Raw genomic sequence first — 57671 nt, forward strand, 5'->3', positions numbered from 1 at the left:
TCGCGGATCTCGGTTAAAAGCTCCACCTCAATGCTGGCAGCTTCAGAAGTCTGGTCGACTCCTTTTTCCTTGGCAAGGGTCTCACTGAGCTTATTCATAGGAACTATAACGAGGAAGTAGACAACTGAAGCCACAATCATGAAATTGATTCCGGCAGTAATCACGGCACCAAAATCAAGGAAGCTGGCCTCATTGCCCGGGCGCAGATAGAATCCGAGACCAGAAACATCAGCTCCGCCCAACGCGGCGATTACTGGGCTGATCAGGGAATCACTGAAGGCGTTGACCAGGCCAGTAACGGCTCCTCCCACAACCACAGCGACGGCCAACTCGATGACATTACTTCGTAGCACAAACTCTTTGAAACCTTGAAACATCTCTATAACTTTCGTCGAAGGGATACGATCTTCGAGTTATCGTACCCGACTTCAGCCTTGAGCGCGTGCTCCCGTTACGATGACGCTAATGGGGGATTGCGCCGCCGCAGCCGCCACGCTCTCGGCGTCTGCAATATCGAGGGATAGCAAAAGTGATCCAGTTTTTAAACCCGCCGCCTGGTGATCGGCACTACTACTAAAAACCACCTGAGCACCTGAGGCAACTGTGCGTGGTTCCCCGGTCTCGGCGGAGAGCGCCACAATACTAATTTGGTCACCAGGAAGGACAAACCCCGCAAGGGCAGGATCATTCAAACTTATAGGAATGAGTGCATTGCCGTCGAGGCCGACAATATTCTTGGCATCGAATTGGGTATTAATAGTATCCTCGGGGAGCGCAATCGCGGACTTAGGCCGTTGACTAATAAGTACCCGACCCACAAAATCTTGCTTTTTCATCGACTGTCCCCTAGGAATGAGGTCGATTGCCACCTGCTTTTCCATTAAATCCTCGGCTTTCAGTCGGGTTCCGGCTGCGACGTCGTGACTGTAGATGATCGCGGTGGCGGTGGAATTATTGTGTCCGGCCACAAGTAAGAGGGCAGCGCTGATGATCAAAGCCGCGGAAATGAGACGTCGAAAAGCGATCTGGCGGGCAATACCTGGCGAGGCAAAAGGGTAGATCATACCTGCTATGACTCACAGCGAAGATCGACGGTTCCGTTCTCAGTGAGGATAATGTCTACACGGCAATCGTGGGCCTCGACTACGATGGGTTGAACCTCGCTGGCGAAACACACCCCAATGAGTAACGTAGGACGATCAGCCAATGCGCGGTCATAAAAGCCACCGCCCTGGCCGAGGCGTTCACCGCTGGGGCTGTAGCTCAAACCTGGCACCACAACCGCGTCAAGCTCACCTAGAACTGCAACATCCCTAGTTGCCAAACGAGGTTCTCGTATGCCACAGCTGCTTTTTTCCAAGGATGCTGGACCCTGGTATAGGCCCCACCGAAGCTGGTGCCGTTGAGCAACACGCGGTAACCAGAGCTGCTCGAGGGCTGCAGCGAGAGGAGCGACAAAGTCGAAACCCGGTTCGTGAGGAAGGGGAGCGTAGGCGGCAACAGCTCGCGCATGATAGTCACGAAGAAACTTCACCAAGTGTCCGGAAATTTGAGCATTTTCACTTCGGCAATCTTTAGAAATACGAGCTCGTCTCACCTTATCTCGCATCACCGATTTCGCTGCAGCACTATTCATGGTTTGAATCCTAGGCGGGAAAAAATCTCGTGGCTATAGCGGTGGTGCTTTCCGAAACTCAGCGGTCAAACGTTTACACTATTAACCATGACTTTGCCTTCCTCCTATTCCTCGACAGCGGTACGAACCGTTATTGTGCCGGCGGCTGGCATGGGTACGCGCTTTTTGCCGGCCACCAAGACGGTGCCCAAAGAGTTGCTACCCGTTGTCGATACCCCCGGCATCGAGCTCATCGCTGAGGAAGCGGCACTTCTCGGGGCCCAGCGGCTTGCTATCATCACGGCCCCTAATAAACGCGAGGTGCTTGCCCATTTCCAAAAATTCGGGGACCTCGAGCGCATGCTTGAAGATCGTGGCAAAGATGAGCAACTAACCAAGGTTCAACGTGTCAACACTCTGCCTACCCCAGTCGCCGTAGAGCAGGCAGAACCCTTGGGCCTAGGCCACGCAGTTAGCCTCGCAGAATCCGTCTTAGATGACGATGAAGATGTCGTTGCGGTCATGTTGCCCGATGATCTTGTACTTCCTATGGGCGTAGTAGAGAAAATGCTTGCAGTGCGCAATGAACTCGGGGGGTCGGTACTCTGTGCCTTTGAAGTCGCACCGGAAAACGTGTGCAATTACGGGGTTTTTGATATCGAAGAAGCTTCGTATTCCGGCGATCTGACCGTGAAAAAAGTTAAGGCCATGGTGGAAAAGCCGACCGTTGAACAAGCGCCGTCTACTTTTGTTGCTACCGGTCGCTATCTGTTAGATCGTTCGATATTCGATGCCCTAGCTCGCATTCAACCAGGTGCTGGCGGAGAATTACAACTAACCGACGCAATTGCCCTACTCATTGAGGAAGGGCACCCCGTCCATATTGTGGTTCACCACGGTAAGCGCCACGACCTCGGAAATCCTGGAGGGTATATACCGGCGTGTGTCGATTTTGGTCTCCAAGACCCCGTGTATGGTCCTGGATTACGAAAAGCCCTGCGTAAAATATTTGACGAGCATGGGCTCTGAAAAGAGGGAGAATCTTAGTGCGCTCCGTTGACGAGCAGCTCAATCTCATCACCCAGGCTGCACGAACCCCAGAACCTGTTCGTATCGCTATCGCCGAATCGTTGGGGCTCATGTGCGCCGAGGAAGTTCAGGCCACGCATCCGCTACCTGGTTTCGACCAAGCAGCAATCGATGGTTACGCTATTAGAGCAGTCGATATCGCCCCGATCGCGGGGGATCCCGATGTCCCCACCGAAGTGTCGTTGCCAGTTGTTGGTGAAGTAGCTGCTGGCAGCTCAAGACCGTTGCGGTTGCAACCGAAGCAGGCAGTGCGCGTCCATACCGGCGCCCCCCTCCCGAGCCTTTCCGATGCTGTTATCCCGCTGGCGTGGACCGACCGAGGACGCAAGCGTATGACCGCGCTCAGAGCTGTACGGCCAGGTGAATTCGTACGCAGGCAGGGCGATGACATACAGCCCGGCGATATAGCGGTCTCTGCAGGAACGATTTTATCTCCTGCCCATATAGGCCTCCTCGCAGCTGTGGGGCGGAGTAAGGTACTGGTCAATCCGCGCCCTCGGATGTCTGTGATTTCGATCGGTTATGAACTTGTTGACATTGACCGGGATCCCTCCCTGGGTCAGATTTATGACGTCAACTCCTACGCCTTAGCCGCCGCGGGTCGAGAATCCGGCGCCGACGTGCACCGCGTGGGAATAGCGGCGGGGGAGCCTCGACGGCTGCGCGAAATCGTCGAAGCGCAGATGCTGCGCAGCGAAATTATCGTGATCTCTGGCGCCGTTGGGGGTTCGGGATCGGACACCATTAGGGACATTCTTAATGAGTTTGGTGAGATCGACACTACCCGCGTAGCCATGCACCCTGGCAGTGTTCAAGGCTTTGGTCTCCTCGGTGATAAACAGATACCGGTATTTCTGCTACCGGCCAATCCAGTATCCGTCTTGGTAATCTTCGAAACCATGATCCGGCCCCTAGTACGGGCGAGCCTAGGCAAGCGTAACGCTAGACGTCGGGCCGTACGCGCCCGGGCGCTGAACCATGTGAGCAGTAAGAACGGACGGCAAGGTTTCATCCGAGCCAGGCTTATGCGCGATGCACAAACGCAGGATTATCTTGTCGAGGCACTTGGGGGTGCCAATGGAGCTCCCGCCCACTTGCTCGCGGGCCTATCAGATGCCAACGCGATGATTCGTATTCCGGCAGGTATAACCCAGGTGCGTCCGGGCGATATCGTCGAGGTCCTCTTTATGAATCAGCAAAGCTAATGCCCATCTTTCGCGAGCGTCTTGCTCTCGGCCCCCGACACCCCATGCACCCAGGTTGGCGAGAGTATACCCCGCATATTCGAGTGGGCACACGCCAACTTCGGTTACGGCCGCTACGAAGAAGCGACGGTCCTCAATGGTGCGAATTGCGTATCGACGACGAACGGTTCCTCCGCCCCGTCGAACCGACTCCCACTGCCGCGTGGCACCTCGCACACAGCAGTGCCGCTTGGCGAGCGACCTACAGATACTTGAGTCGCAGTGCCGCTAAGGGAGAGACTTTGCCCCTGGCTATCGAAGTCAACGGGGAATTTTCCGGCCAGCTGACAATAGGCAATATCCAACATGCGACTGCTCAGGAAGGATGGGTGGGTTATTGGCTGCATTCTTCTCTAACTGGCCACCACATTGCTACCGCAGCAGTGGCTCTAGCGATCGATCATGCCTTTAATCGAGTGGGTCTTCACCGCCTCACGGCAACACATCTTCCGTCGAATAAAGCTAGTCGAAGGATCCTGGAAAGAAACGGCTTCAGAGAGGAAGGCTTATTAAAGGAAAACCTTCATATTGACGGCCGGTGGCGCGATCATTACTTAATGGCCCTCACGCGTTCAGAGCTTCAGCAGACGGCTGTCCAGAGAATAAGCGACCAAGGGATCATTTCAAAAAAGCCCAGTAGGAATCGGCGCGCCTTATAAGCTATGTTCGGTCGCCCCAATAGGCTTGAACTGTTAAGTAGAAAGGGCTATCACTAGTGACCGGACTCATTGGTCTTCTCATCATCGTCGTGCTGTGGATTTTCGTGCTCGCACCGTGGTTTTTGCGTGCCCAGAAACCGATAAGAAAAGCGGGCGAAGCCTTCAATGAAACGCGCGTCATTCTCGAGGGTGGATCTAAAAAGCTCAGCCCCCAGCGATCGTTGAAAAAATTGCCGCTCGAGGATTCAGCGGTCCCAACGCCCAGTGACTCACAGCTCGAGTCTGACGTTGAGGCATCGGGCGAGGAAAATGAGCCGGTGAATGGCGAGGATCAAGACGAAGATTCTATCCTCATAGATCCTCCTATTAGAGAACAAACTATCTCTGACCTTTCTTCACAGGCCACCTATGAAATCGATTCTTCCTATACCGATCCAGAGGATCTGCTCTTCCCAGCCCCCGACGAAGATACTGGCGATGAAGTAGAAGATAGCGAGGAAACGCCCGATAACGACGACTTTAGCCCAGAGTTCACCGAAGAAGAGCTGTCGTATATTCAGGCTAGGCGTGGTCGGGGAGGTTTCGACCCTGAAGCGGATCGAGAAGCCGCGAAGTCACGTTATCAACGGCGAAAGATCGTAGTAGCTACGATGAGCGTGTTGCTTCTCGTCGCTGTTATCTCTGCGATTGTATTTGGGGGACTGGCCTGGATTGCCCCTGCACTCATGGGCGTTATATTTGTGGCATACCTGATCGTGCTGAGGAAATTGGTTAAATCAGAGATCGAGTTACGCAACCGACGCATTCGGCACCTCCGTCGTAGCCGACTTGGTGTACGGAGCGTCTCCGATAACGATCTGGGTATACCGCAGCGGCTGCGTCACCCTGGCGCGGTGGTTTTAGAGATTGACGACGAGTCAGCCGATTTTCAAGAATTGGAGCTCATCGACAGTGCTCATTATAAACAGCCCACACATGATGCTGAAGCTTCGCGGCGGGTGAGCTAGGCATGGATCGCCCAGTGGTACGCGATATTGCACTCGCAATATTTCGGCTCGTCCTCGGCGTCATCTTCGTAGCACATGGTTACCAGAAGCTATTCATCCAGGGAATTGATGAGATTGCCGGACAGTTCTCTGCAAGCGCTATTCCCCAGCCAAAGCTCTCTGCCTATATAGCTGCCATTGCTGAACTCGGTGGGGGAGCCTTGCTGGTTATTGGACTGCTAACCACTGTAGTTGCTGGTGCTCTAGCTCTTCTTATGGCGGCGGCCTTTTACTTCGTCCACCTAGGTTCTGGTTTTTTTGCGTCCAGTGGGGGATTCGAGTACGTGCTCTTGCTTATTGTGTCTCTTATGGTAGTCGTGGTATTTGGTGCAGGTCGGCTCAGCGTAGATTGGTTTCTCACCCGCGATGCTGAACTGTGACAAGGTTCAAGCTGCTCTCTCGGCTCGCTTGGATGGCGAAGCTTTTTCTCTTAACGATGAGATCGTTGATGCCCACCTTATAGGGTGCGAACAATGTCGCCATTTTCTTGAGCAAGCCGCCTTAATGAATCGCAGATTAGCCTTCAACGAAAATTTGCGGGATCGCGCTCCGGACTTGTCGGCAATTATCATCCATGGTGTGGAATCCGAGTGGCGCCGTCACGCGTCTGCGCGAATTGTCGGTATCACCGTATCGCGCGTATTCATTGCAGTTACTGGTTTGTTCTGGGTCTTTTGGGCCCTCTTTCTTTTGGGCGATGTTGAGTTTCTAGTCGATGACCCGCTGATGAGTAGAGTTGTAGTAGAGGCAGCCGCTATGCGGTTATCACTGGGTTTTGGTCTATTTTTTGCCAGCTGGCAATACCGCCTCATCGCCGGAATCTTGCCCGTGTATGGAGCTGCGTGGATGTTCAGCTTTGGTTTTGCGACGCGTGAAATTGTTGTTGGGACGATTAACTACGATGCACTCGCTCAGTTGGCATTGCTGCTTTTCTCCGTCGTAGCGTTGGCGGGATGTTGGTTCGCTGAACGTGGCTGGGAATTGCTGGAACTCGGCAGACGTTCTCTGTAATAAGGCATCCTCAATAACCCCTTGGTCCTTCGACCTCGAGGATGTGGGTATTGCGTGTGGACTAGCTCTCTCCGAGGATCCGGTGGGCGAAGGCCTATGTTCCCTTGGAGATAGCTGGGTGGAGATTAGCGCGTTGAGTGCCGTCGGGCATCCGGTAGGAGATAAGTCCAGTCTTAGGGTCAGCTTCGACACGCCCGTGGCGAGACCTATTAGGGTCATCGTCGTTTCTAAGGTTATGGACCCTACACAGGGGGCAGAGATTGGCAGTGGTAGTTGCCCCTCCACGAGAAAAGGCCTGTATATGGTGGATATCGCAGCGTACGGCCGGGATCGAGCATTCTGGATGCTGACATATCAAATGCGAAGTTATCGCGCGAAAACGGTCGTCTGCGTCTGCTAAGCGTTTGATATCAAGAACTTCGTGAGGCCTGGGTACTCCGTGTGAGTCCTTGTAGATTGCGATGGCAAAACCCATTTCGTTGATAATTTCTTCAGCAATATCGGTAATATTGAGAATGACGCCATCACTATTGGTGACTGTACCATCGCAGTGTTCTTGCGCATCTGCTATCGGAATAAGGATCAGAGGACTGTGGCGAAGATCCCGGTGGCCAGAATCAGTTGAAGTATTGGTAATAACGGTTTCATACAGAGCCATAGCGAGGCCTTCAGCCTCTCCGTTGGCCATACCTTGGGATGCTTTATCGTGGGCTTGTGGAGTTAGCACCGTGCGCAGACGTTCACATTGCGCTTCAGGGAGCTTCATATTGATATAGCGCATGCCGTCTGCATCGGCAGTTGCGGAGAAACGGGCGTACCAAGCACGTGGGCGGGAATACTCGGCATTTAATGTTTTCAACGTAGTTTTGATGTGGCGATCGAGGTCGAAGCAGCTCAAGGTTGCCGCTTGACGGATGAGTTCTTCTCGTAATTCCTTAGGATCGATGCTCGGATTGCGCAGTTTTTTGCTCACACTTGAGATCAAACGTAGTTTGGCAAAACTCAGTTGGTAGTCAATAGCTAGGTCGAGCTCGTCCGGGTGAAAAGTTTTTGCAACCGCGAGCATCAGTGAGGCTTCGGTATGGGTGCAGTCGAGGAATAACGCCATCTCGTCTTTTGTCAAAACGGTGCGCTTGAGTTCGTAAGCAAGTTCACCACCACGTGGAGCGAGGTCCTTTATCGATTCTAGGCACGTCTTCATGCTCCTGACGCTAAACAGGAAGAATCGCGAGCACAATATCTACTCTAAAAAACGCGAAAAGTTGTGGATAACTTTTTGCGTTTGCAGTATCGACCTTTAGACCCTCAACCGCTTTGGCTCTACGATTTTTGCTATCGCCACGCAGGGATCCACGCTAGCGCGTCATAGGCTGAATCGGGCAGAATGAAGCCAAAGAAGAGAGGCATGAAATAGAAGAACTGTGCAATAAGGATGCCGAGGTAGATACTAACAATAACCGTTCCCCCTCGGGGTCTCCTGTGGATTATTTTCCCTAATAGGTAGGTGAGCATCACAATAACCATCGGGATCAGAGGAGCCGCGTAGAAGAAGTACATCTGGCGGTCGTAACCGATCAACCAGGGAATGAAGCCAGCCGCAAACGTCCATAAGGGGATAACAAGTACCCAATCCTTTTTGATCAGGACAAGCCACAAGGCGGCAATAATAACCGGTATGACGAGCCACCACAGAGCGGGAGTGCCAAAGAGGTAGAGCATGCGGCGGCACGCGGTTGGTCCGCAAGGAATATCCGTTTGTGAGAAGTAGAGAATGGGCTTAATCCCGACCAGCCATTCCCATGGCTTGGATTCAAAGGGGTGCTGGTGGCCGGCGGAGGTGGTTAGCGAGGCATGAAATTTCAGCACTTCTGAGTGATAATAAGTCCAACCTGCAAGTCCCTCGGGGAGAAGCTTGATAAAAGAATCATCTCCTAAAGTGCCGTCGCTAGCAACATGGTGATAGATCGACGTCTCGCTAGCGAACCAAGCTCGCCAGCTCCAGATATAGAGCGCAACAGGGAGGATAACCAGGTGGGTAAAAGCGCGCCAGCTATCACGCATAAGTGTTCCTACAAACGGTGATAACGTACCGGAGCGGGCGCGAGTTCGGTAATCGAGAATAACCGAGAGGATGCCAAAGAAAGCCATATAATACAGACCTGACCATTTTACGGACAGCGCTAGTCCGAGAAAAACTCCACAGGCAAAACGCCACCAGCGAAATCCGATGGGAGGCCCGTAGAGTGATTCGTGGCGATCCTCATAGCGGGCAGATACCTGCAGCCAATCTCTGATAAGAGCCCACGAGGCCGCAGTAATAAAAAAAGTTTGAAAGACGTCAAGAAGAGCGAATCGACTGATTACCAGAAGGAAGCCGTCGCTTAGCGCTATCACTCCCGCTGTAGTCGCTAGGCCGGTTGAGCGGGTGAGCTGCCTAGTTATAGCCATGATAAGGGTGATCGTCAGTGCGCCGAGCAGCGCGCCCACCGCCCGCCACCCGAAGGGCGTGTAACCGTAGAGCATTTCGCCAAGGGCGATAAGCTGTTTCCCTAATGGTGGATGGACAACGAGGCCGTAGCCCGGATTTGATTCGATGCCTCCAAGGATCGGGTTCATCCACGTCTCCACCATATCCCAGGCCTGGGGCACATAATGCTTTTCGTCAAATACTGGGGTTTCTTGGTCGCTGAGGGAGCCGAGATTGACGAAACGCAAGAGTGCCGCGCAGATAAAAACGACCATCGTGGAGAGAGTATCCCCGAGGGTCCAGATATGGCGTGGGTATTCGTGGTTAGGTGGCTTCTTGACGAGGTTCACTGTTTTAATATTAGAGGTAGAGCGGTCTCGAGTGGAAAGATATTGAGAAACTCGCCGGAGCTGGATAGCGTGGCTGATGGCCCTAATCGTTACCCTATTGTGACCTTCGGTCAGGCATTGTATTATCGTGCCTGCGCATAGCGTTGGTAACGAAATGGTTACATTGATCAATTTGGAGCGCCGGAGCTGTCAATTTTGGGCGCCCTTGTTGCATTATCGCTGCATATGGAGCACGGTAGCTTTATGGAAAAATCTAATGAATCTCAGCCTGCAGAGGCTAGCGGTGTCGCTTTGACGACCGCGCAGGAGGATGCAGCAGCACCTACTGCAACGCATGAGCTTGCTGCCATGCTCTCGAGTAGATCGACAATCGAGGAGCAGGCCTACGGTGACGAGGAAGAGATTATTCTTCAGGGTGAAGATGAGGATGCCAAGGTAGATTGGCTGGTCACCATACCAGCAGTCGTCGCGGTTTTAGCCGTCGTGGCTTGGGGTCTCCTTCTTCCGGATTCATTCTCAGGCTTTGCCGGCACGGCCCTTGGCTATGTCATCGATACCTTCGGATGGGCCTTCATTTTGGGCACCACCGTCATATTGGTATTCGCTATTGTTGTGGCGCTCAGTAAATTTGGTTCCATAAAACTGGGCCGCGATGATGAAGCCCCCGAATTCTCCACCGCCAGCTGGATCGCCATGATGTTTGCTGCCGGCATGGGAATCGGTCTGATGTTCTACGGTGCATCGGAACCGTTGACTCACTACCTCAACGGAGTGCCAAATTATGCCCCGAATAACGTGGCTCAGGCTATGGCAACCACGCTCCTGCATTGGACATTGCACCCGTGGGCTATCTACGGAATTTTTGGCCTTGCTATTGCATATTCGACCTTCCGTTTAGGGCGACGCCAGCTGCTAAGCGCATCCTTCATCCCATTATTTGGTGAAAAAGGGGCGCGAGGATGGCCAGGGCGCGTGGTGGATATCCTCGCAATCATAGCCACCATTTTCGGTACTGCGTGCTCCCTTGGTATTGGAGCGACTCAGATCCGTGCTGGTCTCACCGCTGCGGGAATCGTCGAGGAACCACGGATGTCCACGCTTATTGGTATCGTCTCTGTGCTCACTCTAGCGTTCTTAGTGTCCGCTATGTCGGGCGTGGGCAAGGGCATCCAGTATATTTCCAACGCTAATATGGTCCTCGCCTCGCTCGTTGCACTCTTTGTGTTCGTCGTGGGACCTACCGTAACCATCCTCAACCTCATTCCTGGTGCCCTAGGTGCCTACCTGTCCAACTTCTTCCAAATGATCGGTCGTACTGCTGAGTCCGCTAATGGTTCTGCCGGCGAGTGGTTGGGTGGCTGGACGATCTTCTATTGGGCTTGGTGGATTTCCTGGTCACCTTTTGTTGGCATGTTCCTGGCTCGCATTTCGCGCGGACGCACGGTGCGCGAGTTCATTATGGGAGTGCTACTGGTACCATCTGCCGTGTCCGTAGTATGGTTCGCTATCTTTGGTGGGACCGCTATTCACCTCGAGCAAGAAGGTCGCTCGATCTATGGTGAAGGCAAAGCAGAATACCAGCTCTTTGATCTGCTCCACACGATGCCAGGTGGGCATATTGTTGGCATTATCGCCCTCATCCTGCTTGCTACCTTCTTTATTACCTCGGCAGATTCTGCCTCGACGGTGATGGGGTCAATGAGTCAAAATGGTAAGAGTGACGCTAATCGCTTCGTCTCTGCGGGTTGGGGTGTTCTTGTAGCTCTCATCGGTATGACGATGTTGGTCACCGGTGGAGCGGATGTGCTATCAAACTTGCAGAATTTAACTATCATCGCCGCTTCGCCTTTCCTCCTTGTTATTGTTATGCTCATGTTTGCTCTCTTGAAGGATCTTCGCAACGATGCGATTTACCTCGACTATCGTGAGCAACAGCGCTTCCAATCCCGGTTGGCCCGCGAACGACGCATCCACTTAGAGCACGTTCGACGGGAGAAGAATAAGGCTAAGCGCCGTCTCGACAGGCACCACAAGAAAGAGAAAACTCCACATGTTTAAGCGCGTTGCGTCGATAGCTCTAGCATTCATCGGCGTCATCGTAGGAGCTGGGTTCGCTACTGGCCAGGAAGTGCTGCAGTACTTTGTAGGCTTTGGCTCGATGGGCATCCTTGCGGCAGTCATATCCAGTGTCGTGGTTATGCTCTCGGGCATGGCTGCCATCCAACTCGGCTCCTATTTTCTAGCCGACGACCACGGGGCCGTGATCCATCGGATCTCTCACCCCATCGTTGGCAAAATGCTCGATGCAGGCGTCCTCGTGACCCTGTTCTGTACCGGTATGGTTATGTTTGCCGGCGCTGGTTCCAACTTGAATCAGCAATTTGGTTGGCCAATTTGGGTAGGCGCGATCGGACTGCTGGTTGTGGTGCTCATCGCAGGTCTACTCGACGTTGATAAGATCACTGGCGTTATCGGCGCCGTAACTCCCTTTATCGTTGCCTTTATTGGGCTGGCGGCCGTGTGGGCCTTAACCCATGCGTCCTCCTCACCAGAGGCTATTGAGGCTGGCGTGCGCTTGATTGAGCCCGCTACTCCGCACTGGTTTATTTCCTCCATGAACTACGTAGGACTGAATCTGATGGTGGGTGCCTCGATGGCAATCATCATCGGCGGAAATAATACTGATCCAAAAGCTGCTGGTATCGGCGGCCTCATCGGTGGCATTGTCTTTGGACTCATGCTCACACTAACCGCATTGGCACTCTACCGCAGCGTTGATGTGGTGGCCCAAGACGATGTTCCTATGCTGCGCATTGTCGACGGCATTCATCCGAACTTGGGTCTTTTAATGAGTATCGTGATCATCGGCATGATCTTCAATACTGCGGTCGGTATGTTCTACGCCTTTGCCAAGCGCCTAACGTCCAAATCTCCACAGCGTTTCTACCTGGTATTCGTGGCTTCCTGCCTCATCGGATTTGGTGCCAGCTTCCTAGGCTTTAAAACATTGGTTGCCACGGTATACCCAATCCTGGGCTATATCGGAGTGATCCTCTTTACGGTGATTACCCTTGCATGGATAAAGAGCTTAACTACCATCCGTGAGGAGTCCACACGCCGCGACCGCATCAGAGAATTGCTACGGCGTAAACTCGATCCGCGCCTACGCTTTAGCTCCAAACAACAGCGTATGTTAAATCGGTATGTTGAAGAGTCGAACCTAGAGCGCGAGGAATTCGTGGAATCTATTCGCGTTGAAGTTGAGGAAGAGATCGAAGAGGAAATCGCTGAAGAAGAACGTCGTGAACACGAGAGCCTTGACGGGGCCGATGAGAGCACCACAGAGTCTCATCAGATTGAATCTGAGAATTCACGTGAGCACCCGGAAACTTTAGGAGATTCCGATCAGCAGTCGCCACATAGGTTGCAGGATCACTAGAGCTTGACCTAGCGCCGCCAGTTTTTTACTGGCGGCGCTTTTGTATAGTCCTATAAGGGTAGATTAGGGGGTGCTAGTTAAGCCGCTGCCTTCTAAGGAGTTATTAAGAAGATGACCGTCGACCTACCACCTCTGCCACGCGGGCTCATCCTCGCAGCGACGCCACTGGGCAATATCGGAGATGCTTCCGAGCGGTTGCGCCAAGCTTTGAGTGAGGCTGATTATATTGCCGCCGAAGATACCCGCCGTACAAAGGCGTTGGCGCAGGCTTTAGGAATTGAGGTGAAGGGGAAGATCATCTCTAATTTCGACCATAATGAACGCTCGCGCGTGGCTACACTCATTGAACTGGCACGTGATGGAAGTGTTGTTGTGGTGACCGATGCAGGAATGCCTATCGTGTCGGATCCTGGATTTCCTCTTGTTGAGGCTGCTCATGAGCAGGGTATTCCCATCACTTGCTTCCCTGGTCCATCTGCCGTGCCCGTAGCTTTAGCCTTATCCGGGCTGCATGTGGGAAAATTCGCCTTTGATGGATTCGCGCCACGAAAAAAAGGAGCCCGACTGTCGTGGTTAGAGTCTCTGAAGAACGAAGAACGGGCCGTGTGTTTCTTTGAATCGCCCCATCGAATTGTCGATACGCTCTCGGATGCTCTCGATGTTTTAGGTCCGCAGAGGCGTGTCGCCGTGGTGCGCGAATTGACTAAAACATTTGAGGAAGTTAAGAGGGGGAGTCTTCTTGAAGTTCTGCAGTGGGCACAGTCTGGGGTACGTGGCGAGATCACCTGCGTGATCGAGGGAAATTTGGGGGCGAGGGATGTCGATATTGACGATATTATTGCCGAAGCTGTAGAGAGGGCAGCGGCTGGGGAGCGGCTTAAATCGGTCTGCAAGGACCTGGCCCGCACGTACTCTTTGCGTGCGAATGATATCTTCGAGAGCGCTTTGGTTGCTCGTGATAAAGTTCTAAACCATGAATAATTTGCTGGTAGCAGTTGCTTGGCCCTATGCCAACGGTCCGCGACATATTGGCCATGTTGCGGGTTTCGGTGTCCCCTCGGATGTATTCGCTCGTTTTCAACGAATGGCAGGGAATAATGTGCTGATGGTGTCGGGGACCGATGAGCACGGAACTCCCCTATTAGTGCAGGCTGACAAGGAGGGCGTCCATGTCAAGGAGCTGGCTGATCGCTATAATCGTCAGATCGTTGAGGATCTTACCGGTTTGGGTCTAAGTTATGATCTCTTTACCCGTACGACCACCCGCAACCACTATGCGGTGGTACAGGAACTGTTTAAGGGCCTGTATGACAACGGTTATATGATTAAACAAACAACTTTCGGGGCGGTGTCGCCATCGACAGGGCGCACCTTGCCTGATCGGTATATCGAGGGTGAATGTCCGATTTGCCACTCGGAGGGTGCCCGTGGAGATCAGTGTGATAACTGCGGCAATCAACTAGATCCGGCGGAACTCATCAACCCGATATCGAAGATAAACGGTGAGGTTCCTCAATTTATTGAGACTGAGCACTTCCTTCTTGATCTTCCGGCGCTTGCTGAGTCTTTAGAGCAGTGGCTTCATAGTCGCAAGGATTGGCGTCCTAATGTGCTGAAATTCTCGCTCAACCTTTTAGGTGATTTGCGCCCGCGAGCCATGAGTCGAGATATCGATTGGGGAGTTCCAATTCCCGTCGAGGGCTGGGAGAATAAGCCAACAAAAAAATTGTATGTATGGTTTGATGCTGTTATAGGCTACCTATCCGCATCCCTGGAGTGGGCCTATCGCTCGGGCGATAAAGACGCTTGGCAGAAGTGGTGGACTAATCCACAGGCTCTTTCCTACTACTTCATGGGTAAGGACAATATCACTTTCCACTCCCAGATCTGGCCTGCTGAGCTCTTGGGGTACCAAGGATCCGGTGCCAAAGGTGGTCAGGAGCATCACTATGGACACCTCAATTTACCGACCGAGGTGGTTTCATCGGAGTTTCTGACCATGTCAGGCTCGAAGTTCTCCTCGTCGAAGGGCGTTGTCATCTACGTCAAGGATTTCCTCAGGGAATTTGGCCCGGATGCCTTGCGTTATTTCATCGCGGTCGCCGGTCCGGAAAACAACGACACAGATTTTACCTGGGATGAATTCGTCCGACGCATCAATAATGAGTTGGCGAATGGCTGGGGCAATCTCATCAACCGTACAGTCTCTATGGCGCATAAGAACTTCGGGGAGGTTCCTCCCTGTGGTGAACTTCTCCCGGCTGATATGGACATTCTGCAGGCGGCTACCGAAGCCTTCGACCGAGTTTCTGAACATTTGGCCCAATCGCGATTTAAGCAAGGCATTTCTCATATTATGCACATCGTGGGTGAGGCGAATGCTTATATTGCGGAGATGGAACCGTGGAAGCTTGCCAAAGATGAATCCCAGCGTGAACGCTTAGGCACTGTCTTGTGGGTAGCCTTGCAGCTGGTTTCAGATATCAATGTGATGCTCACTCCATATTTGCCGCATCTCGCTCAAGCTGTTCACGAGACTTTGGGACGCTCGGGAATATGGGCAGCACAGCCTGAGATCGTTGAGGTTAGCGACGATATTCCGGTTGAGCTGGTCGGAGTGGGTTTACCTGACCCCAGTTCTACATATCCGGTAATCATGGGGGATTATGCGAGCGAGCAGGCTTGTTGGCAGCGCATCGACATGGTCGCCGGTACGCCCTTGTCGAAGCCGCGCCCGCTGATTGCAAAATTAGACCCTAAGCTCGCCACGGAGGGCCCGAGTTGGGCACCGGTGCAATAGCATGGGGAAGAAGAAGCCGCGCCCTCTCGCGCAACCGTACCCTAGAATCCCTTTGCTTGTCGATGCTCACACGCACCTGGCTAGTTGTGGAGCTCGCAATACCAGTGAGATCAAAGCCTTAGTCGACCGTGCCTTAGCCTCGGGGGTGGAGAAACTGTGTACCGTCGGTGATGGCCTTGACGAGGCCGTCTTAGCTCTCACGGCGGCGCAGGTGAATCCTCGTATTTTTGCTGCGGTAGCGATACATCCTACACGAGCAGGTGAACTCGACGAGGTGGCACGCGACCAGCTTACTCGTATGGCCGGGGACGAGCGGTGTGTCGCCGTAGGAGAAACAGGGCTTGATACTTATTGGATTACACATGCTCCTGAGTCGACGGCTTCGCTAGATATTCAGGAAGAGGCCTTTCGCTGGCATATCGATTTGGCGGTGAAAACGAATAAGGCCCTCATGATACATAACCGCGAGGCTGATGCGGATTTACTGCGAATTCTCGCGGATGCTCCTCGACCACGCGAAGTTATCCTGCATTGCTTCTCTTCACCCGTGGAGGTTGCGCTCGAGGCGATCGACAGGGGCTATATATTGAGCTTCGCTGGCAACCTGACTTTCAAGCGCAACGATCATCTACGACAGGCTGCTGCGCTGGCTCCGATGGATCAAATTTTGGTGGAAACTGATGCTCCGTATATGACGCCCGAGCCCTATCGCGGAGTTAAAAATGAGCCGGCATTAATCGGCCATACTGCGGCTGTGATTGCGCACAGTCGCGGGATGGAGCTGGAAGAATGTGCTTATCAAATCTACCGAAATTTCCATCGCGCCTATGGACTCGATGAAACCTTGGGAACAATTTGAGTGGCGGGTGTGACGACTGTACACGCATGGGGCAAACGCGTTTTCCCAGTTCTACCGCCTGTAGTTGTGGTTCTGTTATCATAATGTAATCAAACCCTCGAATCTCACTGAGGGGGTTGGAAACTCGTCACGCAGGGTGGCAGAACGTTGAGAAAGGGATTATGGGACATCATCGCAAGGATTTAACTCCAGGATCATCGCGTCGTATCGCCATCCGTTGTGCAGCCGGTGGCACCGCCGCGGCTTGTCTGATGAGTGGCGGAGCGATGGTAGCCCAAGCAAAAGACGTGGTGATAAACCTCGACGGGGAGAACGTAGAGTTACTCACAACGGCTAGTGATGTGGCTGGCGCGTTGGAGAAAGCGGGGATTACCGTCGACGCTGACGATATCGTCGCTCCCGCCCCCGATCAGAAGATTCAACACAATCAAGTAATCTCAGTGCGTACCTCGAAACAAGTCGATCTGGTTATCGATGGCAAGCGCGAAACGGTCAAAACTAATGCAAATACCGTCGGGGAATTAGTCTCACAAATTGATTCAGTGTCCAGTGCAGCCCGGGCTTTGGGTTTAAGTCAGCCTGTTTACACCAGATTGGCGGAGGGGCCACGTGAAATCAACGTGGTAACACCAAAAATAATCACGCTGTCCGATGGGGGTCGGACTTCATATATCTCCATTGCAGAACCTACTGTGGCTGATGTGCTCAAAGCTCGAGGTATAACATTGAGTGCTTTAGATCGCGTGACACCAGATCTGAAAGAGCAGATAGCGCATAATACCCACATCGTTATCAACCGTGTGATAGAGAAGGACGTCGAAGAAGTTATTGAATATGACGCTCCTGCAGCCTATTTTGAGGATCCCCACCTCGATAAGGGGGTGGAACAGGTGCTCCAGCCCGGTACACCTGGACACAAGCGGGTGAGCTCAATTATTACACTCATCGACGGGGTGCAAACCGCGCAAGAGATCCAATCTGAGGAGATTATCCATACTGCAATTCCCGCAACCATTGCACGCGGAACCAAGCCTGTCATCTCCGTGCCCGCGGTCAGTTCTGGATCGGTGTGGGATAAGTTGGCACAGTGCGAAGCCGGAGGGAATTGGTCTATAAACACCGGGAATGGGTTCTCTGGAGGGCTGCAGTTCGCTCATTCTACCTGGCTGGGTTTTGGCGGGGCGCAGTATGCTCCCATGGCATATCTGGCAACTCGAGAACAACAGATTGAGATAGCCCAAAAAGTGCAGGCGGTTCAGGGCTGGGGGGCGTGGCCCGCGTGCACATCCAGAATGGGATTGCGATAGTCTTCTCCTTCTTATTACCTGGGTCTCGCCACCTTATTTGTGTGAGGTGGCGAGGTCCTTTTTTGTGATGAGTAATCTTTTGGGTGAATATGACGGGTTGCCCAGGCATTACTGCCGAAAATAGGGGGTGTTGATGGGGGTGGATTTTCTGTACTGCCTATGTCAGGATTTCTGCAGATAACGGCGCTATTCTCGGCTTTTGCCTCGGTCAGATGTTATCTACCTTACATTAAGGCGAAATAGTGACGGTAGCCCGTTGTTATGGGTGTAATTGTTTAGTACACTCAAAGTCGAGGCATCAGACGTCCGACAAGTCAACTCAATGGAGGTTGAAACATGACAAATACCGCTGAAGGTATGAACCGTCGTGGTTTTTTAAAGGCAGCAGGCGTTATGGCCGCTGCCGCTGGTATTGCTACCACCGTTAGCGCCTGTGGCTCTGACGATAAGTCAGATGGGAACACTAGTGGATCCGGATCCGGATCCGGCGGTGCTATGAGCAAAGATGAGATTACCGCTGGTATCTCCTATGAGCTGGGCACCAACGGCTATGACCCAATGACCACAACGTCAGCACTAACGATTGCTGCGAACTGGCATACCCTGGAGGGTCTATACGAGATCACTCCCACCCCAGACCGCACTGTTTACGCAGCGCTCGCTGACGGTGACCCCAAAGTAAGCGAGGACGGAAAGTCCGCTGAAGTGACTTTGCGCGACGGTGCAGTTTTCCACAATGGGGAGCCAGTCACCACGGAGGATGTCGTGTTCTCCTTCGAGCGCGTATTGGACGAGTCAAATAATTCGCTCTACGCATCCTTCATCCCATTCATTGAGAAGGTCGAGGCTAAAGACGCCACCACCGTGATGTTTACGATGAAGTACCCCTTCACCCTTGTGAAGGAACGTCTATCGGTAGTGAAGATCGTACCGAAGGCAAGCGTAGAGGCTGATAGTGCAGCATTCGATGCTAACCCTGTAGGAACCGGCCCGTGGAAGATGACCGACAACGGTGCTGCATCTTCGCAGGTTGTCTTTACAAAGTTCGAGGATTACACCGGTCCTAAGCCAGCCAAGGCTGCCAAGATGACATGGAAGATTCTTCCAGACGCAGCAACTCGTACCAACGCTATGGAATCCAAGTCGGTTATGGCTATCGATTCGGTTCCCTACCTCTCACTCACCCAGGTTCAGGCCTCGTCGAGTGTCGAGTCTGTTCAAGGTTTCGGCTTGCTGTTCATCATGTTCAACAATGGTGAAAATTCTGCCATGAAGGACCTCAAGAATCGTCGTGGTGTGCTTTATGCCATCGATATCGACAAGGTTATTCAGACAGGCATGGCCAACCAAGCGTCGCCGGCTAAGTCTTTCGTCCAGGAAAACCACGCAGCCTACAAGGAAGCTTCGATGGTGTACAGCCTCGATGCTGCCAAGGCTACCGAGCACTTCGCCGAGACTGGCCTGAAGTCTGTCCGGATGCTGGTAACCAACCATGACTGGGTCAAGGGCTGCACCCCAATCATCAAGGAATCGCTTGAGGCTGCTGGTATAAGCGTAGAGTTCACCGAGTTGAAGTCTTCGGATCTCTATACCCAAATCGCATCTGATGACACGTGGGATATTGTGATCGCCCCTGGTGATCCTTCCGTCTTCGGTGCTGACGCCGACCTTCTTATGCGCTGGTGGTACGCAGGTGACACCTGGACCGATGGTCGTATGCACTGGAAGGGCACCGACTCCTACAACAAGGTTCAAGAGCTGCTTGAGAAGGCATCCCAGTCTTCCGGTGACGAGCAAATGGATCTGTGGCACCAGACCTTCGATCTCCTCTCCGAAGAGGTACCTCTGTATCCGCTCTTCCACCGCAAGAGCCCATCCGCTTGGAACGACGATGCACTTGATGGTTTCGAGCCGATCTCGCTCACCGGTCTCTCCTTCGTCGATGTGGGACTGAAGTAATATCTTGTAGAAGATAAGCGACAACGGGGCGGGCTTGGCTCCTGCCAATACCCGCCCCTTAGTCGAAATTGGCTCGTGTTCGGCCAAAAATTATTGAGCACAATCAAACTTTAACCGTGATGCGCACTGGCATCGTTATTTGTCGTGCCCGCATAAATCTTGGGGAAACTGCCCAGTCATCGCAAGCACGCAGCTTCCTTAAATACTGAAATACCTGTCCCCACAAAAACTACTTAAGCTTCATTTCTTACGAAAGGAGCAGTCCCACTGTGTCGAATCTCATCCGACTGATCGGACGAAGGCTAGTTGCGCTGCCCATCATGATTTTGGGCGTTACCTTTTTGGTCTTCTTCGTCATGTCTTTCTCACCCTCCGACCCTGCGCGCCTAGCCCTTGGCGAAGCAGCTTCCGAAGAAGCCCTCGAGGCCTATCGTGAGCAAAACGGTCTCAACCTTCCCTTGTTCGTTCGCTACGGACAATTCCTTCTTGGACTTTTGCGGCTAGATCTTGGAACCTCCAAGGGTAATACCTCGGTAACCGACCTCGTCGCTTATGCTTTCCCAATTACGTTGCAATTAACGTTCATCGGCCTTTTCATTGCTGTCATCATCTCCTTCAGCTTGGGCGTTATCGCTGCCCTGTACCGTGATAGCTGGCCTGATCAGCTCATCCGTATCCTCTCTATCGCAGCATTGGCAACTCCTTCGTTCTGGCTGGCAATCTTGCTCATTCAGGCCTTCGGTACCGTGCCTTCAGGAACTGGTTGGTTCCCAGCGTTGATCTCAGAGTGGGTCCCATTTACTGAAGATCCTGGTCGCTATATCAACAATATCTTCCTGCCCGCCTTCGCTTTGGCTGTTCCTGTTGCAGGTTCCTTGACCCGTGTGGTGCGTACTGCCATGGTTGAAGAGCTCGATAGGGATTATGTCCGTACCGCTATCGGAGCCGGCATTCCAAAGTCTGTTGTCATCGGCCGTAACGTCTTGCGTAATGCATTGATCACCCCAATTACAGTTTTGGGTCTGCGTGTTGGCTACCTCATGGGTGGCGCGGTGATCATCGAGATCATCTTTAATATTCAGGCGATGGGTCAGCTCATCCTCGACGGCGTTACCCGTAACGACGTCTACCTTGTCCAGGGCGTGACCTTGACTGTGTCTATTGCCTTTATCCTCATCAATATCATCGTTGACCTTCTCTACGTGATGGTCAACCCGCGCATTAGGAGCGTCTAATGATACGCAAGAAGATGACCCAAAAGCTCAGCACGCCTGGATTGCGATTCAAAAAATCCAGCTTGCCCGTAGGCTCGCAAATCGCCGTTGGTATGCTCGGCCTTGTGATTCTCATGGCTATTTTCGCGCCGTTGATCACCAAATTTGATCCTCTCACCACCTCGCTTCCCTTCGATCCTTCGGTGGTTGGCGATGAACAAGCTAATAGCGCACTAGTCCCAGTCGTTCCGCCAGATTCCACCTTCTGGTTTGGAACCGACGCCTCCGGCCGCGACGTCTTCGCTCGTGTAGCCTATGGCGCTCGCTACTCCCTCGCCATTGGCCTCCTATCTACCGCAATGGCACTAGTCTTCGCCGCGGTCCTCGGCTCCATCGCAGCAACAGCTGGCAAGGTAGTTTCCGAGATCCTCATGCGTATTTTGGACATCATCATGTCCTTCCCCGGCATCGCTTTGGTTGCTGTTTTCGTAGCCTCCCTCGGTAAGACAATCGGCGTGATCGTCTTTTCCATTGGCTTCCTGTATGTGCCGCAGCTCTCCCGTATCGTTCGTGCCAACGTACTCTCACAGTTTGGTGAAGATTATGTTTCCGCTACCAAGGTCATGGGTGCTCGCACGTCCTGGATTCTGTTTAAACACGTTGCCCGTAACTGCATCGCTCCCATTATGGTGTTCGCGACGGTGCTGGTAGCCGATGCGATCGTACTCGAAGCCTCGCTATCATTTATCCAAGCTGGAGTTCAGCCACCTGCTCCATCGTGGGGTAATATCCTGGCCGACGGTAAGCAACTTTTGACTTCAGGATTCTGGTGGCCCACATTCTTCCCAGGTCTGATGATCTTGATCACCACCTTGTCTCTGAATGTACTTTCCGAGGGTCTCACTGATGCGTTAGCAGCACCTCGAGCTCGCGGTAATGCCAAGTTCATCGGGGCAACTGAGGATGAAGTCGAAAAGCGTAATGAGTATATCGTCAGCGAGTATGTTCGCCAGAAGGAATCTCTTGGCGAGCGCTTGGATGCGCTGCGCATTTCTGAAATCTCCCGCGATGATCGCCTCATCTTAAGCCCAGAGAAAAGCGCGCAACCTCCACTACTCGAGGTCAAGAACCTCACCATCAAGTTCCCAGCAGCCCACGGTGATGTGGCTATTGTGGATAATGTCTCCTTCTCCGTTCGCCCGAGTGAAACTATGGGTCTAGTGGGTGAGTCCGGATGCGGCAAGTCCATCTCGTCTATGGCGGTGATGGGTCTGCTCCCTGATACCGCAGAAATTACTGGTTCAATCCTTTTCGACGGACACGAGCTAGTCGGTATGGATCCCAAGGAGCACAACTCCTTGCGTGGCCATGAAATTGCCATGATCTACCAAGATGCTCTGAGCTCCCTCAACCCCTCGATGCTTATCTCCTCACAGATGAAGCAACTGACCTCGCGCGGCGGAACGCGAACCGCTGAAGACCTTCTTGAATTGGTGGGCCTCGATCCTGACCGCACCTTGAAGTCTTATCCCCATGAGCTCTCCGGTGGACAGCGTCAGCGTGTGCTCATTGCTATGGCGCTCACTCGCGATCCTAAATTGGTCATCGCAGACGAGCCGACAACCGCGTTGGACGTGACGGTTCAAAAGCAGGTCATTGACCTGCTCCACGATCTGCAACAAAAGCTAGGATTCGCCATGGTCTTCGTATCGCACGACCTCGCCCTTGTGGCCTCGGTCTCGCATCGCGTCACCGTTATGTACGCAGGTCAGATCGTCGAGCAGGCACCAACTGCCGAGCTTATGACCAGCCCAACCCACGAATACACCAAGGGTCTGCTGGGGGCTGTGCTTTCGATCGAATCCGGAGCCGAAAGGCTCCACCAGGTACCCGGCACAGTGCCTTCGCCTCGCGAATTTGTTACGGGCGATCGTTTCGCTCCGCGTTCCTCGCACCCGACTGTGGGTATCGACACCCGTACCGTCCCCGTTGAGGTTGGTCCCGAGCATTGGTATGCGGAGCTTCCAGAATACCTCGACGCTCACAACCGTCCGATTGCTAAGAGTTAAGGAGCACTGACATGACTTCTCCACAGGACGTCCCTGTTATTGAGCTGAAAAATGTCCACGTGGTTCACACCTCACGTACTGGTAAACTCTTCCGGCCGGATAAGGTTCATGCCGTCAATGATGTGTCCATGAAGGTGTTTAAGGGTAAAACCCTAGGCATTGTGGGTGAATCAGGGTGCGGTAAGTCAACTACAGCGCGTGTCATGGTGGGCTTGCAGAAGCCTACCGGGGGAGAGGTTCTCTTCCGTGGCAAACCGGCGCACTTCAATGCTTCAGGGCGCAAGGAAATTGGACGTGCTGTTTCGGTGGTCTTTCAAGATCCCGCAACCGCCCTCAACCCTCGTATGATCATCCGCGATGCGTTAACTGATCCTATGAAGGTCCACGGCATTGGCACTCCGGAGTCGCGCGTTGCCCACGTCAAGGAGCTCCTCGATCTAGTGGGTCTACCTCAGTCGGCCCTCGACGTGTTACCTCGCCAGATCTCAGGTGGCCAGCGCCAGCGCGTGGCTATTGCTCGCGCCCTGGTTCTAGAACCTGATGTCATCATCGCCGATGAACCGACCTCCGCCCTCGATGTCTCGGTGCGTGCACAGGTACTTAACCTTCTCGTAGATCTGAAGGAACGCCTCGGACTTGGTTTGGTTTTCATCTCCCACGACATCAATACTGTCCGCTTTATTTCTGATCGCATCGCGGTGATGTATAAGGGTTCGGTAGTCGAAGAACAGTCGACGACCGATATCTTCAACAACGCCCATGATGACTACACCAAGATGCTGCTCTCCGCAGTTCCTTCATTGGTGCAGGAATCGCAAAAGCTCTACTAGTTTCACCCTCGGTGTGCCCCGGAGGTCGTAACCTCCTCCTCCGGGGCACTGGAGGATACTTCATCTTTTTCTCCTTTTCGGAAAGGTCCTTAACATCATCATGAATAAGAAATTTCATGGCATCATCCCTCCGCTCGTTACCCCACTACTCGAAGATGGATCCTTCGACCGCGAGAGCTTCAAACGTCTAATTGATAGACTCATTGATGCAGGATGCCATGGTCTTTTCGTCCTCGGTTCCTCAGGCGAAGTCGTTTTCTCCACTGACGCGCGGCGCCGGGAAATCATTGCTGCTGCAGTTGAATTCAACGCGGGCAGGGTGCCTGTGCTGGTGGGCTGCATCGATACAGAGACCAACCGTGTTATCGAACATGCCAAGGTCGCCCAGGAACTCGGCGCCGATGCGATTGTGGCTACCGCCCCCTTCTACGCACTCCAGGGCCTCGAAGAGATTGAGCGTCACTTCCGCCTCATTCACGAAGCCTGCGAGTTGCCACTTTTCGCCTACGATATTCCAGTGTGTGTTCACACGAAACTACCGCACACCTTGCTCGTACGTCTTGGACAAGAAGGTGTTCTCGCTGGTGTTAAGGATTCCTCAGGTGACGACGTATCATTCCGCTTCTTGGTCCAAGATAACGAACGCGCTGGCCACCCTCTGACCATCCTCACCGGCCACGAAGTTGTCGTAGACGGAGCTTATTTGTCCGGGGCTGATGGTGCAGTTCCAGGTCTGGGCAACGTTGATCCAGCAGCTTATGTGCGCCAGTGGAACGCCTACCAAAATGGCGACTGGGAGACCGTACGCGCCGAACAGGATCGACTTGCGGATCTGATGCGCATTGTTTTCGTACCCCAAGACCTGCACGGCTACGGCGCCGGCGTAGGTTCTTTCAAGTCCTCTCTGATGCTCCAAGGCGTTTTCACCAGCAATACGATGCCAGCTCCTGTGCGTACTCAAAGTGCGGAAGTGGTTCAAGGAATTGGTGAACTGCTCAAGGCTCACGGCGTTCTCTAGAAGAAGGTTAAACGATAATGAGCACGGATATCACCAGCATCATTGAGCAAACAAAGGGGCTCATTGTGAGCTGCCAAGCCTATCCAGGCGAGGCACTGCGAACTCCTGAAGTCACTGCCAGAATGTGTCAAGCAGTAGTTGCAGGTGGAGCGGTTGCGGTTCGCGTCCAGGGTGTCGTCGACATCTCAGCTGCGCGCCAGGCAGTTGAAGTCCCAGTGATCGGCTTGATTAAGTACGGACATGATGGAGTGTATATCACCCCTTCTACTGCTCACGCTCGTGCGTGCGCCTTAGCCGGGGCTTCGATTGTGGCTATTGATGCCACCAATCGGCCCCGGTTAGGAGGGGAGTCTTTCGCCGATGCTGTGCGTAGTATCCACGAAGAATTCCCTGGAGTCGCCATCATGGCTGACTGCGGTAGCCTCGATGACGCCCTGCGGGCTGAGGAAGCTGGAGCTGATCTCATAGGTACGACGCTCGCCGGATATACCGGTGATCGAGAAAAAACCGCGGGACCAGATTTCGAGCTTATCGACGCTGCATGTGAGCACATCACTCGACCCATCATCGTCGAAGGCCGCATCCACACCATAAGTCAGCTCAAAGAAGTATTTACTCGCCCGATCCATGCTGCCTGTGTGGGCACCGCCATTACTCATCCCACCTCGATTACCTCGTGGTTTAGTCAGGCTATCGAATACTAATTGATGGGATCCCCATCCCCCTTATACCGTGGCAGAAAGGATATATTCTCATGGCTGTGAGTACTACCCAGCAGGCAGTAGCCGGAATAGAAAAATATATCCGAACCCACGGACTTCGTGAGGGGGATGCATTGCCCTCCGAGACTACCCTGTGTGACGAGCTAGAGTGCTCGCGCAGCTCCGTCCGCGAGGCTATGCGAACATTGCAGTCACTCGATATCGTCCACATCCGTCGTGGCCAGGGTACTTTTATTTCGAAAATGAGCATGAGTCCGCTGGTACGTGGGATGGTTCTGCGTTTGACTCTCGATCCCCGTAACGCTGGGGAAAATCTCCTCGAGGTAGTTGCTACGCGGGAGGCTATCGAATCAGCACTGGCCGCAGAACTAATTGACAAGCATACTTCCGCAAGTATCGAGGATATGCTCATCACGGTTGAACAAATGCGTTCGAGCTACGAAAACCGCGGCCATTTTACCCGCGAGGACCGTCTGTTTCATCGGCAGCTACTAGCACCAACATCTAATAAACTTATGCGGGAGCTTTCCGACGCCCTTTGGCAGATTCACGACCGAACGGTGCCCATGCTCAGCCTTGATATCTCTTCGGACTACGCACGCACCATTGAATCGCATGCCGTCATGGTCAAAGCCGTTGCCGCCCGTGATGTTGAGGCCTTCAAAACTGCAGTCCACCATCACTATATTCCGCTGCGAGAAGCAGTGGCGAAACTCAATTAAGGATAAAGTATGGTCAGCATTGCCGTCGATATCGGTGGCACCAAAATTGCCACGGGAATTGTCCTCGATGACAAGCCTAAAGAAGTGCTATTTCGCAGCGTTCGTCCAACCTTGGCTCAAGAGGGTGGCCAGGTAGTCTTACGCGAAGTAATAGCCGCCATTCAAGAAAGCCGAGAGCTGGCCAAAGAAGCTGGTCTGGAGCCAAAGCGCATCGGAATCGGAGCCCCAGGCGTGGTAGGGAACGGCCGCATTCTATATGCGGGCCCCACCATGCCAGGCTGGGTCGGAACCGAACTTACTGAACGTATCACCGAAAAGTTTCAGCTTCCCATCGCTCTTCATAACGACGTGCGCGTCATGGGATTGGGAGAAGCCGTCTATGGCATCGGTGCAGACAAAGAAGTTCTCTTTGTCTCCATTGGCACTGGCATCGGGGGAGCTCTGATTAGTCGGGGCGAATTGATTGATTCCCCCCACTTCAATCGGGGAGAAATCGCTTATCTCCTAGGACCCACTCCACAGGGAGGCTGCGCTCCGATTGAACACGTTGGTTCAGGTCCAGCGATGTCTCAAGCCTATGGCACCGATTCTTTGCACCCGGTAATGCAGGACTACCGAGCAGGGGTCAAGGAGGCGCGCGCACTTATCGATAAAAGCCAGGAGTGCGTGGGGCAGGCGATTGCCGGTTTTATCAACTCTTATGATGTCGACGCCGTAGTTCTCGGTGGTGGAGTAGGAACCTTGCCGGAAACCCTCGCGCCCTTCGAAAAAGGTCTGCGTTCAGGTCTCATTTCTTCTCTTAAGGATATTCCGTGCATTCAGGCGACTCTCGGTACTAACGCACCACTCGTGGGCGCCGCATATCTTGCTCGAACAAAGGACAATACGTAATGGCTGATATTTTCCGCGGACGTGTCGTTAATCGTGAGGGAATCACCCCCATGGAGATGGAGGTAACGGACGGTGCAATCTCGGCTCTGAGGGTTCTCGACGAGGATCCAGATTCGCTGCCCATTCTCTTCCCTGGCTTTACTGATATCCATAACCACGGCGGGGCAGGGGAGTCTTTCCCTAACTCCGACCTTGCTGGGTGTCGCAAAGCTGCACGCTACCACGCTATGCACGGCACTACGTCGATGCTCGCCTCTCTAGTTTCTGCAACTGAGGAGATCCTGACCGAGCAAACAAAAATTCTTGCGCAACTAACTCACGAGGGTGAAATAGCCGGAATTCATATGGAGGGCCCCTTCGTCAATCCAGGTAAATGTGGCGCTCAGGATCCTGATGCCATTATGCCCGGAGATCCAGAGATGTTTAATCGGATTGCTAGCAGCAGCGAGGGCACCATGCGCTCTGTCACCTTCGCCCCAGAAACTGCTCATGCTAAGGAACTTGTCGATGTGTGTGTTGCCCACAATATCATTGTCTCCCTCGGGCATACGAACGCTGATGCCGATACCACTTGGGAGATTGTTGATTATGCCCTCAGCAAGCGGGCGACTGTGACTGCGACGCACCTTTTTAACGCTATGCCAGCTATCCATCACCGTGAACCAGGAGCAGCAACCGCGCTTATCGACGCCGCTGAGCAGGGCCTGGTGACAGTAGAGGTCGTTGCCGATGGTGTTCACCTTAATGACCATATAGTCAATATGGTGCGCAATGGTTCGCCTCATAATACTATGTTCATAACCGATGCTATGGCTGCCGCTGGCTTGGGCGACGGAGACTACGTGCTAGGAGCACTCCCGGTGACAGTCAGCGACGGAGTCGCTCGTCTCACCCACGGCGGAGCGATCGCCGGGGGTACGTCCACCATCCACCAACAACTGCGTCGGCACACCGCCAAAGGGTGGACCTTAGACGACATGGTTCCCCTCGTGTCTCAAAATGCTGCTGCATTATTGCAGCTTAACTCGGGCGAGCTAGAGATGGGCCGCGATGCCAATTTCGTGATTATGGATGAGGATCTATCAATCCAGAGCGTTTATCGCTTGGGTAAAGAATTGTCATACTAAAAAAAGGAGTTAGTAATTATGGAAATTATCATTATGCCTGATGCCCACCAAGTGGCACTGCGCGCAGCCGATGTCTACGAAGGCTATGCCACCGAAGGGGCAACGTTGGGACTAGCGACTGGTTCCACCCCGCTGGCGATGTATCGTGAGCTCATCCGTCGTCATCGCGAAGAAGGGTTAAGCTTCGCGCAATGCCGAGCCTTCCTCCTCGATGAATATGTGGGACTACCTCGCACACATGAGCAGAGCTACTATGCCACCATTCGGAACGAATTTACCTCCCATATAGATATCGATGACACCGCGGTGAAGAGTCCCGATGGGACAGCCCCAGATGTCACTGAGGCTGGGAAAGCCTACGATGCCGCTATCAAAGAGGCCGGTGGCGTAGATATTCAGCTTCTTGGAATTGGAACCGATGGACATATTGGGTTCAACGAGCCAGGTTCCTCCCTGCGTTCTCGCACTCGTCTGAAAACTTTGCATCCGCAAACGATCAAGGATAACGCTCGCTTCTTTGAATCCGAGGATGAGGTTCCTATCCATGTTCTCACCCAAGGACTGGGCACTATCTCCGAAGCCCGACATCTGCTGTTACTTGCCACGGGGACCAATAAGGCTCAGGCAGTACGAGATTTTGTAGAAGGACCGCTCGCATCCGTATGCCCGGCCTCAGTACTGCAATTGCACAATCACGCTACCGTGATCGTTGACGAAGAGGCGGCATCACTTCTCGAGCATGCGGACTATTACCGCTTCGCCTTTGATCACAACCCTGCGTGGAAGAAATAAGGGCGGTACCCTTTTAGAGAAATATTCTCTAAAAGGGTACATTTATCTGCTATGGAGACCCTCGAACCGCCTCGACTTCTAGGCCCCCAGGAAATTCGTCAGCTGGCGGACCATCTGGGGGTGAGCCCGACAAAAAAGCTGGGTCAAAATTTTCTTCTCGACCCCAATACAGTGCGCATGATCGTTCATGCAGCTGGACTCAATGACGAAGGTGTTTCAGAGCACGTCGTCGAAGTGGGGCCCGGCCTAGGCTCTTTGACCCTCGGCTTAATCGACCAGGCGCAGCATCTGACAGCTATCGAGATTGATCAAAACTTGGCTCGTCAATTACCGCAGACGATAGCTGATTACGCCCCAGATTTCGCCTCTCGTTTTTCCTTGATGGGAGCGGATGCGTTGCGGATAAGTTCGACTGATCTCTCGAACCCCACGGCTCTGGTTGCTAACCTTCCATATAATGTTTCGGTGCCAGTAATCTTGCATATGCTCAAAACTTTTCCTTCAATCCAACGAGTTTTGGTGATGGTGCAAGCAGAAGTTGCCGATAGGCTAGCGGCAAAACCCGGCAGTAAGGTTTACGGTGTCCCGAGCGTCAAAGCTGCCTTTTATGGAGATGTAAAAAGAGCCGGCTCCATCGGTAAAACCGTCTTTTGGCCCGCACCGAAAATAGATTCCGGCTTGGTTCGTATCGATTGCACTCGTCCCTATGATCTTTCTCTGAGGCAGCAGGTATTTCCACTTATTGATGCTGCTTTCCTCCAGCGCCGCAAAACCATGCGCGCGGCATTATCAGGATTCTATGGATCGGCAGCTCAGGCCGAAAATGCTCTCAGACGTGCAGGAATTGATCCTGCTATTCGCGGTGAAAAGCTTGGCATAAATGATTTTATTCGCTTGGCTCACGCCGGGGGGAGCGACATCTAAAGTGCCGAAGGTTCCTAAAATATCGAAAGTAACTGCCAAAGCCCAAGGCAAAGTGAATATCCATTTAGGGGTGGGGCCCATACGAGACGATGGCTACCATGAGCTTTCTACAGTTTTCATGGCTCTCGATCTCAGCGATACCATTACCGTCGAGGCCACCACGGGGGTTGGGGTCACCACTCTTGATTGCGCGGAGACCGGGGTGCCAACCAACGCTCGTAACCTCGCGTGGCGGGGAGCCGAACTGGTGCTGCAGCGCTATGGGCGCCTCGGTAAAACACAGGGTCTCAAGATTACTATTGAGAAAGGTATTCCGACAGCTGGTGGAATGGCCGGTGGGAGTGCCGATGCCGCCGCAGCCATGGTGGCCACTAACCACATGCTGGGCGGTCGCCTCAGTCAGGCAGAACTGTTATCCTTAGGTGCCCAGCTGGGTGCTGATATCCCATTTACTATCCTCGGTGGTGTAGCTCTTGGTCAAGGAAGAGGTGATGAGCTCCGGCCTTGTGAGTCCAAAGGTAAATTCCACTTTGCTCTTGTTTTTTCGGATACCGGCCTATCCACACCTGAGGTTTTTCGTACCCTGGATTCTATGGATCGTATTTCCCATATGGACTCCTCGCGGGCAGAAGCTGCGCTTCGACTCGGTGACGCGGATGCATTGGCGGAAGCTATGTGCAATGATTTGCAACCCGCCGCCTTAAAACTTCAACCAGCACTTGCAGATATTCTCGCCGCGGGTCAATCCGCCGGAGCTCTTCGGGGCATAATTTCCGGCTCGGGGCCGACGTGTGCTTTCCTCAGTCCTCATGAAGAGAGCGCACGCGCTATCGCCCGTGCGCTCTCACCCCTAGCCCGCACTGCTATCGCTTCCGGTCCAGCTCGCGGGGCATATATTGAACGGATACATCATGGCTAATCTCATCAATCTGGCAGAAGTCTCGAAGTCATTCGGCTTAAAAACCCTTCTCGATGAGGTGAGCTTAGGTGTGCAGTCCGGAGATCGCATTGGCGTAGTGGGACTAAATGGTGGGGGAAAGACTACTCTGTTAGAGGTTCTCACGGGGATCGAGCCTCCAGATTCTGGGCGAGTAAGTCATACTACGGACCTGAGGATGGCGGTAGTTACTCAACGCGCTGAGCTTGATCCACAGGCCACCATAGCCGACATCGTGTTGCGTCCGTTGGGACTAGCCACCTTTGAATGGGCTGGTGATGCGCGAGTACGTGAAGTGCTTAATGGTTTAGGGGTTGCACGGCTCGGGCTGGACACTAAAGTGGGGGAGCTGTCGGGTGGGGAGCGACGCCGTGTAAATTTAGCGGCAGCCCTCGTTAAAGAACTCGATGTGGTCGTTCTCGACGAGCCCACCAACCACCTTGACATTGAGGGTGTCCAGTGGCTGGCTGCTCATATTGTTGCCCGCAAAATCGCGGTTGTAGTAGTCACCCACGACCGGTGGTTTCTCGATACTGTCGCGACCAAGACCTGGGAAGTCCACGATGGTCACGTCGACATCTACGACGGTGGCTATAACGATTGGATTTTTGCCCGCGCGGAACGGTCACGCCAGGCCGATGCCGTAGAGCAACGCCGTAAAAACCTAGCCCGCAAGGAGTTAGCGTGGTTGCGTCGAGGAGCGCCCGCACGCACCTCTAAGCCTCGTTATCGCATTGAGAACGCCGAGGCGCTCATCGCTGATGTCCCTTCACCGCGCGACAGCGTGGAGCTCATGGCTTTTTCAAAGAAACGCCAGGGCAAGGTTGTCATTGAGCTGGAAAATGCCCGTATCGAAACTCAGGACCATCGAGTTCTTGTTGAAGATCTCACCTGGCGTTTAGGGCCCGGCGAGAGAATTGGCCTCGTAGGCATCAATGGTTCCGGTAAGACCACGCTGTTAAGAGTGCTCGCTGGTGCTTATCCACTCAGTGCTGGACGTCGTATTGAAGGGCGAACCGTGCGCATAGGATGGCTGCGTCAGGAACTCGACGATTTGGATCCACATATTCGACTCCTTGATGCCGTGGAAGAAGTGGCAAGCTATGTACAGCTAGGTACTAAGGAGCTCAGCGCGTCTCAACTAGCCGAACGTCTTGGCTTTAGCGCGAAGCGCCAGCGTACACCAGTGGGCGACCTATCCGGTGGGGAACGCCGACGTTTGCAGCTAACCAGAGTGCTCATGGCTGAGCCGAATGTGCTGCTCTTGGATGAGCCCACCAACGACCTTGATATTGATACCTTGCAGGAATTGGAATCTCTTCTGGATAACTGGGCAGGAACTCTTGTCGTGGTCTCGCACGATCGATATCTTATCGAGCGTATCGCTGATTCCACATGGGCCCTTTATGGTGATGGCATCTTGAGTAACCTTCCTGGTGGGATCGAGCAATACTTACAACGACGGCAGGAAATACTAGCTGATACTCCTTCTGGGCTCATTCAACACGGAGAAGCTCAGGTGCATCAGCCGCAGCCGCAGATCGACCCAGCTTTAAAAAGGCGCGTTGAGAAGGAGATGAAAGCTCTCGAGCGTAGGGTGGAAAAACTTCGCGAACAGCTCACCGAGCTTGATGCTCAGATGGCCGCCGCCGCTCATAACGTCAGTGAACTGATGACATTAGGGGAGAAGGCCCGCGTGATCCGTGAGGATATTGAGGGCCTGGAAATGGAATGGATGGAGCGAGGAGAGCAGCTCGAGCTATGACAGTTGGGCACGAAGCCTTTCGAGCTCAATCTGATCTTCGACAGCTTGGATAATGCGCTCGACATATTGGCCGAGCTTGCCAGCGTCCATCCAGCTTTCGAGAGGGCTGAAAGCTTGATCAGAGATTCCAGAAATACGCTCACGGGCTTCATTGAGTCCTGTTTCGCCACCCTCATGAACCCTTTGCAGGGTGGAGTGGGCGATATGGCCGGTGACTGTTAGCTCACCTAACATGGTGATGAGAAAATCTACGTTGGCGTAATCAACGGGGAAACCCTTTGCAACGAGATAGCCTGAGATATCCCTGTAGTAGTCGAGGGCATGCACATGAGCTGCTGGAGTTTCTAACATGGCCTTCTCGAAACCAGGATAACGCTCAAAAAGATCCCATAATTGCTTAACCAGAAAGCGTAGGGCATCCTGCCAACCCATCTCGTCCTTCGGCAAGGTCAGTTGCGATAGTCCGTGTTCTAAACATAGATGCACTATATCGTTGCGTGTTTGAACGAGGCGGTATAGCGATGGACTGGAAACTCCTAGTTCTCGAGCTATATCGGCAAGGGTGAATTTATCCACTCCACGTTTGAGAGCAATACGTACTAGGTCAGATTCATTGAATTTAGGCTTTGGTCCAGTCTTCTTTACGGGCATAGCGAAGATAATACTACTCCTAAGTTATATATTCGAATGCCTTTAAAACTTCGACCTCGTTGACATTCGCCTTCGTTTTAAGACTTTATTCGGCATCTTATTTGAGATCAGCAACTGCACGTATAGCGACGTAAACACGCCGAAGCGGGTAAATTGGAGGTATGTCCAACAAAGAAGAGAAAAAACCGCGGAAACTGAATAAGAAGACCTACCAAGCAGAGCTGAAGCGGCTACAGGCCGAGCTCGTGGAGATGCAGCAGTGGGTGGTAGCTACAGGGGCCCGCGTGGTCATTATTATGGAGGGCCGCGACGCCGCAGGCAAGGGGTCGGCAATTAAGCGCATCACCCAATATCTCAACCCACGTTCGTGCAGGATTGAAGCGCTTCCTGCTCCCAACTCGAGAGAACAGGGACAGTGGTATTTTCAGCGCTATGTGGAGAAACTCCCCACCGCCGGCGAAATCGTTATTTTTGACCGATCCTGGTACAACCGGGCGGGCGTCGAGCGCGTCATGGGATTTTGTACAACCGAGGAATACCGGAAATTTCTCCATCAAGCGCCAATATTTGAGCGCCTGTTAACGGAAGATGGCATCATTTTGCTCAAATACTGGTTCTCGGTATCGAATGAAGAACAAATTGAGCGCTTTAAGTCCCGCCGTAACGATCCACTGCGCCGATGGAAACTCTCGCCTATTGACCTCAAATCTATTACACGTTGGGAGGACTATTCCCGCGCTAAAGATGAGATGTTTATCCACACCGATATTGTGGTAGCACCGTGGTACACGGTTGAGAGTGAGGATAAGAAGCGCTCCCGGATCAATGTGATCAACCATATTCTCTCGGCTGTCCCGTATGAGCATATTAAACAGGAATTACCGGAGATACCCGAGAGGCCTGAATCGTCGTATGACTATCAGCGCCCTCCGCGGGAAGAGTTCCGTTATGTTCCAGATGTAGCCAAACGCTTGGAGGAATAACATGAAACCTGGCCGCGCTAGCTGCTCATATAACTAGCAAAACCTATTTATCGGAATCTGGAAATAGCTCGTCTAAAACAGTGAGCACTCCGTGCTCGCTATTGGGAGGGGCTATATGGTCGGCAATATCCTTCAATTTTTGATGACCGTTGTCCATGACATAGGAGGTCCCAGCGGCCTCGATAAGTTCGTAGTCGTTGAGATAATCTCCAAAAGCTAAAGTTTGGGATATATCGATGCCCATAGCGTCTGCAAGCTCGCGCAAAGCTTTGCCTTTATTAGCAGACTTATTCATGACATCAATCCAATGCTTGCCGGAGACTGCAACAGCGAGGTGATCAGGAAGCGCGGAAAAAAGGTCATGGGCGCGATCTTCAACGTCCTCGAAGCTGTAGAGGGCAAGCTTTACAACATCATCGTTGACTGCCTGATGAAGGTCTTCGATATGGGTGAGGCGGGCGTAGTACCGGGTACCTTCAGCTAGGAAGTCCTCGTCGGTGCGTGAAACAAATGCCCCATCTGTGCGGCACAGGGCAAGGCCCCAATCGATCTCTGGGTGAGCGTCAACAATGTCAATAATGCGGTGGGCATCCTCAGGGGCGATCGTTGTCGTTGAGATGATCTCACCTTCGTGGTAGACCATTGTGCCATTCTCGGCGATGACCGAAACCGGGTAGGATGCCTGCTCGAACTGATTAAGCAGCGTATACAGCTGACGGCCTGAGGCTGGAGCGAAGGCGACGGACTGCGAAGTTAGTCGATCAAGAAGAGCCCAAAACCCCTCAGGTATATGGTGTTCGCTATCTAATAATGTGCCGTCCATATCGCATACGACTAGTTTGTACTGCGGATCCTGATTACCCATTATCTCGGCGTGCCTTTCTCGATAAGTTCATGCAATGCCCACGCTACCTTACAAGATGCTAGCTAGCGGAGCACATTTTAATATGTCACACTTAGCCTATGACAGATAGCGTGATTCGTGCCTATGTTGAAAATCGCACCGGTATTGTCGAGCTTAACCGCCCCCAGGCTCTTAACTCTCTGAATCTCGAGATGGTCACTATTATCTCGAAGCATATGAGCATCTGGGAAGCCGATCCCGATATTGACCAAATACTGATTTATTCTAATTCCAAAGCTTTCTGCGCCGGCGGTGATGTGCGCCTCGCCCGAGAGTATATTATTGCTGGCGATCCCGAGCGCGCCGACGAATTTTTCCGTGCTGAGTACGCCATGAACGCTCAGATTCATCACTGCACTAAACCGTATATCGCGCTGATTGATGGTGTAGCCATGGGCGGCGGCTTGGGTATTTCGGTGCATGGTAGTCACCGCATCATAAGTGAAAATGCTCTTGCGGCGATGCCCGAAATGGCGATCGGGTTCATCCCAGATGTGGGTGTTGCCTATATGGCACAACGAATGGTGGGGCAGCGAGGCTTCGCATCGCCAGCCCTCGCGCGATTTATGCTCCTCAGCGGCTGGCATCTGGGGCCAGCTGATCTTCTATGGTCAGGTTTTGCAACCCATTATGTCGAACACGCAGATATGGAAGGTGTGCGCTCTGCGATCATTGCCCACGGTATTGATCAAGCGCTTGATCGCTATGCTCGACCAGTGAAGGGTGAATCGGAGCTTGCGAGATTTGCGGAGGCCATCGAGGAGGTCTTTTCGGCGGCCGAATGGCCCGATATCGAACGACGACTTACTGCCTATCCCGAGCTCGCTGAGCGTTTCGATACCCTCACCAAGGTGGCAAGTCCTACCTCCATGATTGCCGCCCTCGAGCTCTTAACTCGCAGCCAAGAAGCCAGCACTATAGAGGAAGAACTTCGTTTAGAAGAGAGGCTGGGGGCCTATCAGCGCCAGCACCCAGATTTTGCCGAGGGGGTCCGAGCAGTGCTCGTGGACAAAACTCGCGATGCTTCGTTCTGCCCTGCTCACATCGATAATGTGGACAAGGATGCGATTAAAGCCGCACTAGAATTGTCGTAGTTGACGGTAGGCGAATTCTGCTCGTTGCTTATCGACGCCGCTCGGGAGACGTGTGGATCGAGCGGCCGCCGCAGCCTCCGGAGTATAGGGAGGTAAATGGAAGGCGGGAGCGTCGATAAGCACGAGAGCAGTGGTGCACTCATTCACGGGAATAAAGACGTGAGTCCAGTGACCTACAATGCGCTTCACAGCATGGACAAGACCTAGTTCCTGGGCACGAGCAATAGAAGTAGGTTGGAGTAGTTCAGGAATAGCGTATTTTGTCGCGAAGGCTCGTACCGGTAGCAGCTCAGCTTCGCTGGAGTGGGCGAAGCTGAAGGTATCCCCACTGAGGAAGCCAGCTACGATCCCGTGGGCATTAATGGAATTGCCGCGAAACTTGACCTGAGCCTGATGGGTTTGCTCGTCATAGGTTACTCTGGCCTGGGGAAATGCGCCGTGGAAGAAGAGTTGATGTTCCACACTGAAGTAGAAGGAATCTGCCACAACGTCGGCGATGCTGAGTGAGTTCGTCGACTCTAAAGTTCCCGAGCTTAGATTGACGCGCGATCCGTTTTCGAAGACAATCACATCATCGTCGGCGCGAATCCTGATATTTTCGAAGGCCGCGAAAGACAGCAGCGCTCGCTGTAGATCTATGGAATGTGGCAGGGAGCGCAAACCAAGGGCGAGTGTTTCATCGATAGATGGCAAGAAACCGCCCCAGTCGGCATCTTCGGCTAGCACGAGATCCGTTGTCCCGTCATCCTGCGGTGCTAGATAGAGCAAACCTGGTCCAAAAATCGTCCGGGCCGCCTGGATGAGCTCATCTGAAGCGGGAGCGAAGAGAAAATCGAAATCGGGGTGGGGAACCAGCCATGTAATATGAGTCCGATCAGCGTTGAGTGAGCCGATAATTCGGCCCTTAAGCTTCAATGCCCGGTCAGCCCCAATAAGGTCAATCGCATAGCCGGATTCAGTGCGCATATAAGCAACCTTAGGGGACGTACCCAAGCAGGTCCGCAGGGCATAATCGCGGCGCAGAGCAGAGAAATAACCATCTGAACGTACGTCATCGAGGGTTCGAGGTGGTTGCAGGTGGGTAGACAATGAGGTTCCTCTAGGGTGAATTACTTCAAGCTAGGTAACCAGCGTTACCTAGCTTGTAATCTGGACATACCGCTATTTATCTTAGCGTAGAGGACTTTTAGGAACCTGTAGGCTGAACGCAACCAATGGTGTCGCTTCCAGCAGCTGCTGAGAAGAGCGTTTTACCCTCGTAAGTAGACACGTTGAAGATCATGACTTTTTCAAAAACTCCCTCGCCATTGGCGGGAGTATGCCAGCACCACTCGTGGGTCTCGGATTCGTCGTTGAGCGGTTGGTCGTAGACAAGGGTCATATCCAGCTCTTTGCGCGGTGGGTTGGAATAAATATAAGTCGCGAGCGCTTCCGTGGACATCTCGGGGTAGTAGGCATCCCAGAAGTAAGTTCCCTCTGCGGCAGTTTTATCCTCGATCTCCGTTGCACCCAAGGGGAGGACATAGTCGTAGAGCTTGGCTACGGTAATACCATCGCTGCCAACGCTGGTGCCTGAATCGGCTGTTGTGTGGTCTTCGTCGGAAGCGCAGGCAGCAAGGGCGGTTATGGTGGCGAGCCCGCAAATGAGGGGAATAATTTTCATATCGGAAATCCTTCAGAAGAGTCAACAAAGATTGCTATCAGCCTATCAAATGCGAGCTTGCTAACCCATTTTCTATCGGAGGGGCTCTCGTAAAATAGGGATGCCCGTTAGACTGTCAGGGACACCAAAAGGAAGCCCACAAAAAATAAAGGCAGTATTTAATGCTTCATGCTGTAACCTATGCATTCCTCGATTCGCTTAACGTCCTCCTCATCGGCATTGTGGTTGCATTGGGGATTATGCTGCCTGAGCGCTCCCGTTATCGCCACGTGGTGGGGGTCCTCATTGTTGGTGACTGGTTGGGAGTTTTTTTACTTGCATTAAGTACGATGTTTATTTTTGACCAATTAGGCGACGTCGTACGGAAAGCGGTTTCTTCGCCCATATTTGGTTGGTTGCTTATCTTTGTGGGCATATTAAGTATTGTGATGACGGCTCGCGGCGGGGACTCCCAGGCGATGGTCGCAAAGTTCCTGCCACCTTTGCATACCCCCAGCTTTCGTACCCTAATTATGGGACTATTTATTGGGCTCGCCCAATCTGTTACATCGGTTCCTTTTTTTGCGGGTATTGCAGTCTTAAGCGCCGGCGATTTTTCTTGGATGACCCGTTATCTGGGAATGATTGTTTACGCCAGTATTGCTCTGTCACTACCGACGTTATCGGCTCTCATGATGGTGTCTATCCGATCTCGGCCAACTTCGCGTGCAGCGGTCCTGTTCCAGGCAATGCGTGAACGACCGCGTTTGGCTTCGCAGATTGCCGGTTATACTGTTGGAATCGCTCTGATCCTTATGGGCAGCTTTCATCTTTAAGTGGTTGGTAGCACAGAGTTCATCTCATAACGGTTCGGTAAATTTCGGGCGCGGGGATGTAAAAATATGCGGAACTATGCCACCATAGATCTATGAAAAAGATTCGCCATATCGCTCTCGCCACCTCTCTTGCCTGTGTCATGGGATTAGCTCCTCAGGCAGCTGCCCAGCCTGCACCGAGTAGCTCAGACTTAGCAGCGATAGGCGGAAGCTCCGAATTTGTGCTGCCCAAGGAATTGCTCGACGTGGCCGATCAGTTGAGGATCCCAGTTCCTGCTGAGTTGCGTCCTGATGACACCCTCGCTCGCACTACTCACGAGCGGGCTGCTTTGCAATCTGCCACAGAAAAGCACCTTGCAAAGATGGGGCATACCCCTGATCAACGGGCGTATAGCATAGCTGCTGCTTGGGCTGATGAGGCTGCACGCGGACGAGTGGTATTCCACGGCAATGCTGGACGCGGCGGCAGTCATCTGCGTGAAGGCACCGGAAATATTTACCGCTATACCCCGCAACAAGCTCGCGAGCGGGCGAAGTGGCTGAAAAACTCCCCAAACTATTATCCAGATGGGCGAGGATTTGGGGTAGCTACATCGGCGCGCAGAGGCCAGGTTTTTGTCGTTGAGTATTTCCTCAACTAGCAGTGGTTTAATCCGCACCTTTGTCACGAAGGTGCGGATTTCCTATTCTCGGGATTGAGAGCTTTTGCCCTCGACACTTAGTATCATCTCGTGTTCAGCACTATTGCTAGGAGTCGAGGGGTGCTCAGGGGATAGTAGATCGCGTAAAGCTAGCACAGTGACGTAATGCTCAGGAGCAAAAGTGGCCCGACTCAGCACGCATCACTGGATGCCTGCCTCACATAATCAATATAGGAAACGGTTAGTGGTGCCCGGCTGTTGTTTATGGGGCCCTGCCAGCCGCTAGATACTGAACTTCATTGCACTCAGTAGGCCAAGGCTCACGCTATATGATCGCATATGCCCCTAGGTATCAGTTTGAACTCTTCGAATATAGCTTTACAGTCCGGTGATCAGGATTCACCTATTCCCCACGAGAGGCGTTTGAAAATGGTGAGATCTCGAGAGCCTCGTGGGCTGCGGCGACAGTTGAGGTGTCGGAAGTTCTTAACCTAATCTGCGACCATGGGGAAGAGTTCAAACTCGGGGTGCTCTTTTTCGATAAAGGCAAGTTTCCACTTATCCCCAAAGAGAGCGACGAGCTCGCCATCGGTGCGCGTGAAAATCTCAACTCCGCGCTGTTTGGCTAATTCTGGGGCGGTCTCTTCGGTGGTGCGCCGTGCTACGGAGTAGGGGATAGGGTCAGCTTGGGTTTCTACGTTGTATTCATTCTCCATTCGAGCCATCATGACTTCGAACTGCATGGGACCTACCGCCGCCATGACGGGGGCGGCATCGCCACGGGCGTCATTCCGCAAAATCTGCACTACCCCCTCGGCTGCGAGTTGGTCTAGCGCTTTGCGGAATTGCTTGTATTTGCCCAAGCTCTTCGCGCGAAGGGTGCGGAAATGTTCGGGGGCGAATTGCGGCATGGGTGGGAATTGCACTTTTCGTCCTGCGTAGATGGTATCGCCTGGTGCGAGGGAACCGGCATTGACCATACCTACGATATCGCCAGGAAATGCGCTTTCCACTGTGGATCGGGTGCGACCGAAAACAGTGAGCGCGTATTTTGTGGAGAAGCTGCGCCCCGATTGAGCGTGGGTGACCTGCATTCCGCGCTCGAATTCACCTGAAACGATTCGCATAAATGCTAGTGAATCGCGGTGATTTTTATCCATGCCGGCTTGTACCTTAAAGATTACGCCAGAAAATTCCGACCCTACTTCGCGAAAACCGTCGAAGGTGCCGGTGGCGGCGGCTAATACTTTCTCATCTGAGCCTCTTCCCTGGGGGGCGGGGGCGAGGGTGCATAAGGTATCGAGAATTTGGTGTACACCAAAATTCAACATCGCGGAGGCAAAAATAAGAGGGGAAGTCATGCAGGATAAAAAGAGTTCTTGATCGTGCACGGCTCCATCAGCAGCGAGGAGTTCTACCTCTTCGGTGGCATTGTCCCATGCCGCGCCCTCACGGGTATGGGCGGCATCGGGCTCGTAGTGCTCCTCTGGGGCAATGGTGGATCCGCCTGCGGTTCGCACAAAGTGGATATAGTTTTCTGCTTCACCCTCATCATTGATGCGAGCGAGTCCGCGAAAATCGCCTGCTTCTCCCACGGGCCAATAAAGCGGAGTGGGTTGTAGCCCGATCTCTTGAACGATTTCATCGACGAGTTCCAGAGGGCTGCGGCCTGGGCGGTCCCATTTATTGATCACCGTGATAATGGGGAGACCACGAGCTTTACATACCTTGAAAAGCTTGAGGGTTTGCGGCTCGAGGCCTTTGGCAGCGTCAATAAGCATCACGGCTGCGTCGACCGCGGTGAGGACGCGATATGTGTCCTCGGAGAAGTCGGCATGCCCTGGGGTATCGACGAGATTGATCATATAAGGCTCGCCCTCATGACCCGCCGGCGCATATTCAAATTGCAGAGCCGATGACGCGATCGAGATCCCGCGGTCTTTTTCCATCTCCATCCAGTCAGAAACAGTTGCCTTACGTCCTGCTTTACCGTGCACGGCTCCGGCTTCGTTAATGATGTGTGCGTGAAGCGCGAGAGCTTCTGTAAGTGTTGATTTACCGGCATCGGGGTGGGCGATGACTGCAAAGGTGCGACGGCGGGCGGCTTCTGTGGCGGTGTGGGTTGAACTCATGATTTTTAAGGATAGTACAAACTAGGTGCTCTCCTTTCTTTCTCCGTATGAGCAGAGTGGTGTTGATTACATAGGGCGTGGCTTAGTTGGTTTGAAAGTCTTATTCGTTTATTCTTGGATTCTGATGCCTATTGGTACTCGTTTTCATTATTTTCAATAAGAACCCCTTGATGGAAAGGCTCCCATGTCCCTTCGTCCTTCCGCTCAGAGGCTCTTAGCGTCGCTAACCTCGCTATCCATGCTCGGTGCAGCGCTCATAGTGCCCTCAACAGCAACTGCCAGCCCCGATGATGGCAAGCGTGTGATTACGCGCCACCATGTCGATTCCCCAAAGACCTTCTACGATGAAGCAACGGGATCTATCCAATTGCGCACCGAATACTCCGACGGAAAGACAGCCGAATTTGACGAGTCGGTCATCTGGATCGGTAAAGGCTGGGAGCGCGGATTCCGTGGATATGTACCCACCTATCAGTTCACCACCCCTGATAATGATTTATTCGATCATATGGGACTTAAGCGGGAAGCGACCTACTACGCGAGTCCAGCGAATATCCGCAGTTCAGCAACACCGATTTGGTGGGGTTATGGGTCAGATGAAAGCTTCAAAATCAACCAGTACCTCAATCAAATGGCCATGCTCGACCTCGTGAGCGTCAAAGGCCCAGGCCGCGTGGAACTGTTTAACTACTACGAGGACTACCCAGCTGGTCTCAATCAACTGCTCGGGTCAAGCGCTCAGAGCCCTCGCTCGAGCAAGCTCGATTTCGGAGAGCACACCCATAACTACACCCTTTTCACCAAGCCTGGACGCTATGAGCTCACCTACCGAACCGTAGCGCGCCAAACTGACAAGGAGCTGCTCTCCTCCAAGCTCAGCACGCTAGTGGTACAAGTAGGCGGCGAAGCTCCTAAGGATACTGCGAGCGCCAGCCTGAAGGACCGCTACTCCAACGCACCTGCCCAAACGCATTCCCCGGCTTATACACTGAGCATTGCCCCGACCGAGCTCAATGCCGAGAGTAGCGCCGGCGATGACAAGCTCGACACCATTCGTTTCGACGCCAAAGACGATTCGGTGCGCGGTACCCTGACTGTGCTTATCGATGGCTACCATCTCACTGATCTAGACGTGGTAGACGGTGTGGCGAGCTGGAATGAGCTCATGGGGCCTGAAGCCTCCAAACTTCAAGCTATTTTCGTCCCCGAGGGGGACGCTGGGCAACGCTGGATCTCGCCTATCTTAAGCCGCGAGGTCGATGAGGAATTCCAGGTCATCCCCGCGACGGTGGGAGGCGTTGAAACCGAAGAATCATCGTTTGATGAAAAAGTTCTAGCTCCGGTTGCCAACGACGTTGTAGACCTTGATCTCAACAATTTTGAGCCACGTGAAGATATCACCTGGGCAATTGCCATTACTCCTATTGAAGACGATCACTATCGCGTTACGCTCACCGCAAGCGACCCCAGGGCGCGCGGCGTAGTCAAGTTCCGCGCTGGTGAGGGCGGCGATGAATACTCCTTCTTCGTTGAAAACGGTGTAGGCACCCTTGTTCTTAGCGATAGTGATCTTCAAGATCGCCAGCCGCATATCAAGATCATCCCCCACCCAGCAGTTGCGGTTAGTGCTGTCGACGTAACTGCCACAGCACCAATAGATCTGGAAAGCGATTCGATAACCATTGCTACTCCTCCCATGGTGTCCACACCGCTTATCGACGCTCCCGCTGAAACCCCAGAAGTACCCCGGGTAGTTCATCGGTGTGAAGACAAGATTCTGCTCGACCGCGGGCACACCGACTTGGTGGTGGATCGGGAAGGCGAGAAGCTGAGCGCCATGATCTACGACGAGACGGGGATCGAGACCGACGACTTCATCAAGCGTGACATCGAATCAGTAATCAATGTTGTGTCGCCCGCCGCCTCCGTGGTACGCACGCAACGGTTTGATAACCAGGGACTCGACTTCATCGATGCCCAGTACCTCGATCAGGGTGAGAAGTTCTACCTCCTTCCCGAGAGCTTAGGCAATAAAACCAGTATTCTGTGGCCTGGCTACAACACCATGAAGCTCGATATGGAGGACTTCTCCGATGGGATTACGTGGCACCTAGAGCCCACGAAACTGCCTCAAGGAGCACAGTTTGGGCTCTACCGTGATGCCACCCTCAGCGATAACACCTTGGTCATGATCAACTCAGTGACCAAAGACTACGAGGAAAAAATCAGCACGGCTTCCCACGTGCACATGAACTGGGCGTTTAGCAAAGCTGGCGTATACACGCTCAAGAGCTATTTTACGGGCGAACTTAACAACGGCACGAACATTTCCTCTGAGCCCGAAGAAATGACCTTTGTGGTGGGACATAATGCCGACGAAGCCTGTAAAGTTTTGAGCCAGCAATCTCACGATGAACAAAGCCCTGAGGACACGCAGCCTGGGGATCAGCAACCAGAGGATCCGCAGCCTGAAGATCCAAAGCCTGAAGATCCAAAGCAGGAGCCCACCCCAGTCTGGATACCAATTGTTTCAGCCATCTCCACGATTGCCCTCACAGCTCTGGCAATCTTGCAGATGCAATGGCTCATCGATTTCCTTCGATCGATACTGCATCGTTAAATTGCGCGAGGCACCACTGCCCTAAGGGGTGCCATGTCGCACCCCTTAGGGTCATGCCCACCTCGGTTCAACTGGAATGAACTGGGCACCAAGCTTTTGAAGCATTTTCACAAGGAGAAAATATGTTACGCCAACACGTCGTCGCCCTGGGCACCGCTGCCATCGTGGGAACGTCTACCATGTCTGTAGCTCATGCAGAGACCCTCGTTCTCGATCGAGGCCATGTTGACTTCCTGCACCTCCAACAGGACAAGGATCAACTCAAGCTCAACGTCAAAGAAGACGTGACCGGCGTCGGTGTTATCCGTGAGGCCGATGAGGTTGTTTTTAAAGTCAACGAAAAAGCCTGGATAGAGGCCAAAAAATTTGAGAAGTTTTCCACTAATCCCGTTGGAGCCAATGCCGCGTATCTGCCACAATCTCAACGGCAAGAAACACTGTGGCCTGGCTGGGACGCCCCTTTGAAAAACAAGAAGCTACCTGTCGACTTCAACTTTCTCGAAGTCAGTGGTCCTGGTTCGATCTATATTTTTAAAACCGATGGAACAAATGGTGATGGACTTTTAAATGTTCGCCCGGTACTCAACGGTGGGCAGCTCAAGCTGGAGACCGGTTCTCATCTGATCACTCAACCAGCCCATAGCCACGTTCATTGGATCTTCACCGAGCCTGGAACCTACACCATGAAAGTGTCGGCTCAGCAGGGTCAGCTCATCTCCAACCAGGCTACATACACCTGGGAGGTCGTAGAATCGCCGTTAAAGCCTGAGGCACCGAGTGCGCCTAGTACGACACAACGTCCAGCCGAACCTGACTCTCCCGCCCCTTCGCAACCTACTGAAAAGAGCGGCCTTAGCGTTGGGGCCATTGTAGGAATTGTGATAGCTATTATCGCTGCTCTCGGTGGGCTGATTGCAGCGGCTCTCAACGGAGGATTACTTCCGCGCTTCTAAGAGGGCACCATCGTTAAGATCCCGACACTCTACGTGAGTGTCGGGATTCCCGCACCCTGCGATTTTTTCGTTTCTCAATTTTGTGAAGGTCTCATGTCTCAGATTGCTACGCGCCGATTAGCTGCACTACTAGGCAGCATCCTTATTTCGGTTATTCTCATAACCGCCCCAGCCCAAGCTCAGGGAATTGAATTGAGCAGCGGGCACGTGGATCTTTTCACTGTTCGAGCTCAAGACGGTGGACTTGATTTGGCGGTAAAAGAAGACATCACTGGCACTGGGGTGATCAGACGAGCAGAAGACATCACCCTGATTGTCGGCGAGAATGCTTATTCTCAAGAAACAGCACGGGTGTCGGAAATCGGACAAGCCAGTTATTTTCTCCCACAATCACAGCAGCCCGGAATTCTATGGCCTGGATGGGACACCCTGGGAGTGCGGACCGGTGGGTTTTCTGAGATAACTCTTACCTTCGAATCAGTTTCGGGCCCAGGGTCGGTCTATCTCTTCGAAGATCGCATCGGCGGGGAACTAGCTGCTGTGACCAGTGACGGCGGCTTCGAGCTCACCTCAGGTAGTACTGTTGACCAACGCTACCCAGCGCATCGCCACGTCAATTGGGCATTCACCCAAGCAGGCAGTTACCAATTCGAAGTCGTGGCCAGCGGCAACGGGGTCAGTTCAAACCGCGCTCTCTATACGTGGAAAGTGGGGGACACCGCTGCCCTCGGGCGCTCGCAGGACGATAGCTCAGATCTTACCCATCAAGACAACAGCCGCACTCCATCACCCTCGCGCAACCAAAGTGCCCCTATACAGCAGCAATCCCGACCTCAGCCAGCACGCCCCCAAATCCAATCGGTGCCTGCACCTTTAGCGCCGCAGGCTCACGTACCTCAACCCGGGACGTGCGAACCCACGGTGATTCCGCAGATTAAAGATGACACCACCTCTCCAGCTCGCTGGGTGAATTTCAATGACCTGCAGTTTCACTTGGGGTCAGCGGCTATTAAAGATCTACCTCTTAGTATAGGCCCCGTACCGCGAGGAAAAGTTTGGATGATCGGATCCACCCAGGAGCCCCATGTCCCATGGGTGGGTTCGAATAACCAACATCCCACCATGCTGGAGCATACTCAAGGATCCGTGGTGTGGGAACTTGTAGGCTTCCGCGGTCCTGGCCCCATGGTGGTCTACAGCCAGGGATCACTCGGCACCGTGGTGGGGGAAGAATGGTTTAGAGGAGCGAATAACCAGGCGTCTGGGGTACACGAAATTCCGCGCAATTCCCATGTCCATCCCAACTGGGTATTTGGAGCCCCTGGTACCTACTATGTGTCGATCCGGCAATCAGTGACCTTGACTACGGGGGAGCAAGCACAAGGTACAGGTACTCTTGTCTTCAATGTAGGTCATGGTGATCAGTCGGGGCATTTTGACATAGGAAGTGTGATCAACCCCGCAGGCGGGCAGTGCGATCCGGGGATCTCTCAAGCGCAAGCAATCGCGCCCGTGCCCCAAGCGCCAGCGATACCAAGTGACGTATCCAATGGTGCACCAGGGGAGACTGGAAATATTCCAGATTATTTCGGCGAGGTCCAACACCAGAACGCCGCAGAGAGCAAATCCTTGGCAGAAAAAATCATCGGGGTACTCCCGTTCGTCATTTTCGGCCTCGGTCTTTTCGTATTGGGTGCCGGCAGCACCGTATTGATCAATGCAATGATGAGGTCACGTGCACGATCGGCGGTAGCACCGAAATGACAAGATTTTCGCGGAACCTTGTTCATACAATACTGGTAGCAATAGCAGGCTCCCTGATGATCACTGGGTGTGCGTCTGATAATGCTCAAGTACCCACCACTAACGACTCGACCGTTGATGCCGTATCAACCACACCTATTATCGCGGATCTGGTTTCTCAAGTCGCAGGTGATCGTGCTCGGGTTATCTCCCTGATGCCCCTCGGCGCCGATCCTCACAATTATGAGCCGGGTTTGCGCAATATTCGCAATATAGCCAACGCTGATATCGTTTTTGCCAATGGGCTCCTCCTCGAACAGCACTCTCTCCTGACCACGGCTCAGCACGTCAAACGTGTGGGCGTGCCTTTCGTAGAGCTCGCCGAGCAAGCGCCACGACATGGCGGGGAATTGCTTCCCCTGGTTGAAAATATTGCCCTTGATACGGTGTGGTTCGGGATGCGCATTGGTGGCCAGGGGCAAGCTCTCGGTGCGAGCCGCAATTCCGGCGTAGATATTGCCCTCTCAGCGGCTGAAGGTCCAGGTCACGCAGCAGCCTATATCACTAGTACCTTCGGCACTCCAGAGATCCTATTTAATACCCGCGATGGAATCGACGCCGCCGATCAAGCTACTTTACCTGTCGACGCCCACACCCATGTGTCCTGGGCGTTTTCAAAGCCGGGATACTACCGGCTGAATTTTTCTGCCACCCTCAACACCGCTGAGTCTTCCATTCCAGTTGGCACCTCAACGGTGACTTTCGCCGTGGGGGTTGATCCCCACAGCACTCCGGGTATAGCTCATCCGGTGGTTCTAGATCACGGACATATGGACCTCACCGCTGACCTGGATCAAGCCCGAATGACCATTCGCGGTGATGCCCCGGAAGGGATTCAAACAGATTATGATTACGACCCCGAGCGTTCGGTCGTGGCTGTCCCATCATCCGTTTTGCAACAAATTCCTGGTGACCCAACCTTCCGTTTCCTAGGAACCGCCGGCGAAGAAACTTATCTACTGCCACAAGCGGTCTTGGGTAAGCACGTCCACGGGGAGGTTGACCCCCATGTCTGGCACAGTGTCGCCAATGCCATTGCCATGGTTCGCGTAATCCAAGACGAATTAACAGCTATAGACCCGGGTGGACGAGATATCTACCGAGACAACGCTGACCGATATGTGGACTCACTCCAGGAGTTAGACCAATGGATGAGGGCTTCTTTGAGTACAATTTCGCCACACCGACGCCATTTAGTAACCACGCACGACGCCTACGGATATTTAGGCCACGACTATGATCTCAATATCGCGGGCTTCGTGACCCCTAACCCAGCCGTTGAAGCGAGCCCCCGAGATGTGATCGCCTTAACGCGCACATTGGAGAATTTACAGGTGCCAGCGGTTTTCCTGGAACCAAAACTAGCTGGCCGCTCAGGTGTACTGACCGAAACCGCTGCCACCTTGGATATCGCTGTGTGCACTATACGTGGCGATACCCTTGACTCCACCGCGACGAACTATATTGACCTCATGCGGAGCAATGTCGAAGAACTCCGTCGGTGTCTGGGATAGCAAAAATAAGCGCACTTAAAAGTAATTTAAGGAGAAAATATGTTCAAAGAGAAGGTTGCTGCACTGACCGCATCACTATGCCTGGGTCTGTGCATCACCCCAAGTATCAGCACTGCCGGCGATCTGAACCAAGTTATTAGCGCGGATGAGCCGATTGCACCCGAAGGCGAACTCACCGAGTTCTTCGGTGGGCATGCTGATATCGCTCCGCTGGTGAAAACTGATGGATCGGGATTCGATGTACTCATTCGCGATGACAGGCAGGTGCCTCCCGTGTGGCGCAGCGTCGACGATATGATCTTCGTTTTGGATAATAAAGCTGTTCAGCAAATTCCCGACACTGAAGAATTTGCTTTTATCGGTGCTAAACCTGGCGCAAAGGTATGGGTCGCCCCGCAGGTGGAGGAAGTAGGAGTGCCGTGGTTAGGGTGGTCTACCCAATCGCCTCTTTTCGTTGATAAAGCAACGCGCGGCATGAATATGACTTTCCTCGGGCACGAGGGTCCTGGAGAATTTACCCTCTTCTTACAAAATGGTGGCTTCGAAGCGCCGCAAGTACTCTTTAACTCCGCGCAGCAGAAAGCCCAAAAAATTTGGATCGATCTCAATACCCACACGCATGCAAACTGGGTATTCACTGAGCCTGGAATCCAGCAGGTAGCACTAAAGTTCAGCACTGAGTTTAATGATGGCAGCACTCACGAGTCGATTAAGACTCTGGTTTTCGCCGTCGGTGAAGAGGCCGACCTCCCCGCAGCCCAGGCAGTCACATGGGATGGAGAATTCCTTGCTGACGATGACGACACTGTCACGCCTGGCCCCGCGTCAAGCGCCGAGGGCGAAAGCCAGTGGGTGCTGTGGTCGATCATCGCACTCGTGGCGCTTCTCGTTATCGTGAGCATTATTGCAGTAGTACGACTCGTCCTTGGCTCTAATAAGAGAGGAGCTGAGCAGAACTAGTGGAAATTTTGCGCGCCCGCAATCTGGGAGTTCACCTCTCAGGTCGGCGAATCTTTCAAGGCGTGGATCTCAGCGTCAATCAAGGAGAATTTCTGGGATTGCTGGGGCCCAACGGGGCCGGCAAAACGACCCTTTTGCGGGCCATTCTAGGACTGGTGCCGTCTACAGGCACGGTTAGCATAGCCGGGGAAACGCAACTAAAAAAGATGCGGCAGCTCACCGGGTATGTGCCACAACGCCACGAATTTGCGTGGGATTTCCCCATCAGTATTCGCGATTGCGTGATCAATGGCCGCATTGGGATCAATGGAGTCCTCATAAAAAAACGTGCCGCCGACCGAGCAGCGTGTGACCAGGCACTCAAGCGAGTAGGCCTCGACGGGCTCGCAGACCGCCCGATTGGCCAACTCTCCGGCGGTCAGCGGCAACGCGTGCTTGTTGCCCGGGCACTGTCTACTCATCCGCGATTATTACTTCTCGATGAACCTTTTACTGGCCTCGATATGCCCACCGCGGAGGGGTTGACGCAACTCTTTGTGGAATTAGCCCAGCAAGGAATCTCTATTGTCATGTGCACCCATGATCTTGGGGAGGCACTTAACTCCTGTTCTCGTCTGGTGCTCTTTCGAGGAGCAATCCGTGCAGATGGAAGCCCTCGAGAGCTGAGTGACCCGCACGTGTGGATGGATACTTTTCAAGTGGGGGAGACCTCGCCGCTGCTCACCCTGGTAGGAGCCCATATACAATGATTGATATTTCCTTTGTCGACTTCCTCCACGATCTCGCAAACCCCTCTCTAGCATTTTTGCCCCGCGCTTTGCTGATCTCGGTGATATCAGCAATCGTGTGCGCTATTATCGGCACCTTCGTGGTTCTGCGCGGTATGTCCTTTATCGGTGATGCTGTGGCCCACGCAGTTTTTCCCGGACTGGCCATTGCTTTTGCATTACAGGTATCAGTGCTCGCCGGGGGTGCGGTAGCGGGAGCGTCGGTTGCTCTGCTCATAGCTGTCTTTTCTCAGCGACGTCGAATTCGAGAGGATGCGGTTATAGGAATCTTCTTCGCTGCAGCGTTCGCCCTTGGCCTCGTTGTCATCTCGCGAACCGAGGGGTATACAGCGAGCTTGAATAACTTTCTTTTCGGCTCCATTACTGGGGTATCAGACGCCGATATTGGTTTTGCCGCCATCGCTGGCACGCTTATAATCGCCGCAGTCTTTTTACTTCTTCCCCAATTAACTGCGGTAGCTTTGGACCGTGAGACCGCACGCGCTATGAATTTACCGGTATTCTTCCTTGACCTGGTTATCTATATGGCAGTCACAGCTGCGGTGGTGATGAGTGTGCGCACCATCGGTAATATTTTAGTTCTAGCTCTTTTGATAACCCCCGCCGCCACGGCCCGTCTGCTGAGCGATAACCTGAAGATGACGATGCTCATAGCGGCTCTGGTTGGGGTCATCGGAGCTATCGCGGGGATATACCTTTCTTGGGCAATTGATCTGCCTACCGGTGCTACCATCGTGTTGGTACTAACTTCCATTTTCCTTTTCGCTTGGATCTTTAGTCCCACGCAGGGGCTGATAGGACGCAAAAAATCATGAGAAAATACGCCCTTGCCTTAAGTGTCAGCTTGGCCTTTATGCCGTTGGGGATGGCAACTGTTGCTTTTCCACCAGCGGTAGTTGCCGCGGAGGAAAGTAGTGGTATCCAACGCTACTTGGTGCGCGAAAATCACCAAGATATGCACCTTTTCCTCGGTGAGGATCAACGCATCAACTTTCTCATGCGTGATGATGGATCCTTCGACTCCCGTGGGCTTTCGCCGATGCGGGAAAGCGAAACCGTTTTTATTCTCGTCGGGGACGATGCTCGCCTGACATCTGCACGACTGGAACCAGATCTCGGCCCTGACCGCGCAGGGATAACGCCAAACGGTGAGGATGAGATCTGGAATCTTCCTGAGGTGCAAATAACCACCTGCGGCACCCACGTGCCCTGGGTCGGTTTTTCCACTCTGGGTATAACCAGTGAGCAGCTTGGTGGTGCGACGTCGCTACCTCTGAGCATGGATCTCCTCGAAAGCCCGGAAGACGGACGCGTAGTATTTTGGAAGCAACAGAATTCCCTCTTTTCCCAAGCGGATGTATTGCTCGATTCCGCCGACGCATCAAAGGTATGGGATTTCCCAGCTCACGCCCACGTTCATAGCGGCATTATCTTTACGCAGCCAGGGATCTATACAACCAAATTCGCCTTTGGTGGCAATTTTGCCCATAATCCGGTGATTGCCTCGGATTATACGGTGAACTTTGTGGTGGGTGAGGAGACAATCGATGACCTGATAACCGCTCAGGACTATCAATTCATCGAGCAGCAGGTGTACCAACCTCAGAACGACGCCAACTGTGGCCCCAGACAATCTCGTACGGCCAGCTCCATTGGTCAATTGCCCAGGGTGCTGGTCCGTGAGTTTAAAAAACTCGACTCCGAGGTTGTTAAGCTTGGCAAGTCTTTAGACAACCTAGAACCGCGCCAAAAAAGCACAGAGTCCGAGAGTCCCCAATCTCTACAGGCACCAGAGTCTCTACAGGCACCAGCGGAAACGTTCGTTCCTGTGCAACCGCGAAGCGCCTCCTCACAGCTGCCTGTGATTGTTAGGCGACAAACAACACCGATCCAGCAGTCGCCCTTTAGTCCCGCCTTAAGCGCTCCCCCGGTAGCCTCCTCTCCACCCCCTTCCGTTCCCAATGCGAGCTTGCAACCGGTGCCTGCTCAAGCGCAGGTTGAGGCTACGAACGCCCGCGAAAATTCGCGAATGGGCGAGGGGGTTGCATTAGGTATCGGGATGATGAGTCTCATTATGGGCTTCGCCGCTTTCGGCGTCGCTCGGTTTATCAATTAGTGAATCTGATTTTGAGCCCGTGCTAAGCCCGATGTGACTATCAGCTCCGCGGCGCGGGCTGCAGTATTTATGCTGGCTGAGAGCTCCGTACTTTCAGGTATATCGGAAAGGACATAATTGGCAATATTAGTACCCTTCTGAGGGCGGGAAATTCCCATCCGAATGCGGAGGTAATCGCGGGTACCAAGATGGGCTGTGATCGATTTCAGCCCATTGTGACCATTCTCATTACCGCCCAACTTTAGGCGCACTTTAAACTCGGGAAGATCCAGTTCATCGTGGATAACAATAATATGATCCGCGGCAATATTGAGCGTCTCTGCAACTGCTGCCACACTCTTGCCTGAGTTGTTCATGAACTCAGTTGAACGGGCGAGAACGCACGGGCTATTATCAATCTCGGCAAATGCTAGTAACACTGGCATTCCTTTGACAGGAGACAGTGTGCGGCCGCTTTCTTTCAGTAATATATCTAGAGCCCTATAGCCGACGTTATGGCGGGTCTTGGTGTATTGTTCTCCGGGATTTCCCAGACCGATGATCAGCCACTCAGCGGATTGGAGGGGTATATAGGGTGAGGAAAAGAAAGATGCACATTTCTGCCAAAACATAGACAAATAGTCTCATATTCTCAAGGATGGTGCACATGAGCGTCTTGAAGTCGCTGAGGTACCCGATCATCGCGGCTCCCATGGCTGGCGGACCATCGACCCCTGATCTCGTCAATGCCGTGGGTGAGGCCGGCGGCTTCGGATTCCTCGCGGGTGGCACCTCGAAACCAAAACATCTAATTCAAGAAATGGATGCTGTTCATGTTCCCTATGGGGTCAACCTTTACTACCCTCAACTGAAGAAACCCAAAAAGCAGGATATCTTCGAGGTCTATGAAAAGCTTGACCGTGCTGTAAGCGACGAGAATCTCAAGCACCCCTATATGGTGCCTTCGGCTGATTACAGCTTCGGATTTAGCAAAAAATTTCAATCGGTTCTCGAATTAAAACCTACGGTCGTTTCTTCCAGTTTCGGTTGTTTTAGCTCTAAGGAAATTAAGAAGCTGCACACTCAAGGGATAGAGGCTTGGGTGAGTGTAACTAATGCGCAAGAAGCCCACATAGCCGAAAAAGCCGGCGCAGATGCCCTCATAGTTCAAGGTTATGATGCCGGAGGGCATCGCCTCAGTTTCGATCCAAAAATTGAACCCAATCAAATCCCCACCTACCTCTTAGTCCAAGAAGTCTCTGAACACACCGAAACCCCGCTTATTGCAGCAGGCGGAGTACGAACCGCCCGTCAAGTAGAGGCGATGCTTGAGATCAAACAAGTCCATGCAGTGTGTTCCGGCTCCATCTTTTTGCGGTCCAAGGAAGCGGGCACCTCAAAGTTCAACCGTAAGCTCATCAAAAACTCTTCGTCTACAGTAGTTTCTCGCGCCTTCAGTGGACGCTATGCCAGGGGGATCCCGAGTTCCTGGAGCGAAAATAATGCAGACCTTCCCTTTAGCTATCCCGAATTAGCTTTTATGACCGCAACCGTCAAGGGGATAGCGGAAACTAAGGAGTTCGCTTATTGCCTCGTCGGCGCCGATCTGGATCATATTAAACGCAAGCGAGCGCGCAAGATTATTCAAGAACTGTTCGAGAGCTGAGAACTTCCTAGCCAGCTTAGGCTGTGCTATCTTCGTAGTACTATGAGTTCTTCTTCCTCGCGCTTAAGCAGCTATCAGCCTAAGGTGACAACGCAACTGAGAGCGCGGAAGATCATCGACGACGCCTTTGCCCAAGCTCTAGCTGAGTCCGACATTCATCCCTCAGCGGTATCCTCACCCACCTCCACGCGCGAACTGCGTGACAGCATAGCCAAGGGATCTCCTAAGAAAAAGTGCTGCCGCTCGCATCCGCGGTGCAAAAAGTGCCCCACGGTCATGCACCGTTTGCGGCGAGCGGGGGCACTAAAGCTCGACGATAACGCACTGAAAGCCGCTCTGGTAAAAGCTAGGAAGTGGTAGCGATATAGCGTTCGATCTCGTCGGCCATATCGGCACATATTACCGGCAGAGATTCCTGCTCTTTTTTAGAAAAGGGTTTGAGTACAAAACTGGAGACATCCATTCGGCCGGGTGGCCGTCCTATACCCAGGGCACAGCGAATATAATCCTTACCTGCACTCCGCGTTATTGAGCGCAGACCTTTATGTCCGTGATCGCCACCGTGATGCCGGAGTGCAGTATGGCCGAACTCCAACTCAAGGTCGTCGAAGAGTATCAGCATTCTAGAGGGATCAATCTTATAAAAGTCCGCGAGCGCTCGGACAGGTATTCCTGATTCATTCATATATGACCGCCCCTGTGACAAGATAACCCGGTGGGAAGCGATATGAGTTTCCGCTACCTGAGTGCGAGTCCGAGTATGTTGTTTAAGGGTTTCCCCGGTACGTTCGAGCAGTTCATCAAGAGCCATGCGCCCAATATTGTGGCGTGTTTTGGCATAACTGGGGCCTGGATTACCTAATCCAAAAATCAGAAAAGTCATCATCGATCCTTGATAAGCAAAATGCCAGGGTCCCCTCGAGGAGGGGACCCCAGCATTTTAAGTGTTGATTATTCTTCAGACTCGGCTTCCTCAGCGTCACCCTCGGATGCCTCAGCCGCTTCTTCAGCGTCCTCGTCAACCTCTTCCTCGTTGAGCTCCTCGTAGGAAACGGAAGCGATAACGGTTTCTGGATCGAGGATCAAGGTGGTCTTAGCAGGCAACTCGATATCCGAAGCCAAAACCTTATCGTCGGCATTGAGGCCTTCGATATTGTGGATGATCTCTTCCGGAATAGAGAATACATCGGCTTCGACCAGGATGGTATCGATATCCTGAACCAACTGAGTACCAGGCTCGGTCTCGCCCTCGAATACCACAGGTACTTCAACCTCTACCTTCTCGCCGCGCTTAATTGCGAGCAGATCGATATGATCGGCGTTGAAGGTCAACACGTTTTGGTCGACGTGCTTAATCATGACCATGTGGCTGTCGCCCTCGATATCGAGCTCGAAAACGGCGTTGGAGCCGTAGTTACGCAAAACTGCGTGGATCTCGAGAAGATCAGCGGAGAAGTGAACGGGGTTATCCAGGGTCTGGCCATAAATAACGCCGGGAACGCGGCCTGCAGCGCGCAGACGGCGAGCAACACCCTTGCCGAACTCCTGGCGAGGGGTAGCGCTAAGAACCAAAGTATCTTGTGCCATGGTGTACTCCTTCAAGTACTAAATGCGACCCAGGGCAAAACAAAGGCCCTGCGGTCTCGATAGAAACAGAAAATTGTCATCGTCGAGTCTTCGCAAGGCCACACTATGGCAATATGAAGATATCTATCGCGTCGATAACGGCGCACTCAAAGAAGAATCCTCGAGCTCGCCCTCGCCGAGACTAGGAAATCTTAACATAGAAAATATACTCTCTCAACAGAACTGGCCACGAGCATCAACGCTCGTGGCCAGTCTAAATATCGGCGTGGCTAAGCCTCGCCCTCGAAGAGGTCGGTAACCGAGCCATTCTCGAAAATTTCATTGATGGTACGTGCCAGCAGTGGGGCAATAGATAAAACCGTGAGATTGTCCCAATCTTGATGATTTTGCGGCAGCGTGTCGGTGGTAATGACCTCTCGAGCACCGCACTTCGATAGCCGTTCGCGAGCCGGGCCAGAGAATACGCCGTGCGTGCAGGCTATAATAACGTCTTTAGCGCCGGCATCGCGCAAAACGCCTACGGCTCCAGCGATTGTTCCACCAGTGTCAATCATATCGTCCAGTAGTACCGCGGTCCGTCCAGCAACTTCGCCAACCACCCGGTTAGATACAACCTCATTGGCCACCTCAGTCGAGCGGGTCTTATGAACGAAGGCCAAAGGTGCTCCACCAAGGGTGTTAGCCCACTTTTCAGCGACTTTCACTCGACCAGCGTCGGGAGAGACCACCACGATATTCTCAAGGGAGTATTTCGACTTGATATAGTCCGTGAGAATAGGCATTGCATGCATATGATCGACCGGACCGTCGAAGAAACCTTGGATCTGATCGGTGTGTAGATCCACCGAAACGATGCGGTCGGCACCAGCGGTCTTGAGGAGGTCAGCGATGAGACGGGCCGAAATGGGCTCACGGCCGCGGTGCTTCTTATCCTGCCGGGCATAAGGATAAAAGGGCACAATTGCCGTAATGCGTTTGGCTGATCCACGCTTGAGGGCGTCGATCATAATGAGCTGCTCCATGAGCCACTTATTCAGTGGTTGATTGTGGGCCTGGATAACAAAAGCATCCGAACCACGAACTGATTCTTCGAAACGAACGAAGATCTCACCGTTGGCGAAGTCGCGGGCGGTCATGGGGGTGAGTTCGATACCTAACTCGCGGGCGACAGCTTCGCCCAGCTGCGGATGTGCGCGCCCCGAAAAGACCATGAGGTTCTTCTTGGTTTCGCTCCACTTGGTGGCGGTCATTCGAGAACTAACCTTCCTTTAAGGTGAGTAATTAGATGAGGAAAGTGGGTGAGTGTCAACTATGGGTTAATCTGGCACTACCGTCTTTTAGAGTACTTCTTTTCTTAGCTTGACGCGAGATTATGAGGATTCTCGTGCCCGCCGAGCTGCCTCAGCTGCTGGGGTGCCTGGGCGATGAGTTTCTACCCAGCCTTCAATAGTGCGCTGTCGGCCTCCCGATACCACCAGAGCACCTGCTGGAACATCCTCGCGAATGACCGTACCCGCTCCAGAATAGGCGCCATCGCCCACGGTTACTGGAGCAACGAACATGGTGTCCGAACCAGTGCGCACATGTGAACCCACCGTGGTGTGATGTTTATTGACGCCGTCGTAGTTGACAAAAACAGAGGAAGCTCCGATATTAGATTCTTCACCGACCGTGGCATCACCGATATAGCTGAGGTGAGGAACTTTCGAACCACGTCCGATTGTGGCGTTTTTTGCTTCCACGAAGCCGCCCAGTTTGCCACCTGCGCCGAGATACGTGCCAGGGCGAATATAGGTGAAAGGCCCCACTGAGGCGTTAGGGCCAATCTCCGAGCCCATGGCGTGGGTGCGAATCACGTGCGCGCCTTCACCAATAATCATATCGCGCACAGTGGTATCAGGGCCGATCACCGCATCATCGGCTATTCGAGTATTTCCCAGGAGCTG

The 57671-nt window shown here is 53.1% G+C and carries 54 protein-coding genes (2 of these 54 running past the window's edge); 39 read left to right on the forward strand and 15 right to left on the reverse strand.

Going from position 1 to position 57671, the window contains the following annotated elements; genetic code table 11:
- The 3 genes in view from mscL to NXS13_RS04315 are tightly spaced (at most 51 nt apart) and all read right to left on the reverse strand, a layout consistent with a single transcriptional unit that may run on beyond the window.
- Positions 1-377: the 5' portion of a large conductance mechanosensitive channel protein MscL gene (gene mscL / locus NXS13_RS04305; protein WP_259078341.1), read on the reverse strand. It extends 40 nt beyond the left edge of the window; only the first 377 of its 417 coding nucleotides appear in the window; it begins with the start codon at positions 375-377; the stop codon falls past the left edge of the window.
- 51 nt (positions 378-428) lie between these two features.
- Entirely contained in the window at positions 429-1064 is a 636-nt protein-coding gene (locus tag NXS13_RS04310) for a hypothetical protein (RefSeq protein ID WP_259078340.1), read from the reverse strand.
- Between the two features lie 5 nt (positions 1065-1069).
- Entirely contained in the window at positions 1070-1636 is a 567-nt protein-coding gene (locus NXS13_RS04315; protein WP_259078339.1) for a 5-formyltetrahydrofolate cyclo-ligase, read from the reverse strand.
- Between the two features lie 87 nt (positions 1637-1723).
- On the opposite strand from NXS13_RS04315, the gene NXS13_RS04320 reads away from it, so the two are divergent.
- From NXS13_RS04320 to NXS13_RS04345, 6 genes are read left to right on the forward strand one after another with little or no spacing between them, the layout of a single operon-like run.
- The gene (locus NXS13_RS04320) at positions 1724-2644 is read left to right on the forward strand and encodes a UTP--glucose-1-phosphate uridylyltransferase (protein WP_259078338.1); all 921 of its coding nucleotides are present in this window, start codon (positions 1724-1726) and stop codon (positions 2642-2644) included.
- A gap of 17 nt (positions 2645-2661) precedes the next feature.
- Positions 2662-3909 (forward strand): gephyrin-like molybdotransferase Glp, encoded by a 1248-nt coding sequence (gene glp / locus NXS13_RS04325; RefSeq protein ID WP_259289426.1) that lies wholly within the window; start codon positions 2662-2664, stop codon positions 3907-3909.
- Positions 3909-4607, forward strand: a complete 699-nt coding sequence (locus NXS13_RS04330) for a GNAT family N-acetyltransferase (RefSeq protein WP_259158234.1) — start codon at positions 3909-3911, stop codon at positions 4605-4607. The genes glp and NXS13_RS04330 overlap by 1 nt, the downstream gene beginning before the upstream one ends.
- A 56-nt stretch (positions 4608-4663) precedes the next feature.
- Positions 4664-5614: a gephyrin-like molybdotransferase receptor GlpR gene (gene glpR / locus NXS13_RS04335; protein WP_259078333.1), complete on the forward strand. Its 951-nt coding sequence runs from the start codon at positions 4664-4666 to the stop codon at positions 5612-5614.
- Positions 5615-5616: 2 nt separating this feature from the next.
- A complete protein-coding gene (locus tag NXS13_RS04340; protein WP_259078332.1) occupies positions 5617-6033 on the forward strand; it encodes a DoxX family protein in 417 nt (138 codons plus the stop codon).
- The gene (locus NXS13_RS04345) at positions 6020-6664 is read left to right on the forward strand and encodes a zf-HC2 domain-containing protein (RefSeq protein WP_259078331.1); all 645 of its coding nucleotides are present in this window, start codon (positions 6020-6022) and stop codon (positions 6662-6664) included. The genes NXS13_RS04340 and NXS13_RS04345 overlap by 14 nt, the downstream gene beginning before the upstream one ends.
- 94 nt (positions 6665-6758) lie before the next feature.
- Here the strand turns inward: NXS13_RS04345 and NXS13_RS04350 are convergent, their stop codons facing one another.
- Together NXS13_RS04350 and NXS13_RS04355 are read right to left on the reverse strand one after the other, a co-directional pair.
- The gene (locus NXS13_RS04350) at positions 6759-7865 is read right to left on the reverse strand and encodes an HNH endonuclease (RefSeq protein ID WP_259158237.1); all 1107 of its coding nucleotides are present in this window, start codon (positions 7863-7865) and stop codon (positions 6759-6761) included.
- A 131-nt stretch (positions 7866-7996) separates the two neighbouring features.
- Positions 7997-9547 carry a dolichyl-phosphate-mannose--protein mannosyltransferase gene (locus NXS13_RS04355; RefSeq protein ID WP_396124931.1) on the reverse strand — a complete coding sequence of 517 codons (1551 nt, stop codon included), beginning with the start codon at positions 9545-9547 and terminating at the stop codon, positions 7997-7999.
- 282 nt (positions 9548-9829) lie between these two features.
- On the opposite strand from NXS13_RS04355, the gene NXS13_RS04360 reads away from it, so the two are divergent.
- The 19 genes from NXS13_RS04360 to NXS13_RS04455 all read left to right on the forward strand — a co-directional run bounded on the left by NXS13_RS04360 (position 9830) and on the right by NXS13_RS04455 (position 32856).
- Positions 9830-11539: a BCCT family transporter gene (locus NXS13_RS04360; RefSeq protein WP_259158365.1), complete on the forward strand. Its 1710-nt coding sequence runs from the start codon at positions 9830-9832 to the stop codon at positions 11537-11539.
- A complete protein-coding gene (locus tag NXS13_RS04365) occupies positions 11532-12920 on the forward strand; it encodes a hypothetical protein (RefSeq protein ID WP_259078323.1) in 1389 nt (462 codons plus the stop codon). Before NXS13_RS04360 ends, NXS13_RS04365 begins: the two co-directional genes overlap by 8 nt.
- Positions 12921-13031: 111 nt before the next feature.
- Positions 13032-13901, forward strand: a complete 870-nt coding sequence (rsmI, locus tag NXS13_RS04370; protein ID WP_259078321.1) for a 16S rRNA (cytidine(1402)-2'-O)-methyltransferase — start codon at positions 13032-13034, stop codon at positions 13899-13901.
- Positions 13894-15720, forward strand: a complete 1827-nt coding sequence (gene metG / locus NXS13_RS04375; RefSeq protein ID WP_259078319.1) for a methionine--tRNA ligase — start codon at positions 13894-13896, stop codon at positions 15718-15720. Before rsmI ends, metG begins: the two co-directional genes overlap by 8 nt.
- Before the next feature lies 1 nt (position 15721).
- The gene (locus tag NXS13_RS04380) at positions 15722-16579 is read left to right on the forward strand and encodes a TatD family hydrolase (protein WP_259078317.1); all 858 of its coding nucleotides are present in this window, start codon (positions 15722-15724) and stop codon (positions 16577-16579) included.
- Positions 16580-16740: 161 nt separating this feature from the next.
- Positions 16741-17886: a transglycosylase family protein gene (locus NXS13_RS04385; protein ID WP_310593317.1), complete on the forward strand. Its 1146-nt coding sequence runs from the start codon at positions 16741-16743 to the stop codon at positions 17884-17886.
- A 336-nt stretch (positions 17887-18222) separates the two neighbouring features.
- Entirely contained in the window at positions 18223-19845 is a 1623-nt protein-coding gene (locus tag NXS13_RS04395) for an ABC transporter substrate-binding protein (RefSeq protein ID WP_396124742.1), read from the forward strand.
- A gap of 269 nt (positions 19846-20114) precedes the next feature.
- Positions 20115-21080, forward strand: a complete 966-nt coding sequence (locus NXS13_RS04400; protein ID WP_259078315.1) for an ABC transporter permease — start codon at positions 20115-20117, stop codon at positions 21078-21080.
- A 2-nt stretch (positions 21081-21082) separates the two neighbouring features.
- The gene (locus tag NXS13_RS04405) at positions 21083-23128 is read left to right on the forward strand and encodes a dipeptide/oligopeptide/nickel ABC transporter permease/ATP-binding protein (RefSeq protein ID WP_259078452.1); all 2046 of its coding nucleotides are present in this window, start codon (positions 21083-21085) and stop codon (positions 23126-23128) included.
- An 11-nt stretch (positions 23129-23139) separates the two neighbouring features.
- On the forward strand, positions 23140-23958 hold the full coding sequence (locus tag NXS13_RS04410) for an ABC transporter ATP-binding protein (RefSeq protein WP_259078313.1): 819 nt from the start codon (positions 23140-23142) through the stop codon (positions 23956-23958).
- Positions 23959-24058: 100 nt separating this feature from the next.
- Positions 24059-24976 carry a dihydrodipicolinate synthase family protein gene (locus tag NXS13_RS04415; protein WP_259078311.1) on the forward strand — a complete coding sequence of 306 codons (918 nt, stop codon included), beginning with the start codon at positions 24059-24061 and terminating at the stop codon, positions 24974-24976.
- Between the two features lie 17 nt (positions 24977-24993).
- Positions 24994-25680 (forward strand): N-acetylmannosamine-6-phosphate 2-epimerase, encoded by a 687-nt coding sequence (locus NXS13_RS04420; RefSeq protein ID WP_259158243.1) that lies wholly within the window; start codon positions 24994-24996, stop codon positions 25678-25680.
- A gap of 50 nt (positions 25681-25730) precedes the next feature.
- On the forward strand, positions 25731-26420 hold the full coding sequence (locus NXS13_RS04425) for a FadR/GntR family transcriptional regulator (protein WP_259158246.1): 690 nt from the start codon (positions 25731-25733) through the stop codon (positions 26418-26420).
- Between the two features lie 9 nt (positions 26421-26429).
- Positions 26430-27311: an ROK family protein gene (locus tag NXS13_RS04430; protein WP_259158248.1), complete on the forward strand. Its 882-nt coding sequence runs from the start codon at positions 26430-26432 to the stop codon at positions 27309-27311.
- The gene (locus NXS13_RS04435) at positions 27311-28438 is read left to right on the forward strand and encodes an N-acetylglucosamine-6-phosphate deacetylase (RefSeq protein ID WP_259158250.1); all 1128 of its coding nucleotides are present in this window, start codon (positions 27311-27313) and stop codon (positions 28436-28438) included. The genes NXS13_RS04430 and NXS13_RS04435 overlap by 1 nt, the downstream gene beginning before the upstream one ends.
- Positions 28439-28456: 18 nt before the next feature.
- On the forward strand, positions 28457-29230 hold the full coding sequence (gene nagB, locus NXS13_RS04440; protein ID WP_259078299.1) for a glucosamine-6-phosphate deaminase: 774 nt from the start codon (positions 28457-28459) through the stop codon (positions 29228-29230).
- A gap of 51 nt (positions 29231-29281) precedes the next feature.
- Positions 29282-30154, forward strand: a complete 873-nt coding sequence (gene rsmA / locus NXS13_RS04445) for a 16S rRNA (adenine(1518)-N(6)/adenine(1519)-N(6))-dimethyltransferase RsmA (RefSeq protein WP_259078297.1) — start codon at positions 29282-29284, stop codon at positions 30152-30154.
- 1 nt (position 30155) lies between these two features.
- A complete protein-coding gene (locus NXS13_RS04450) occupies positions 30156-31073 on the forward strand; it encodes a 4-(cytidine 5'-diphospho)-2-C-methyl-D-erythritol kinase (RefSeq protein ID WP_396124748.1) in 918 nt (305 codons plus the stop codon).
- Complete coding sequence (locus NXS13_RS04455) at positions 31066-32856, forward strand: ABC-F family ATP-binding cassette domain-containing protein (RefSeq protein WP_259158255.1); 1791 nt, start codon at positions 31066-31068, stop codon at positions 32854-32856. Before NXS13_RS04450 ends, NXS13_RS04455 begins: the two co-directional genes overlap by 8 nt.
- Here NXS13_RS04455 and NXS13_RS04460 read toward each other — a convergent pair.
- Positions 32851-33507, reverse strand: a complete 657-nt coding sequence (locus NXS13_RS04460; RefSeq protein WP_259158257.1) for a TetR/AcrR family transcriptional regulator — start codon at positions 33505-33507, stop codon at positions 32851-32853. The two genes, NXS13_RS04455 and NXS13_RS04460, sit on opposite strands and share 6 nt — an antisense overlap.
- A gap of 161 nt (positions 33508-33668) precedes the next feature.
- Here NXS13_RS04460 and ppk2 point away from each other — a divergent pair, with 161 nt between their 5' ends.
- Positions 33669-34490 (forward strand): polyphosphate kinase 2, encoded by an 822-nt coding sequence (ppk2, locus tag NXS13_RS04465; protein WP_259078284.1) that lies wholly within the window; start codon positions 33669-33671, stop codon positions 34488-34490.
- Positions 34491-34533: 43 nt separating this feature from the next.
- On the opposite strand, the gene NXS13_RS04470 is transcribed toward ppk2, so the two are convergent.
- Positions 34534-35355, reverse strand: a complete 822-nt coding sequence (locus NXS13_RS04470; protein ID WP_259078282.1) for an HAD family hydrolase — start codon at positions 35353-35355, stop codon at positions 34534-34536.
- Between the two features lie 98 nt (positions 35356-35453).
- Here NXS13_RS04470 and NXS13_RS04475 point away from each other — a divergent pair, with 98 nt between their 5' ends.
- Positions 35454-36488, forward strand: a complete 1035-nt coding sequence (locus NXS13_RS04475) for a 3-hydroxyisobutyryl-CoA hydrolase (protein ID WP_259158259.1) — start codon at positions 35454-35456, stop codon at positions 36486-36488.
- Here the strand turns inward: NXS13_RS04475 and NXS13_RS04480 are convergent.
- Together NXS13_RS04480 and NXS13_RS04485 are read right to left on the reverse strand one after the other, a co-directional pair.
- Positions 36474-37577 (reverse strand): DUF6882 domain-containing protein, encoded by a 1104-nt coding sequence (locus tag NXS13_RS04480; protein ID WP_259078279.1) that lies wholly within the window; start codon positions 37575-37577, stop codon positions 36474-36476. The two genes, NXS13_RS04475 and NXS13_RS04480, sit on opposite strands and share 15 nt — an antisense overlap.
- Before the next feature lie 97 nt (positions 37578-37674).
- Complete coding sequence (locus tag NXS13_RS04485) at positions 37675-38151, reverse strand: hypothetical protein (protein ID WP_259078277.1); 477 nt, start codon at positions 38149-38151, stop codon at positions 37675-37677.
- A 161-nt stretch (positions 38152-38312) separates the two neighbouring features.
- On the opposite strand from NXS13_RS04485, the gene NXS13_RS04490 reads away from it, so the two are divergent.
- Both NXS13_RS04490 and NXS13_RS04495 read left to right on the forward strand, forming a co-directional pair.
- Positions 38313-38966, forward strand: coding sequence for a hypothetical protein (locus NXS13_RS04490; RefSeq protein ID WP_259289427.1), 654 nt, complete (start codon positions 38313-38315; stop codon positions 38964-38966).
- Positions 38967-39058: 92 nt separating this feature from the next.
- A complete protein-coding gene (locus NXS13_RS04495) occupies positions 39059-39607 on the forward strand; it encodes a hypothetical protein (protein WP_259078274.1) in 549 nt (182 codons plus the stop codon).
- Between the two features lie 491 nt (positions 39608-40098).
- Here the strand turns inward: NXS13_RS04495 and NXS13_RS04500 are convergent, their stop codons facing one another.
- Positions 40099-41739 (reverse strand): peptide chain release factor 3, encoded by a 1641-nt coding sequence (locus tag NXS13_RS04500; RefSeq protein ID WP_259078273.1) that lies wholly within the window; start codon positions 41737-41739, stop codon positions 40099-40101.
- Between the two features lie 184 nt (positions 41740-41923).
- Between NXS13_RS04500 and NXS13_RS04505 the strand changes: the two genes are divergently transcribed.
- From NXS13_RS04505 to NXS13_RS04540, 8 genes are all read left to right on the forward strand, one after another.
- The gene (locus tag NXS13_RS04505; protein ID WP_259158261.1) at positions 41924-44359 is read left to right on the forward strand and encodes a choice-of-anchor M domain-containing protein; all 2436 of its coding nucleotides are present in this window, start codon (positions 41924-41926) and stop codon (positions 44357-44359) included.
- A 122-nt stretch (positions 44360-44481) separates the two neighbouring features.
- Positions 44482-45312, forward strand: coding sequence for a choice-of-anchor M domain-containing protein (locus NXS13_RS04510; RefSeq protein ID WP_259078270.1), 831 nt, complete (start codon positions 44482-44484; stop codon positions 45310-45312).
- A gap of 93 nt (positions 45313-45405) precedes the next feature.
- The gene (locus tag NXS13_RS04515) at positions 45406-47076 is read left to right on the forward strand and encodes a choice-of-anchor M domain-containing protein (RefSeq protein ID WP_259078269.1); all 1671 of its coding nucleotides are present in this window, start codon (positions 45406-45408) and stop codon (positions 47074-47076) included.
- Positions 47073-48629: an anchored repeat ABC transporter, substrate-binding protein gene (locus tag NXS13_RS04520; RefSeq protein ID WP_396124925.1), complete on the forward strand. Its 1557-nt coding sequence runs from the start codon at positions 47073-47075 to the stop codon at positions 48627-48629. Before NXS13_RS04515 ends, NXS13_RS04520 begins: the two co-directional genes overlap by 4 nt.
- Before the next feature lie 39 nt (positions 48630-48668).
- Positions 48669-49589 (forward strand): choice-of-anchor M domain-containing protein, encoded by a 921-nt coding sequence (locus NXS13_RS04525; protein WP_259078265.1) that lies wholly within the window; start codon positions 48669-48671, stop codon positions 49587-49589.
- Entirely contained in the window at positions 49589-50338 is a 750-nt protein-coding gene (locus NXS13_RS04530) for an anchored repeat-type ABC transporter ATP-binding subunit (protein WP_259078263.1), read from the forward strand. Before NXS13_RS04525 ends, NXS13_RS04530 begins: the two co-directional genes overlap by 1 nt.
- On the forward strand, positions 50335-51192 hold the full coding sequence (locus NXS13_RS04535; RefSeq protein WP_259289428.1) for an anchored repeat-type ABC transporter permease subunit: 858 nt from the start codon (positions 50335-50337) through the stop codon (positions 51190-51192). Before NXS13_RS04530 ends, NXS13_RS04535 begins: the two co-directional genes overlap by 4 nt.
- Positions 51189-52493, forward strand: a complete 1305-nt coding sequence (locus tag NXS13_RS04540; protein WP_259078259.1) for a choice-of-anchor M domain-containing protein — start codon at positions 51189-51191, stop codon at positions 52491-52493. The genes NXS13_RS04535 and NXS13_RS04540 overlap by 4 nt, the downstream gene beginning before the upstream one ends.
- Here NXS13_RS04540 and pth (NXS13_RS04545) read toward each other — a convergent pair.
- Positions 52490-53104 carry an aminoacyl-tRNA hydrolase gene (pth, locus tag NXS13_RS04545; protein WP_259078253.1) on the reverse strand — a complete coding sequence of 205 codons (615 nt, stop codon included), beginning with the start codon at positions 53102-53104 and terminating at the stop codon, positions 52490-52492. The two genes, NXS13_RS04540 and pth (NXS13_RS04545), sit on opposite strands and share 4 nt — an antisense overlap.
- Before the next feature lie 35 nt (positions 53105-53139).
- Here pth (NXS13_RS04545) and NXS13_RS04550 point away from each other — a divergent pair, with 35 nt between their 5' ends.
- Complete coding sequence (locus NXS13_RS04550) at positions 53140-54138, forward strand: nitronate monooxygenase (protein ID WP_259078251.1); 999 nt, start codon at positions 53140-53142, stop codon at positions 54136-54138.
- A gap of 42 nt (positions 54139-54180) precedes the next feature.
- Positions 54181-54498: a hypothetical protein gene (locus tag NXS13_RS04555; protein ID WP_259078461.1), complete on the forward strand. Its 318-nt coding sequence runs from the start codon at positions 54181-54183 to the stop codon at positions 54496-54498.
- Here the strand turns inward: NXS13_RS04555 and pth (NXS13_RS04560) are convergent.
- From pth (NXS13_RS04560) to glmU, 4 genes are all read right to left on the reverse strand, one after another.
- Positions 54485-55024 (reverse strand): aminoacyl-tRNA hydrolase, encoded by a 540-nt coding sequence (pth, locus tag NXS13_RS04560; RefSeq protein ID WP_396124740.1) that lies wholly within the window; start codon positions 55022-55024, stop codon positions 54485-54487. The genes NXS13_RS04555 and pth (NXS13_RS04560) overlap by 14 nt on opposite strands.
- Positions 55025-55089: 65 nt before the next feature.
- On the reverse strand, positions 55090-55725 hold the full coding sequence (locus tag NXS13_RS04565) for a 50S ribosomal protein L25/general stress protein Ctc (RefSeq protein ID WP_259078249.1): 636 nt from the start codon (positions 55723-55725) through the stop codon (positions 55090-55092).
- Positions 55726-55994: 269 nt separating this feature from the next.
- Complete coding sequence (locus NXS13_RS04570; RefSeq protein ID WP_259078248.1) at positions 55995-56975, reverse strand: ribose-phosphate diphosphokinase; 981 nt, start codon at positions 56973-56975, stop codon at positions 55995-55997.
- Between the two features lie 120 nt (positions 56976-57095).
- Positions 57096-57671 carry the end of a bifunctional UDP-N-acetylglucosamine diphosphorylase/glucosamine-1-phosphate N-acetyltransferase GlmU gene (glmU, locus tag NXS13_RS04575; protein WP_259289429.1) on the reverse strand. Its footprint extends 879 nt past the window's final position, so 576 of the gene's 1455 nt are visible here — the last part of the coding sequence; the start codon falls outside the window, past its right edge; its stop codon occupies positions 57096-57098.

Origin of the sequence: Corynebacterium sp. ES2730-CONJ (genome assembly GCF_024834055.1) — a bacterium.
Taxonomy (GTDB): Bacteria; Actinomycetota; Actinomycetes; order Mycobacteriales; family Mycobacteriaceae; genus Corynebacterium.

Bases quoted from the DNA above. Each gene is read 5' to 3' on its own strand.
- NXS13_RS04380 (WP_259078317.1), top strand. From the start codon at position 15,722: ATGGGGAAGAAGAAGCCGCGCCCTCTCGCGCAACCGTACCCTAGAATC.
- NXS13_RS04470 (WP_259078282.1), bottom strand. From the start codon at position 35,355: ATGGGTAATCAGGATCCGCAGTACAAACTAGTCGTATGCGATATGGAC.
- NXS13_RS04565 (WP_259078249.1), bottom strand. From the start codon at position 55,725: ATGGCACAAGATACTTTGGTTCTTAGCGCTACCCCTCGCCAGGAGTTC.
- NXS13_RS04315 (WP_259078339.1), bottom strand. From the start codon at position 1,636: ATGAATAGTGCTGCAGCGAAATCGGTGATGCGAGATAAGGTGAGACGA.
- NXS13_RS04510 (WP_259078270.1), top strand. From the start codon at position 44,482: ATGTTACGCCAACACGTCGTCGCCCTGGGCACCGCTGCCATCGTGGGA.
- NXS13_RS04500 (WP_259078273.1), bottom strand. From the start codon at position 41,739: ATGAGTTCAACCCACACCGCCACAGAAGCCGCCCGCCGTCGCACCTTT.
- NXS13_RS04475 (WP_259158259.1), top strand. From the start codon at position 35,454: ATGACAGATAGCGTGATTCGTGCCTATGTTGAAAATCGCACCGGTATT.
- NXS13_RS04515 (WP_259078269.1), top strand. From the start codon at position 45,406: ATGTCTCAGATTGCTACGCGCCGATTAGCTGCACTACTAGGCAGCATC.
- NXS13_RS04520 (WP_396124925.1), top strand. From the start codon at position 47,073: ATGACAAGATTTTCGCGGAACCTTGTTCATACAATACTGGTAGCAATA.
- rsmA (WP_259078297.1), top strand. From the start codon at position 29,282: ATGGAGACCCTCGAACCGCCTCGACTTCTAGGCCCCCAGGAAATTCGT.
- NXS13_RS04345 (WP_259078331.1), top strand. From the start codon at position 6,020: ATGCTGAACTGTGACAAGGTTCAAGCTGCTCTCTCGGCTCGCTTGGAT.
- pth (WP_259078253.1), bottom strand. From the start codon at position 53,104: ATGTTTTGGCAGAAATGTGCATCTTTCTTTTCCTCACCCTATATACCC.
- NXS13_RS04330 (WP_259158234.1), top strand. From the start codon at position 3,909: ATGCCCATCTTTCGCGAGCGTCTTGCTCTCGGCCCCCGACACCCCATG.
- NXS13_RS04425 (WP_259158246.1), top strand. From the start codon at position 25,731: ATGGCTGTGAGTACTACCCAGCAGGCAGTAGCCGGAATAGAAAAATAT.
- NXS13_RS04555 (WP_259078461.1), top strand. From the start codon at position 54,181: ATGAGTTCTTCTTCCTCGCGCTTAAGCAGCTATCAGCCTAAGGTGACA.
- NXS13_RS04550 (WP_259078251.1), top strand. From the start codon at position 53,140: ATGAGCGTCTTGAAGTCGCTGAGGTACCCGATCATCGCGGCTCCCATG.
- NXS13_RS04385 (WP_310593317.1), top strand. From the start codon at position 16,741: ATGGGACATCATCGCAAGGATTTAACTCCAGGATCATCGCGTCGTATC.
- NXS13_RS04525 (WP_259078265.1), top strand. From the start codon at position 48,669: ATGTTCAAAGAGAAGGTTGCTGCACTGACCGCATCACTATGCCTGGGT.
- NXS13_RS04360 (WP_259158365.1), top strand. From the start codon at position 9,830: ATGCTCTCGAGTAGATCGACAATCGAGGAGCAGGCCTACGGTGACGAG.
- ppk2 (WP_259078284.1), top strand. From the start codon at position 33,669: ATGTCCAACAAAGAAGAGAAAAAACCGCGGAAACTGAATAAGAAGACC.
- NXS13_RS04435 (WP_259158250.1), top strand. From the start codon at position 27,311: ATGGCTGATATTTTCCGCGGACGTGTCGTTAATCGTGAGGGAATCACC.
- NXS13_RS04410 (WP_259078313.1), top strand. From the start codon at position 23,140: ATGACTTCTCCACAGGACGTCCCTGTTATTGAGCTGAAAAATGTCCAC.
- NXS13_RS04340 (WP_259078332.1), top strand. From the start codon at position 5,617: ATGGATCGCCCAGTGGTACGCGATATTGCACTCGCAATATTTCGGCTC.
- NXS13_RS04535 (WP_259289428.1), top strand. From the start codon at position 50,335: ATGATTGATATTTCCTTTGTCGACTTCCTCCACGATCTCGCAAACCCC.
- NXS13_RS04570 (WP_259078248.1), bottom strand. From the start codon at position 56,975: ATGACCGCCACCAAGTGGAGCGAAACCAAGAAGAACCTCATGGTCTTT.
- NXS13_RS04395 (WP_396124742.1), top strand. From the start codon at position 18,223: ATGACAAATACCGCTGAAGGTATGAACCGTCGTGGTTTTTTAAAGGCA.
- pth (WP_396124740.1), bottom strand. From the start codon at position 55,024: ATGATGACTTTTCTGATTTTTGGATTAGGTAATCCAGGCCCCAGTTAT.
- NXS13_RS04415 (WP_259078311.1), top strand. From the start codon at position 24,059: ATGAATAAGAAATTTCATGGCATCATCCCTCCGCTCGTTACCCCACTA.
- NXS13_RS04490 (WP_259289427.1), top strand. From the start codon at position 38,313: ATGCTTCATGCTGTAACCTATGCATTCCTCGATTCGCTTAACGTCCTC.
- NXS13_RS04365 (WP_259078323.1), top strand. From the start codon at position 11,532: ATGTTTAAGCGCGTTGCGTCGATAGCTCTAGCATTCATCGGCGTCATC.
- nagB (WP_259078299.1), top strand. From the start codon at position 28,457: ATGGAAATTATCATTATGCCTGATGCCCACCAAGTGGCACTGCGCGCA.
- rsmI (WP_259078321.1), top strand. From the start codon at position 13,032: ATGACCGTCGACCTACCACCTCTGCCACGCGGGCTCATCCTCGCAGCG.
- metG (WP_259078319.1), top strand. From the start codon at position 13,894: ATGAATAATTTGCTGGTAGCAGTTGCTTGGCCCTATGCCAACGGTCCG.
- NXS13_RS04485 (WP_259078277.1), bottom strand. From the start codon at position 38,151: ATGAAAATTATTCCCCTCATTTGCGGGCTCGCCACCATAACCGCCCTT.
- NXS13_RS04310 (WP_259078340.1), bottom strand. From the start codon at position 1,064: ATGATCTACCCTTTTGCCTCGCCAGGTATTGCCCGCCAGATCGCTTTT.
- NXS13_RS04460 (WP_259158257.1), bottom strand. From the start codon at position 33,507: ATGCCCGTAAAGAAGACTGGACCAAAGCCTAAATTCAATGAATCTGAC.
- NXS13_RS04350 (WP_259158237.1), bottom strand. From the start codon at position 7,865: ATGAAGACGTGCCTAGAATCGATAAAGGACCTCGCTCCACGTGGTGGT.
- NXS13_RS04455 (WP_259158255.1), top strand. From the start codon at position 31,066: ATGGCTAATCTCATCAATCTGGCAGAAGTCTCGAAGTCATTCGGCTTA.
- NXS13_RS04505 (WP_259158261.1), top strand. From the start codon at position 41,924: ATGTCCCTTCGTCCTTCCGCTCAGAGGCTCTTAGCGTCGCTAACCTCG.
- NXS13_RS04430 (WP_259158248.1), top strand. From the start codon at position 26,430: ATGGTCAGCATTGCCGTCGATATCGGTGGCACCAAAATTGCCACGGGA.
- NXS13_RS04320 (WP_259078338.1), top strand. From the start codon at position 1,724: ATGACTTTGCCTTCCTCCTATTCCTCGACAGCGGTACGAACCGTTATT.
- NXS13_RS04540 (WP_259078259.1), top strand. From the start codon at position 51,189: ATGAGAAAATACGCCCTTGCCTTAAGTGTCAGCTTGGCCTTTATGCCG.
- NXS13_RS04420 (WP_259158243.1), top strand. From the start codon at position 24,994: ATGAGCACGGATATCACCAGCATCATTGAGCAAACAAAGGGGCTCATT.
- NXS13_RS04495 (WP_259078274.1), top strand. From the start codon at position 39,059: ATGAAAAAGATTCGCCATATCGCTCTCGCCACCTCTCTTGCCTGTGTC.